Source organism: Vibrio halioticoli NBRC 102217 (assembly GCF_000496695.1).
GTDB lineage: Bacteria > Pseudomonadota > Gammaproteobacteria > Enterobacterales > Vibrionaceae > Vibrio > Vibrio halioticoli.
On sequence record NZ_BAUJ01000026.1, the window covers coordinates 1 to 55,845 of the forward strand.

Consider the following 55,845-nt stretch of genomic DNA (forward strand, 5'->3'; position numbering starts at 1 on the left):
AACAAGCTAGAATGAGCAGTTATTTAGTACGATTGGTATTGTATCAATCACAGAAATTAAGGCTTGGAGATAAGGTAAAAAAGACGTGTCATAAAAAAGAGGAGCATAAAGCTCCTCTCCTATCATTGATTCTGATGTTAATAAAACGAGTTAATGCTTAGTGCAGTTTTAGGTTTGGACGTAGTGCTCGGTTAATGCGTCCTACAAGCATCATTAACGCAGTTTTAAACATGCCGTGTAGCGCCATCTGGTGCATGCGGTACAGTGAAATATACACCACGCGAGCAATGCGACCTTCAACCATCATAGAGCCTTTAGTCAGGTTACCCATCAAGCTTCCTACGGTTGAGAAGTTACTTAACGAAACCAAAGAGCCGTGGTCTTTATATTCATAAGCAGACAAGGCTTTGTTGTTCATCATCGCCAAGATATTTTTAAAGGCATGGCTCGACATTTGGTGCGCTGCTTGTGCGCGAGGCGGTACAAACTTACCGTCTTTTTGCGTGCATTGCGCCAAATCACCAATCACGAAGATATGATCATCACGCGTGGTTTGTAGCGTATCTTTAACCACTAACTGATTAATACGGTTGGTTTCTAAGCCGGCAATATCTTTGATAAAGTCAGGGGCTTTAATGCCAGCCGCCCACACCATGATTTGTGCTGGGATCTTCTCGCCATCTTTGGTTGTTAAGCCGGTTTCATCGGCTAAAGTCACCATAGTCGCGGTGCGTACATTAACGCCAAGCTTAGTCAATTCGTGATGAGCCGATTGTGAAATACGCGGTGGTAAAGCCGGTAGAATGCGCTCACCTGCTTCCACAAGGCTAACATTCAATTTACTTGAATCTAGGTCACCAAAACCGTAGTTACGTAGCTCTTTAATGGCATTGTGCAGTTCAGCAGATAGCTCAACCCCAGTTGCGCCTGCGCCTACAATTGCGATATCAACCTGACCTTCACCAGAGTGTGCGTGCAGTTTTAAAAACTGGTTGTTCATCTCTTCACGGAAACGGTGCGCTTGCTCTGGGCTATCAAGGAAAATACAGTTATCACGAACGCCAGGAGTATTAAAATCGTTTGAAGTAGAACCAATAGCCATTACTAGGTAGTCGTATTCTAACTCACGCTGTGGGATCAACAGTTCGCCAGCGGCGTCTTTTAGCTCTTCTAAAATGATCACCTTACGTTCACGATCAATGTCGCTCAGGCTACCCATTTGGAATTCAAAACCGTGGTTTTTAGCATGTGCGCGATAGCTAAGTGCATCTACACCTGCGTCTAGAGAACCTGTTGCTACTTCGTGCAGTAACGGTTTCCATAAGTGACTCGCTTTGCGGTCAACCAATGTCACACTGTGGTTCTGGTTACGTCTGAACTTACGCCCCATTTTAGTTGCGAGCTCTAGTCCACCGGCGCCGCCGCCTACAATAATAATTCGTGCCATTTCAACACTCCTTGATTCAAATAATAAATTTTTTGTTGCAAGACCGCTTACGCCATCTTGTGAGAATTTAGTGAGTATCGAAAACTCTTACTGTCCACGTTCTAAGTTTCTTGGAGCGATTTTACTTCGCTTCTCATTTTTCTTTGATCTAAATCAATTTATTAACCGCATTATATCCAAATCGTCTTACTGAGCAACCTGCAATAACGAAATAACCTTAATTAAATTGCTGATATTGCAAAGATAGAGGGAATATAAGCGAAAAAAAACCTGCACGAGGCAGGTTTTAGCAAATGGGTTGTTTAAAAATTCAGCTATATGAATACTTTACTCAGCGTTTTTAAATGCTTTAATGCTTTGTAAGTGTTGCGAAATCTTTTTAAATTTATGCGGTTCGTGTTCATCCCAAACGATTTGGTAATAGTCTTCAAGTGTTTCAGCCGTGACTTGATTATCATGCACATCGTCGTTTCTAGACAATATCACCATGCAGCGATCTTTGTTTTTGATGCGGTACTGTTCTACGCATTTTGTTGCGATATCGACATACTCTTCCGGTCGGTCGATTCGTCCTTGCATCGTTAATTCAGGATGAAGATTAGGATTCAAGATCACCTGTTTAATGCCACATAAAAATCCGATACGTTCAGACCAAAATCCGCCTAAGCCAACTCCGCATATAATAGGGTTTGGATCATTTGAGCACTCAATCGCTCTATGAACTTCTTTTAGAAGATGCGCCATATCGTGCTTAGGATGCAAGGTGCTGTAGTTAATAAAACGCACGTCTTCATCAATGAATTGAAGCTGCATCACCTTCTCGTGGTTACCAGGGCTAGTCGAATCAAAGCCGTGAAGATAGATAATCATGAAACTTTCCTTGTAAATACTGGCAGCCAGTAGTTGAGACTTTTTGTTGCTGCCTAGAATCGTTACTACTCATTTAAATTTAACACGTATTTGAGCAATAAGAAGTTTTCCGGCAATATTTGTAGTCAGCTTTTGTTGAGCCACATCAAGTATTGAATAAATTGTTGAGCGTTATCCAAGCGTATTTAGATTCTATTAAAAAGGCCAGTAACGACTGGCCTTTTTACTTATAGACTAAAATTACAGTCCTAACAGACTTTTAGACTGTTGTTTACGAATCTCTGTTTCATCAGCCCACTCAAGTAAGCCCGTTTTAAGATCCATTAAACGCATGGTCATTTTGTAGTACACATCTTTGTCGCTACCGTCTTCTTTAACGATGCTAGATAGGTTGCCGTACAACATGTATTGCGCGCCGACCATGTTACCAAACTGAATCGCGCTGCTTTGGTCAACTAGCTCGTCATTGTTTTGGAAGTTAAGTTGTTTGCGTACAGACTCAACACGGTCCATATCAACAAAACGGAACTTACCTGAATTTAGCATCTTAGTGCTGACAGAATCGGTAATAGACTCTGTATCAATGTGCTCACTGGTTTTGTTTTTAATACGCTCAACAAAAACAATCGGACGCTGATTTTGGGTGATTGCACCTACAGAGCCAGAGCTAAGCATGCTATCTACCATTTCCGCTGCAATTTTTTGCAGATCCGTAGAACCGAAATCAACTGTTGTTGTTTCTACAGCTTGCGCATCACCATAGTTCACTTTATTTGAACAGCCACCTAAAATGACAGCTAAGCCCAGTAACGCAATTACACTTTTTTTCATTTTATTTCCTTAGTTGTCCGACTCTCGGATTTGAACTCTAAATTGGGTGCCTTCTGGGTTGATTGAAACTTCTGAGAATGTTCTCGTTTCAAGCCCGCGCACAATATCTTGTCGCCATGCCGACGGTTTCGCATTCACTTCCAACCCACTGTCATCGTACCAATAGAATCGGTATTGAATGCGTAGATCACCTTTGTAATGGCTACTTACCGTCACCACGCCTCGGGTTCGGCCTTCTTTTTCTACCGTTGCAATATCATCAACGATCAAACGGCTACCCAAAACATTGTCACCAAAAAGCACTTTTTGACTTTTACCGTCTATTCCTAAGCCTGCTGTATTTTGAGAACAACCAGCTATCGCCACCAGTGTGACTAGGAGTAACGCCAGTTTTTTCATTATTCTATCGCTCCCAATTGTTTATGCCATATTGTCACGCTGCTTCCTTGTCTAGAAAGCCATACTAAAGTGGTTTCTCCATCTCGAACATCAAACGGATACACCTTTGAACCCGCCACTAATTCGTGTGTGCCTGCCTCAAGTGTAGCACCTGAACTGTAGACCTTTTCAGGAAGCGATTGCCAACTGCGAGTATCGGCCTGTTCCGTTAACGTATTCAGCACACTAAACAATATGCTGCCTACATCATTACCTTTAGTGGTCTCTTTGCGCACCAGATCTTTTGTTACGACCCGTAAAACTTGTCGTAATAAAATACTTGGCATTTTTTCAGTCAGTTGGTTACTTGCCATCAAATTGACGTCCACCAGCTCATCACCACTGATACCTCGACCATCAAGTTGCAATGCGCCAAAGCGTTGCGCCTCGTTGTCGTGATAATAAGGAAGTGACACGGAATATAAAGCTAAGTCGCCACGACTGTCATTGACAGGAATGGTCAATTGCCAGTCATCCATTGCTTTTACTACGCCACGCTCATCAATAATGATGACTCGACCTTCACCTTTTGGCAAAGGCTTATAAGGACCATATTGTTTAGTCAGTAACGCTAAATCTTGACGCATTCCAAGTAACGTTGCCACGCGCAAAGTGCCGTCGATAACTTGTTTGTTATCGGGTGCTACTGCTAAAGCGCGTCGATAATCCACATAAGCACTGTTAGGATCGCCTTGCGTCTCGTAAAGTAGCGCCGACAAATACAGTAGATAACCGTTTTGCACCGCTTTTAACTTATCTCCTGCATCAGGATAGCGCGACAATACGCTACCTAAGTTAGGACTTAAACCGCTTTTACGCATATCAGTTTCAGCGGACTTCAATTCCGCTTCTCTGGCTTTACGGGCACGCTCTTGCACTTGGTTAGCACGGCGCATTTCAACTAATGCCCCTTCCAAGCTATTAATTTTAATGTAGTTCAAACCAAGATAAAGGTGTAAAAAGCCCAGCTCATAGTCAGCCGGTTGATAAGCGGTGAGATTATCATTTACCGCTAACGCTCCCGCACTGGTGGCGGTTTCACTGACTGAGATAAGCGGTTGATCTTGCCACTTACGCACCGCTTTATCACTGAGTTCAAAAGAGGTTTTACTGGCAGGATAAGCCGAGGCAAGGAAGTTCACTCGCCCTTTTTCCATATTATCTAGGATGTCGCCCGCTTGATAATCCGGTAGCTTTTGCTGAGCTTCGACGTAATTACCTTGCTTAACTTCTTGATAAACAGGTTTATTTTGTGCGCTATAGGTACTAAACAGATTACCTGCAGATAGCGAAGAACAGGCGGTAATCACCACACTACCCATCACTACCAAAGCTATACGGCACGTTTTATTGACTGATAACATTAATCGACCAGCATTGGACCTAGTGGCTTACCACCGACAAGGTGCATGTGAATATGGTAAACCTCTTGCCCACCATAAGAGTTACAATTGACGATCAATCGATAACCGTCTTCTGCAATGCCTTCTTCTTTCGCCAGTTTAGCCGCCACAGTAAAAAGGCGACCTAAGGCACGCTCATCCGCTTCTGTAGCGTCATTAACCGTAGGAATGACATGGTTAGGAATAATTAAGATATGCGATGGAGCACGGGGGTTGATATCACGAAATGCAGTCACAAGATCATCTTGATAAACAAGGTCCGTTTCTATCTCTTGACGTATGATTTTACTAAAAATAGTTTCTTCAGCCATGGTTTACTCTGGTCTGTTTTATAGATAGTTAAAGATTGCATCATGACCTGCACAAATGCAATGTTCCAAATGCTTAAAAATAAAGAATGTAATTTTAAAAATGAAAACTAATATTAGTTCAAACAACCACAATTTTTAGACGCCCCCCTCATCTTTACGAGATAAGATATCAAGCGCATTCGTATCTACGAACTCTAAAAGTGAACAAGAAGGACACTGTATGCCAATTCAACTTGGTATTATCGATAAAGATCCGATCAGACTCGTTACCCCTTTACTCGATGATAGAGCTTCATGTCGCCACAGTATATTTATCGGCGACTCAACACAAAAACCTATGTTCGATAAGCTCAGCATAGTACTTGATATGCGAGGCATCAAAAGCGAGTTTTTTGAAATCTCAAATGTTTCAGATACTGCGATAATAAAAAGAGAAATCAATCAGTTAGCCGAGCGTCTTGTTGTCTCTGGTGAAGAAATAAAACTTAATGCCAGCTGCGGGCTTCGCCACCGTTTACTCTCAGTTTATGAAGTTGTACGCAGCTACAAGTGGCCAATTTTTGTGGTTGAGCCTAACAGCGATAGATTAAGTTGGCTATATCCAAATAGCCTGCAAGACGTGCAAGTTCAAGACCGTATCACGATTGCTGATTATCTCACTATTTTTGGCGCTCAAGCACAATTCCCTGATCCTAATGAAGCGATTCAAATTGACAGTTCATTGCTGAAAATTTGTGAAAAATGGGCCAGTCACGCGCTTGAATTAGGTCCAGGCCTTGCTACCTTAAACTTCTTAGCCACTACTTGCCGTAAAGAACAAAAACTCGATGTTGCCCTGTCTGAAAAACAACAAGGCTACCGAGAGCTGAATATTTTGCTACAAGATTTGGTGGATGCAGAACTGGCAACCTACCATGACGGCATCTTAGTGTTTCGCTCAGAGCAAGCTCGCCGCTTCTCCAATGGCGAATGGCTTGAGTCTTACGTGCACACCCAAATCAAGTCAGTAGAAAAAGAGCTCAGCACCATTCAAGATTGCTCTTTGAACGTACAAGTGACACGTAAAATTGGTGAAAAAGAAGTGCGCAACGAGCTTGATGTGGCCACTGTGGTGAACAACAAACTGCACATCATTGAGTGTAAAACCAAAGGCATGCGTGACGATGGCGACGATACTCTGTACAAACTAGAGTCTCTTCGCGACTTACTTGGTGGATTACAAGCAAGAGCCATGCTGGTAAGCTTTAGACCGCTACGTTACAACGATATCACTCGCGCAATGGATTTAGGGCTGGGGTTGATTGGCCCTGAAGAGCTGAAAGATTTGAAACGACACTTGAAAGAGTGGTTGATTCAAGCCGGTGGCATCGACGTTATTTAATCAATAACTTTATTGGCCAAATAAGTTGACCAAACACCCGTAAATAAAAACCCCAGCTGGAACTTTAGCTGGGGTTTTTTAATGATTCTATATTGTTCTTACTAGCTCAACACACGTCGCGCCGCTTCAATAACCGTGCGGATAGACAAAGCTTCAATTTCTTTCATTTTGCTTTGCTCAGGGATTTCTTGCTGCGTACGATTAATGATCACACCGGCAACACAGCCCGCACGCAAACCAGAACTGGCACACATGGTTAATAAGGTTGCTGATTCCATTTCAAAATTAAGCACACCCATATCTTGCCATTCCTGCATGGAACCTTGGAATCGCTTCACGACGCGTCCGCTAAAGGTATCGTAACGCTCTTGGCCCGGATAAAAAGTATCGCTCGATGCGGTTACCCCAGTATGGACGGTGGCGTTTTCACTTACCGCCGCTTCTTTCATAGCTAACGCGATATTAAAATCAGACACCGCAGGAAACTCCATAGGCGCAAAGTGCAAACTGGCACCATCTAAACGCACCGATGCCGTGGTCACTATCATATCGCCGACATTCACATCAGGCTGAATCGCCCCTGTGGTGCCTACGCGTAAGAAGGTGTCCACGCCAAGCTGTGCTAACTCTTCCACTGCGATAGAGGTAGATGGGCCGCCAATACCCGTTGAACACACCACAACCTTGTGTCCTGCAAGCTCGGCTAAATACACAGTGTACTCACGGTGACTGGCAAGGAATTGAGGATTTTGCATACCTTCAGCAATGCGCTTCACACGATCAGGGTCTCCGGGGATAATCGCTAATGTTGCGCCCTGCAGGTCATTCTTATTTACACCAAGATGAAATACGTTTTGTTCAGTAGTCATGAAAATATCCTTCTAATGCCGTCACAGTTAAGGGTCACTCTTATAGTGATTCACTGTAAATAAAGTCACTCTAGCCTATTGTGATTGGATTCACATGTTTTACGTTGCAAACCCTAGCCGTTTCAAGGTTAAACGATTGCCATCACACTAAGTGCTATTTCATTTGTAAATGGCTTACAAACAAAAGCCTCGAACAAGTCGAGGCTAGCAGCATGTCACTTTATAAAATAAGCCATGTGATGAAAGTACACGATGGTAATAAAGTAAAAAGCGTTATATCGGATTTTTAAAGCATGCATCAATGGATGCACCCACAGCCCTCAAAACATCACTACGAGAAATTATGCCCACCAGCTTACCGTTATCAATCACCGGATAAACTTTAGGTTTGCCTACCTTCATCATATCTGCCAGTGCAATAATAGAAGTATCTGGTGAAACCGACAGCACCTCTTTGTACATACAATCACTGACGATGTGTGTGTCTTGGCAGTGATAGCTGACCTTAATCAGTTTATCGAGCAAATCTTGCTCTGATAAAAACCCGACTACTTGTTCATTACTGTCAATCACAGGCCCACCTAGATGAGCAGAATTTAATACTTTTTTTAATGCGACCGATAACGACATATCCGGGGTGAAGGTCACCGATTGATGATCCATATAATCTTTAACTTTTAATGGCTGCATACTGTACTCCTTAACAGGTAATGCCACGCTATGCTTTAAGTGTCGACCATATTTGCAAATTTACTAAATTGTTTTTCTCTATTTCATCAATCAGATATTCCAATCAATGCCTCTATTGCCTATTGTCATTGATATTTCCTAGGTCAATTTGCAAAAATATAGCCACAAATTCTGTCTCCATATTAAAAAGCCTTAGCCCAACGCGAATACATAACCTCCCTTTATACGCAGTAAACCCACCTCAAGACTTAATTTGCTGCTTCAGATTACATTTTTTGTTAAAAAACCTCAAAGCCACTGTTTTTTAAAGAAAAATCGACTACTTTTTAATGAAGCAAACGGATTTGTTTTGGTTATGACAAGAACTTCACTCTTAATACTTAGTTTCCTTATTAGCGCTATGTGGGCTTTTCCTAGCAGTGCTGATGAAGCAGTGCTTGCCTCTGAACCTCTTCCTATTCAATTACCTGATCGAGAATCCATCTCATCGCCAATAGACAATGCAGAAACCACTGTGCCACAGACAAGTCCGAACGACACCGTAAAGCAAAGTTCCGGCAGATGGTGGGTTGAAATCCCTATGGATTCCTCGAGATTTGATTGGATTGTAGTAAACAAAGGAGAAGTGTTAGGCGGCGATATCATAGCGATGTACGACGAGCGCGTTGAATTTGATAGTGATGAAGTAGGTATCCATAAAATCAAAATGTCTGACATTCGAGAATTACGCACCAAACACATCATGCAAGTGCGTTTTCTCAGTGGCGCGATTATTGAAGGTCACATCGTAATTGATGAAAAAAGTGTCTATGTGCGCGAGCAACCGGCCATTACTTACCCTAGAGAAAATATTCTTTCCATCACCCCCTCAATTAAAAGTGGTGACAGTTTATGGATAGGCGAAATCAGTGCCGGACTTAACTTTAAGTCAGGCAATACCGAGAGTTTCGATTATTACGCCAGCGCTGACCTGCGCTACTTAATCACCACTGGCCGTTTTCAGGTGACCTATCGTGGCATTTACGAAGAAGTGCGCGACGCCAACACAGAGCAAACCATTACCACCGAAGATAACCATAGATTTACCGCCAAATACGACTATTTTTATTCACACAAGCTCTACTTTACTCTGCCTAACTACGACTTGATTTTAGATGAATTTCGTAACATCAAATATCAAACCTCTATCGGGGTGGCCGCAGGCTATGAAGTGATCGATATCAAAGGCATGGATCTTGAAGTGTATATGGGCCCGAGTATTCAAAGGACACAATTTATCAATGTCGAGCCCGGCGAAGAACGAAACGTACTCTCTCCTGCTCTAGCCTTTGGTTTAGATTTTGAATATGACATCACCTCGGATATTGAATACGTATTTATCTATGACGCCAAAGTGGTCAACGAACAAAGTGGTCAATTTATTCAACGCATTGAATCAGGCTTTGATATTGAACTGATTAACGATTTTGACTTGGCGCTGATCGCCGTTATCGATAACACCGCCAACCCGATTGCGAATGAAGAGGGTGTGCAGCCACAATCAACGGATGTTTTATTTACCGTTGGTATTGAATACGAATTTTAAACAAACCAATTTAAACTTACCTAAAATGGATTTATGAGGTAATCATGACTAACCAGAAAACCGAAACGGACAACGAAGAGCCAATTGAAAACAGCCCACCAACTGAAGTGGCAAAACAAGATAGCAGTGCGGATAACAGCAAAAATGATCCCGTAGAGCCCGACACTAGCGAACCACACGATCCAGTGAGAAAGCTCACTCGTTACGTATTTACTTTGGTGGCACTAATCTTTACTTGGTACCTATTTGCCGATAGACATACGCCATGGACTGACCAAGCTCGCGTGCAAGCCTATGTGATCCCGATTGCCGCTCAAGTCCCCGGCAGAATACTAGATGTCAATGTAGCTCAAGACCAAATTGTACAACGTGGCACTTCCTTATTTAAAATTGACCCTTCTGACTATGAGCTGAATGTAGAACTGGCTCAATCTGAAGTGGAAATTGCTGGGCAAGAAATTGGCGCAGGTATGGCGAATGTGGTCACCGCTCAAGCAAGTTTAGTAGAAGCGCAAACCAACTTAGAGCACGTCAACGTGCAAAGTGCGCGCGTATTTGAGCTAGAGCAGCGCAAGCTCTATTCAAAATCTGATGGCGATAAGGCGCGCGCCGCCATCAAGCAAGCTAGAGCGCAGTTACGAATTGCAGAAGCCAACCTAGACAAAGCAAAGCAATCGCTCGGCGCAGAAGGTGAAGCTAACCCAAGAGTCAGGACGGCTATGGCGAAGTTAAGGCAGGCACAGCTTGATCTCAGCCGCACCGAAATTTTTGCTCCAACCACGGGCGGAATCACCAACTTACAAATTGATATTGGGCATTACGCCAAAGCAGGCTCACCTATCATGACTTTTGTTGATGCCGACGACATATGGATTGAAGCCAACCTCAAAGAAAACAACTTAGCTAACCTCAACATCGGCGACCCGGTCGACATCTCACTGGATATTACTCCGGGGAAAATCTACAAAGGCAGCGTGCGTAGCATTGGCTTTGCCGTTGCCAGTGGTTCAAATGATGCCATTGGCGGTTTGGTCTCCGTCAAATCCACCTCTGGTTGGCTAAGAGATCCACAGCGTTTCCCTGTCACTATTTCCTTTGAAGAAGAGATCCCGCAAGGGTTACGTCGCGTAGGAGGACAAGCCGATGTGCAGTTTTATACCAGTGATAACCTGCTACTCAACGGCATTGCGAAAGGGTACATTAACCTAATTAGCTGGCTGTCGTATGTTTACTAGCAGCGCGTTTCTTACCCTCAAACATAATCCAGCTATGGTGCGGCAATTACGCTTTGCGGTAGGGGTTGCCGCCTCTGCCACCCTGGCTTACACCTTTAACTGGCCATTGGCATTTTTGTTCCCCATATTCACCACTCTATTACTGTCTATGCCTTTGCCACAAATGACGCCAATAGCTTTGGTCAATGCCCTATTTAATACCGTTAAAGGCTTTTGTTTCGGTTTGTTATTTTCGGTTTTACTGATCAAGTTTCCGATTATATTTTTACTGTTGCTGTTTATTTCGCTGTTTTATATTTATTACTACCTAAACCGTGGCGGTTCATTTTGGCTAACGTTAATGCTGATGTTATCCATGCTCATACTGCCCATGCTCAGCACTATGTCAGAAGGTCTGGCGATCGGCTTTTCTTTGGGCTTTGTCGCCTCAGCCTGGGCGGCCATTTTGTTTGTTTTCAGCATACATTATGTATTGCCTGACCCCAATAAAGCGCCGTTTCCGCCACCAGCAAAATTAAACAACAGTTACGTGCCAATCGCCGCCAAGCTAGCACTAAAAAGCACCTTAGTGGCCTTTCCTATTGCCGCGTTTTGTATTTCGTTTGCTCGTACAGATTTACTGCTCACTATGGTGTTTGCCGCCATGTTTACCATGAAACCAGAACTAAGCGCAGGTAAAGAAGCGGGGAGAAATTCTCTAATTTCGACAATATTAGGCGGCGTTGTGGCCTTAGTCTTTTATTGGGCGTTAGTGGCTACGCCTTTATTTGTGTTCTTTATCTTGTTGATGTTTGGCATTGCGTTATTCATGGGCATGAATATCTTTTCGGCAAACCCACGAGGTCAATATTACGGCTCAGCAATGACCTGCATTATCGTGTTGATTAATGGCAATATGGGGGCGGATTCTGACTTTATGAGCGCCTTAGTATCAAGGATTCTATTTATCTCATTAGCCATACTGTACATCGTGGTTGCGCTGCGGGTACTTGATACTTTTTGGTTTAAGCAAAAAGCATAAAGCACCGCTAGAACAACAGCAGCAACAAACAAAGAGCCTTTGTCTGTTGCTGTTCTATTCGTTTTTTACTAAAGAAGAACTCAAAACAGAGCGTTATTGATAAGGTGCTTCTACCACCACCTTAACTTGCTCGTTGTTTGTAAGACGTTGATTTTCATCCAGTGCGTTCATCACCGCCAATAGTTCAATAGAACGTTTACTGTGATTTTCAGCCAGCAGTGCTTCTAAGGTTTGCCCCTCTTTCGCCTTAACTACTTTCAGCTCGAGTTGTGTCATAGAAGCAAGCTCTTGCTTGGTTATAGGGCGAAAAGAGTACGCGCTATTATCGGCTGATTTTTTCTTATCCTCACTGGCAATAGTCACTATCTGGTAGGTATCTACACCTAAGTTGACCCAACCTCGAGTCATATAGCTTTTTTGATCTTTTTTATCATTGGTCAAGGTTACGCTATAGATAGAGTGCCCCCACGCTAACGGTTGCTCGTCAATACTAAGCTCCATTTGGTAGCGTCGTTTCAGCTCGTTTTGAAAGCGTATGGCATGTTCTTTGGCGCTAAACTCATTGGATGCAAGGCTGAATACCACAGCTGCATCTTGTTCTTTATCGACCGCAGCCACGATAGAAGCTTGATTTAACGTCGTCCATTGCTCAGGGAAATCAATGGCAAACTTCAGATCCGGTTGCAAAAACAGTTGCTCACGAAACACACCTTTACTCGGGTTTTGCCCCACTAATAATCCATCAATTTGCGAAACAAAGTCTTTGTGAATCGGTGAGATTTGCGCAACGGTTAGCTTTTTAGCTTCTTTGTTTACATCCGCTATACGATCGGGCGTGTACGGGTGAGAATCAAAATAACTGCGCTCTGAGGCTTTTTTAGTTTGTATCTCTACGGTTCGATTTAAGCGCTCTAAAATACTGTTCATCGCTAACGGTTCATAGCCCGCTTTTGCTGCTAAATCTATGCCTAATCTATCCGCGTCACTTTCATGACTGCGACTGTAGCCTGCCATCAACAAATGGTTGCCTGCTGAGATAGGAGCATTAATAAGATTACCCAAATCTTCATTGATAACGCCACCGACAATATTGCCCGGCAGTTCCACAATGCCCGGTAAGATCCCTGATTTCATCTGCTTCACGCCATGACGTTCGGTGACATGGATAATTTCATGCGCCATTACACAGGCCAGTTCATCTTCACTATTAACTAGGCTAAGTAAGCCGCGAGAGACAAAGATATAACCGCCCGGCAACGCAAAGGCATTTGGCGTAGCGTCATCGACAATTTTAAAATGAAATTCAAATTCAGGATTGTCGATATGGCTGACCAAACGTGCACCAATTTGCTGCACGTAGGCTTCCATTTTATGTTTGTCGTAAGTGCCCATTTGCACTTCTACTAGCGCCGCGTTCTCAGCACCAATCTGTTTATCGTAATCAGTGCTCACACTACAAGCAGTTAAACCTAAACTGAGTACCGTTAAAATACCGTTTCGCAGGGTATTTTTTGTTATGTCCTTTTTCATATCATCCTTGACTTAAAACTTATCGCATATGCATCAATGATAACAAAACTACAGCTTTCAAATAGTTAATCAACGCACTATTTTTCCAAGTCCGCTTTAAATGCCATCAAATTGCACAAATAAACGACCGTAATGATAAAAAGATCTAACAATTCATAGGCGCGTGTTGACTCACACTGCGCAAATTCCTAGCCTAAAAGAAACACCTAATGAGATTTATCATGACCGACACTAACCAAGATATATTTGACGCTGATTTATGGGACCTTGTACCTGGCTTTGACTTTGAAGATATTACTTATCATAGAAGCAAAACTCAGGGAACGGTACGTATCGCTTTTGACCGTCCTGACTGTTTAAATGCTTTTCGTCCCCGCACTGTCGATGAACTGTATACCGCTTTAGATCATGCTCGTCAGTGGTCGGATGTAGGTTGTGTATTACTGACTGGGAATGGTCCATCGAAAAAAGGCCAATGGTCGTTTTCTTCTGGTGGCGATCAGCGTATTCGCGGTAAAGATGGTTACAAATACGAAGGTGATGGTGAAAACGTTGCTGATGTAGCGCGTATGGGACGTTTGCATATTCTTGAAGTGCAACGCTTAATCCGCTTCATGCCTAAGGTGGTAATTGCCGTTGTACCGGGCTGGGCGGTAGGTGGCGGTCACAGCTTACACGTTGTTTGTGATTTAACTCTAGCCTCAAAAGAGCATGCAGTCTTCAAACAAACCGACCCTGATGTTGCTTCCTTTGATTCAGGCTACGGCTCGGCATATTTAGCGAAAATGATAGGTCAAAAACGTGCCCGAGAAATTTTCTTCTGTGGCTTTGATTACACCGCTCAAGAAGCTTTTGATATGGGTATGGTCAATAAGGTCATAGAGCACGCTGACTTAGAAACCGAAGCTCTGCGCTGGGCAAAAGAAATCAATAGCAAATCACCAACAGCAATGCGTATGCTCAAGTACGGCTTTAACCTACCTGACGATGGTTTGGTTGGACAACAGCTGTTTGCCGGAGAAGCGACTCGCCTAGCCTATGGCACTGACGAAGCGCAAGAAGGCCGTGATGCGTTCTTAGAAAAACGTGCCAAAGACTTTACTAAGTTCCCTTGGCACTACTAAACAAAACCTAAGTCAGTAAAAACGAGCCAGGTTACTAAACAAGTCATTAAACGAATGGAGAGAAGATTAACTAAATTTAATCTTCTCTCCATCTTGAGTTTACCTTGCCAAGTTATAGTGGTTACATCTTGATAAACATGGAAATCACCCAATGAAACTGACACTACCTACCATCGGACTATTGAGCGCAGTTCTTATCACTATGCCCATCGCTCATGCCAATGATCAACAAGATGCGGCCATCGGCCTAATGGCACTTAATTCTGGTTCTGCCACTATCACCACTCTGGCACCTCAAGTACGTACTGTATCTACTGGCGTTATCACAGAAATAGAGCTTGATGACTACAAAGACACGCAAATCGCGTATAAATTTAAAGTTATCGATACGAAAGCAGGTAAAAAATTCAAACTTACCTATGCCATTAATGATGGTAGTTTACTAAGAGAAAAATCTGAAAATCTAAGTACATTAGGCTTTAGTGATTTAGATAGAGAAGATCGCAACGCTATCGAACAAGTTGAAAAAGCACAGTTTGATATCGTGAAAAAGTTGATTGAACTTGAGACAAAATATTCAGCAAAAACACTAGAAGCGGAACTGGAAAGCAAAAAAGGCGTCGTTTTTTATGAAGTCGAGTTAGCAAGTACAGAGCGTGGTATGCAAAAACTGCTGATCAACGTCGCCACCGGAGAAGAAATCCCAGTGATGCATCGTCAAAGTCATAAATAAGGTAAGCCACTAAGTGAAAGTACTGGTCATAGAGGACGACAAAGAGACCCGCGAGTATCTGTGTCAGTCCCTAAAGCAACAAAGTTGGGAAGTCGATAGCGCTGATAATGGCCAAGATGGGTTATTTTTAGCTCTAGAGGGTGACTATCAGGTCATAATCCTAGATCGCATGTTACCCGCCCTCGATGGATTGACCGTACTTTCAACCCTTAGAGCCGCCAATAACGCAGCACGAGTGTTGATACTCAGTGCTCTCGATAGTGTCGATGAGCGAGTGAAAGGGTTAAAACACGGTGGTGATGATTATCTCACCAAACCCTTTGCACTTGCCGAGCTAATTGCGCGAGTAGAAATATTGGCCAGTCGAACTACCTCGAGTAATACCCATGCGGCGCAAAGCCAATTGCGTAACGGGCATATTCAGTTAGATCTGTTGTCACAAGAAGTGCTGGTTGACTCAAAAAAAGTATTGGTGCAAGCCAAAGAGTTTAAACTACTGCGTTATCTGCTTGAGCATGCAGGACAAGTGGTGACTCGCTCACTGTTGTTTGAAGCAGTATGGGATTACAACTTTGACCCGCAAACCAATGTTATTGATGTGCATATTGCTCGGCTGAGAAAAAAACTGGAAACAGAAGGTCAACCCAATTTAATTGAAACGGTACGCGGTGCGGGTTATCGAATGGTTAAAGTGGCATGAATTCCTTGCTTAATAAAAGCAAACAGCAACTCATCGGCTTATGGCGTCGTCACTCCTTGTGGCGTCTTTCTCTATCCATTGCGGCTATGCTGTGGCTCGCCGTTGCTGTGGCTCTGTTCACTATTTATCAGTTAAGTATTCAGCCGTTAATTCAATCTCGCCAGCAAATCTTGTTGCAACATGCCCAGCAACTGCAAAGCGCCAGTGAAACCAATTCCACCAATACACTGCCGCATATTCTCGATGATACCCTTTACAGCCCGCAAGGCATCATCACTGTTTTGCGCAGCGATGGCGGACAACTCTATGGATCGCTTAATCACTTTCCCAGTTCATTACCGCAATGCCCTAACCTTGCCCCTTTCCCTGTAATAAGAGGCCACGGTACTAACATTGTATTATTAGAAGGCTGTCAGTTTGATATAAAAGGTTATTCAGTATTAGTCGCGACCGACAGTGAATATCTATGGCAAGTACAAGATAACTTTGAAAATGCTGCCATTGTAGTGCTGATCTGTACCTTTTTTATCGCCCTCATCCCAAGTTGGATCATACGCCGAAAAATGAAATTACAGTTATCTGGCATACATTCTGTGGTATCACAAATTGAGCAAGGTCATTTCAATGGACGTATCCACACCAATAATTCACATGATGAGTGGGACAATATTGCGCACTACATCAACGCCATGTTGGATAAAATAGAGTCCTCTATTACCCAGATTCAAAGTGTCACTGATGCCATCGCTCACGATTTACGTACGCCTTTGACGCGGATAAAAAATCGAATGACCACCTTACAACACCAATCACAGCAACACCCTTTACCCAGTGAGCAAATCCAGCAACTGCAAGATGACTTTGACCGATTACTGCAGACCTTCAATGCCATGCTAGAACTGAGCAAATTGGAATCAGGTAATGACATCAGTCGCTTTGTCGATATCGAACTCTCACGCATCATTACCGATGCTATTGATTTAATAGAGCCTCAATTTGAAGATAAGCAGCAATCACTAATAACACAGCTTGAAAAGGTGCAGTTTAAAGGCGAGCCTTCACTACTGTTTCGCTTAGTGTATAACCTACTGGATAATGCGCACAAATATTGCGATGAAAACACACAAGTTCGGCTGTATCTTACGCAAAATGCATTGATCATAGAAGATGATGGGCCTGGAGTCAGCGCCGATCAACAACAAAAGATTTTCCAACGTTTGTATCGCGCCGATAAATCTCGCACTACCCCCGGTTTTGGACTGGGTTTACCATTAGTCGCGGTTGTCGCACAACTGCACGGCATGCATATTGATGTTCAATTTACTCATCCACAAGCTGCAACAGGTTTTAAAATAGTCTTACACCTCTCAACCATAAAAGTGTGAGTCAAAGCTAAGTAAAATTGTTATACTTGTGCGCTGAACCACTGTTTTAAATTCATCGTTTTAGATGTTATGGCTTCAATTATTGGTTCAACTTCATTTTCGGCGCGACACTAATCTGTGCACACCGTATTGGCTATCGAATACCCATCACAGTCATCACCATTATGGGTATAAAACCAAACCGGACATTCATGACTCAAGCATTTCGAAAAAAACCTATCTTACTGGCATGCATCATCATTAGTATTGGTCAATTGAGTATGGGACTGGTCTATCCTTCACTGCCCTGGATTGCCAAAGATTTCTCCATCTCTCTAGACCAAGCTCAGCTGCTCGTTAGCGTCTATTTGCTTGGCTTTGGCCCCTCTCAATTTATCTATGGTCCTTTGTCTGATGCGTTGGGCCGAAAAAAGATTTTATTAAGTGGCTTAGTGATCGCTATGCTCGGCCTATTATCGATTATCTTCTTATCCGAGTCTTTTCATGCCATGGTGCTGGGGCGATTTTTACAAGGACTGGGGACTGGCTGTTGTGCGGTGTTAGCACGCGCTTCAACCCGAGACAGTTACACCGGAAATCAACTGCCAACGGCCCTTTCTTATATCGCCATGGCAGCTTCACTCACCCCACTGGTAGCTCCCGTCATTGGGGGGTTTATTAACCACTATTTAGGGTGGGGAATGGTCTTTATCTCATTGCTCGGTTACGTTGCTTTTGCTTGGTTAGTGCTACTGGTTGGCTTTAAAGAAACTATGCACGACAAGAAAAAGATCCCGTCACCGCGCACCATGTTCCATCAATATTCAGAGCTATTAAAATCTCGTTATTTTGTCAGTTTTGCTAGCGTGTCTTGGCTGAACTTCAGTTTGATTGTCACAACCACCTCTTTAATGCCCTTCATCATGCAAAATCAAATTGGCATGACATCCGATCAATACGCATTATGGGCAATTATTCCTACCGCCGGCATGTTGCTTGGGACATCACTGAGTAACCGACTTCGTCCTAGAATTGGTATTCACAGAGTATTAAAACTAGCGCCATTTATTCAAATTACTGGTGCTATTTGGTTGATTCTATGCCCTGTAGAGCCTTTATGGTTGATGATAGGTCAGTTTTTTATGGTACTAGGTAATGGTTTTGCCATGCCTTGCGCACAAGCTATGGTGATGCAACCTTATAGCAAGCGTGCCGGGGCAGCGGCGGCCATGCAAGGCGGCGGGCAAATGGTCGTATCATCGATTGTCAGTATGATCTTGATGGCGATGGGACTTCGTCATGCATGGCAGTTAGGTTGCGTTATTATTGTGTTTGCACTCATTACCTACGCCAATATCCATCGCGGATTTAAGGCCGAAGTGTCTAAAGTAGAGCAATTATCAACATAACGGCTCATTTAATGATTAAGCAACTGAGTCATCGACGTTAGGATTACAGGTATTCGAGCACCACTGGCACAATAGAAAGCACTAGCAATATTGCCATACACACATTGAATATTTTTTGATGCTTTGGATCAGAAAGAAAAAGGCGAACTTTTGATCCAAAGACCAGCCACATCCCTACGCAAGGGAAAGCCACCAATAAAAACAGCCCTGCAATTAACCCTACTTGAGTATAGATATTCATTGCATCACTGGTAAAAGCCGCCACAGCTCCCGTTGCCATAATCCACGCTTTTGGGTTCACCCACTGGAAAAGCGCCCCTTGCAAGAAAGTAAAAGGTTTGGCCTTTTCGCCAGAGAGAGAATCGGTTTCTGCCGATGCTATCTTCCATGCAAGATAGAGCAAATAGACGATGCCCAACACCTTGATAATATCATGCAAAGTTGGAAACCACTGGAACAACGAACCTAACCCAAGCCCAATCGCCACCACCATAGTTGGAAAGCCAATGCAGATCCCCATAAAATGAGGAAGGCTACGCTTAACGCCGTAGTTCATCCCCGAAGTCATCATCATGATGTTATTCGGGCCGGGTGTGATTGTGCTTGAGAAAGCAAATAATAAAATTGCGCTGAAGAGTTCCATTCAGTTACCAAAGTTAAAGCGTAAATCTATACGTCATAAGTCAACGCGTTGTAAGCTAATACATCGTAAACGATTGTGTCGTTAGTCTTTATTTGCGGAGTATACGCCTTGTAGATACTCATCTTTCTCTTGCCAGACACTGTTTAACCAACGATGGAAGCCTCTTTTGAAGGTCTTATCGTTAAAGTAGTCACCGCTCAAGTTTTCATCTATTTCATGAAGCTTGATTTTGACCACAACTTTAGTCATGCGTCCTTTTAGCAAGTCATCGAATGGGGTTTCACGGTTTTCTGGGTATGCCAAAGTCACGTCAACCACACCATTAAGCAACTCATTCATTGCGTTTAAGGTAAAGGCGACACCGCCCGTTTTTGGTTTAAGCAGATGTTGATATGGCGTTTTAGCGGTTGCCATTTTTTCTTGGCTGGCACGGGTACCTTCAGCAAAGCTGATCATAGTAGTAGGAACACGTCGAAACTTTTCACAAGCTTTATTGATAGCATCAAAATCATCATTTCGACGCTCCGGGTGACGGACCAAGTATTCATGTGAGTGACGGCGCATAAAAGGCATATCTAATCCCCAACACGCTAAGCCAACAAACGGCACGTATAAAAGGCTATGCTTCAACAAGAATTTTCCCATTGGGATTTTATCTTTCATTACCGATGACAAAATCACAATGTCAGCCCAACTTAAATGATTGGAAATCAATAGATACCATTGATCTTTAGATAGGTTTTCACCACCTTCTATTTGCCAATCAATCTTGTTGTTCACATTCAACAACCACAAATTAAGGGTTGCCCACAACCACATTTGTTTGTTCGCCAATTTACTCATGGCGACTTTCACTCCCATAAATGGCAAAACAAATTTGATAATTGCCAAAATACTAACCACAAATGAAGTGAAGGCCGTGTTTAACATGACCAGAAAAACATTCATGATCATCTGTATATTTTTAAGCATTACTAAGTCCCTAGCTTGTGATGGCGTAATCATATATCAGAATCGTGAGCAGATTAATCTCAAAAGTGGATTTTCTCGAACGAATAGTAAGTTACTGCGCATTTAGCGAACAAACATTGATAGTTATACAGAAATCTTCCATGTTACTTGTTCGTTACTCAATCAATTACGCTGTGATTGCTGTTCATTTGTCGGGTCATATCCACAAATGCTTGTATATGTTCACACTCTTTATCAGCCAATCTAACGCAAGCGTACAAATGACGACGAATCCCCTCCCCTAAAGGACGAGTTGCTATGAGTTCTTGATTCTCGAAGGTACGCACAGCCCATTCTGGTAATGCCGCAACACCAAAGCCCCCAGATACCATTTGCAATAAAGTGGAAGTATTATCCACTTTTTTCCACTTCAAGGGTTCACAGTTATTCGGCTTCAAGAATAAGTTGTAAACATCCATACGTCGTTTATCTACTGGGTATGTGATCAACACTTGCGAGGTAAGATCGCTCGGACTGATACTTGGCAAAGCAACTAATGGATGATCATTACTCATCACCAATTGCAATTCATAGCCAAACAACGGCAAAAAATGTAAATCCCCCCTCGACTCAACATCGGAGGTGATCATGACATCAATTTCACCGGCCAATAATCGTTCTAGCGGATGTTGATGAAAGCCAGATTCTAAATCTACATCCAATGCAGTAAACGACTTTTGAAATTGCTTGATAGTAGGTAATAACCACTGAAAACAGCTATGGCAATCGATAGCCAATGTAAAACGAGAACTTAATTCTTGTTGATTAAGCTGTTTCTCCGCAGCGGCAATTTGAGGCAATACACTATTGGCTAAGGTAATCACCACTTGCCCTTGCGAGGTAAACTTAATCGGTTTGGTTTTGCGATAAAATAATTGCGCGCCAATACGTACTTCAAGCTCTTTAAGCTGATGGGATATAGCGGATTGAGTGATATGCAAATTTTCTGCGCACGCGGCGATAGAGCCAAACCTGGCTAATCCTTGAATGGTTCTTAAATGTTTTAGCTCTAACATCAGCTACCCTAATGATCTATAACGTCCTTAACATACATTGCTCTCCCGAACATGTAAACGTCTAGATGGCTAAATTAATTTCTCACTTGTGTTGTATTACCTAAAAAGAAAAGATCAAAAAGTCGAAAAGATATCTAAGAGATGAACAAAGAGTGATAACACAAAAAGAGGCAGTGCCCCTTTTTGTTTGGCTTGGTTTAGTTTGTGATAATCACTAATGGATTAATGTTGAATAAACAACGATTGAACACCACCCAACGAGTGCACTAAAAAACAACAGAAATTTTGGCAACGTCCTTGCGTTTTCTCTGCGTTGTTCTTTGGTCATATTGGCATTGTGACGTGCCATCAAACACTTTGCTAATTTCATACTACTTCTCCCTATCAGCAATAGACTCAAATCACACTAAACACCATACCTTTAGTACTGTGAAATCACACGCATAAAATTTAAATTCAGTGAGCAAAGTCAGACTCTAAATGCGCAAAATTTGAGGCCATTTAAAATTATCGTTGACATACTTACCCATGCATATTTGTCCAACATGAAAAAAAAGAGTTTTATTAAAAAAAAGTTCATAACTTGCATCGTTATGTAATTTAAAAAGAAAAAGTCATTGCGTACAGCAAAGCAGATTTGCTTGATTTTTCGACTCTTGAATATACCTGCGGTTTGAACTATTCATTAAGTTGGATGATTTTTAACCAGAATGAGTGTCATTTGATAACAGTAAAGGTGCAGTACTCACCTTAATGTTGAAGTTTATGATCGCACGGGAGCGCACTATGGAGAATCAATCGTGTCCCTTTATCAAGGAGTAAGAAAACAAACCAAACAAGCAGGTATCGCTTTAGTCGAATTCGCTATCGTCGCCACACTGCTGTTCGCTTTACTGTTTACTATCGTCGATTTCGCCCTCTATGGGTACGTAAAATTGACCATGCAACATGCAGTTCGCGAGGGTGCCCGCTATGCGATAACTGGACGAACCGATTTGGACCCAGATGAAGATGAAGACGGCAACCAAGAGCGTGGTAAAGCCATTTTACAAAAAATAGACCTCTCCTCAAACGGCCTTTTATCTAAGGTTGTCACCACCAACGGTATCAAAGTTAGCTCTAACGGCAGCTACATCAATGATGGCACCTTTGGCGCGTCTGGTGATGCTATTGTTCTTGAAATTGCCTGTGAATGGCCAACATTCAGCCCTATCATTTATCCTCTGCTTAATGACGGAAAATACAAATTTGTCGTCAAAACCGCAATGAAAAACGAAGCATTTTAGTAAGGGAATAGCAATGAACAAGAGACTCTCTTATCAAAAAAACCGCGGGCTCGCATCCGTTGAAATGACTTTCCTTGTCCCTATATTACTAATAATAATGATGGGCATATTCGAGCTTACTCAAGTCATTCAGGCAAACAACATTATCATCAGTATTAGCCGTGAAGGGGCTAATCTAATTTCTCGTAACAGCTCGCAAACTCCTGAACAGGTTATGGACACCATCGCCTCCACATCCGACCCTTTAGACTTAAACCAAGATGGCATCATTTACATTAACTTAGTTGTTGGAAGAGAAGATAGCAGTGGTAACCCTCTTGATCCTGTATTAAACCAGCAATATCGCTGGGGTGATTTTGGTTATACCGCAAGCAGTTCAACCTGGAGTGGTTGCACGCAATGGACTGGCGATGATAACGGAGTTTGCGATATGAACTCTGATCCCGTACTAACCAATTTCCCCTTACAGTTAGACAGTGGTGAATCGGTATACGTTGTCGAAGTCATGTACCGCTATTCGCCAATATCGACTCTCATCTTTGATAGTGATTTTACCATCAAAGAAATTACCTATTTATAAGGAGTCATTATGGATAAGACTCGCTCAAACCGACCCACAAGGTATCAGCAAGCAAATAAGTACCAGCAAGCAAATAGGCGCCAGCAAGGACTTGCGGTATTGCTTACAGTAGTGGCACTCCCTTTTTTACTGATCATGGCAGGGTTAGCCATTGATTCAGGAAGAGCTTATAGCATGCAAGCTAAGCTATTTGCCGCCGTTGACGCCGCAGGTATCGCAGCAGCCAGAGCCATTTCATCTGGCGCAAGTCAAACAATAAGAGAGGCCAATGCCATGGCAGCGGCTCAAAAATATTTTGACGTAAATATTTCGCAAGCATTGCAAAGCAGTAACCCTTCCCTATCAACGCCAACATTTACCTATGATAATGAAGGCAATATTTCTATATCCCTTAACGCTAGCGCCGATATGCCCACCTCATTCATTCGCCTGTTAGGCTTTGATAACTGGCCTATTGGCGTTGAAGCACAAACCATTCGCCGTCCTGTTGATATCTCACTGGTTATTGATAACTCAGGATCACTCAGCGACGTATTTGATGTTGTTCAGCAACGTTCTAAAGACTTTTTAAGTAACTTTAACCCCGAATTTGATCGAGTAGCGGTCACCCAATACGGTTATGGGGCAAATGCCGTTGTGCCTTTCAATACAGTTCAGCGTAACTATAACAGTAGCGATGTAGAACAAAAAATTGATGCCATGACCTACAGCACTAGTGGCAGCAACCATTACACCAATACCGCCGAAGGCTTCTATCAAGGCTACGCAGAGTTTGACAGCAACGATAGCTTATCGGCTAATCTGAAAGTGATTGTGATATTCACCGATGGTGCGCCCAATACATTTACTTCCAACTTTGTCGTCGATAATAACAATACCTATCTTGCCGCTATATCAACCACCGGTAGCGAAGCAAGAGGTTTGTGGGCTCCAGACAAAATGCGTGAACGCATGTCTTATGTTTTACAAAATGGCACCACCATGAGTTCCAATAATGATAGTGATGGTGACGATATATATAAATATGTCAGCATCTCGAACACTGACAGCTATCAAGGTTTTTCTTTGCTTGGCGGACCGAGAGCAGGCAACACGACTTACACCTATTCGGGCGACTCCGATGATAAGGGAGATTTTAAAGACGTGATGCGCCATATATCGCGAGATCTTCCCGAAAAAATGGCGTATCAAGCCAGAGAAGATGGAGTGTATGTATTTACTCTCGGTCTTGGGGATGCGCTGTTAGATGATATGGGACACGGCACTGGTGAAGATATGCTCTATCGAATGGCCAATGATCCTAGCATGCAAGGAAGAGCAGCCACCGCTGACGAGTTCCAAGTCGACCAAAAACAAGGCTTATATTGCTTTGCGCAAAATGAAAATGACTTAGGACCTTGCTTTGACAAGATGCTAGACGTCATTATTAGGCTTACGTTGTAAGGTTTATTCGAAATACGACCCAGATGCGCTGCAAGACTATGTAGCGCATTATTCATACTATCCATAACCGCAATCCGCTCGACCATTCGTATCCAATTTCTCTATACACAATATACACGTCAAATATGAGAAGTAAGTTCCATGTTTTCCATCTGTAACCAGACGCCCATTGTAGTGACAATGCAAACTAGGAATGAAGCTTAAGTTAGTTTTACAAGGATGTTTATGTTTGCAAGTATGGCGATTGTATCTAGAGAAGGAATCGATATAGCGCTTATTGTCGCACTACTTTTAGCCGGTACTAAGGCAATTAATGGCGCTAAGAAGTGGTTATTTTTGGGCTGTGTAATTGGCATTATTAGCGCCATCTTATTCGCCACTGTTGCACTTTCAAATATTGGGTTCGCCGCGACATTTCAATCTAAATTAACCCAAGCTTTTCTTCTTATTTTATCCAGTAGCCTGATTGCATCAACCGTAATTGCTATACAGTCAAAATCGATTACAACAGACCAAAAAATCAAGAATACAAAACCTTGGAAAGGTTACTTTCTCCTAGTCTCTTTATTATTAATAGCTATATGCACAATCTTGTGTAACGGATTCGGCGTAGCATTTTTTCTGCTTAACTTAGTCCATCAATCTGATATTACACACGCCTCTATCATCATAGGTAGTTTATTGGGTATGGTGCAGAGTATTGTGGTAGGGGCCGTAGTATACGTAAGTTTACTCCTGATCGAAGCGAATATAGTTGCTAATATCTTTCCTATACTGATGAGCTTTTTAACCGCAGGTATTGCCGCACACGCTGTCGCTAAATTATCTAGCATTGGTATCCTGCCCTCAATCATTCCACAGGTTTGGAACACTGCCCCCTACTTTGATCATCACAGTAATTGGCTAGCATTAATCATGCACGTCATTTTGGGATATATCGAAAAGCCAAGCTTGATGCAGTTAATAGTCTATATAAGCACCTTGCTTTTCTTATTCAGTATTCGCAAAGTTAAGTTCAATACCAATGATGCTGATCCCAATCGAAGCCACTAAGGTTTAATTAATGCAAGCAGAGCAGAGCATTGACAAGACCTCGTACAATGCTACGATTCTTCGTTTTTTAATTACCGAAGACCAATAATATGAAAAAGTTTATAGCCATAATGAGCTTGATGATCGGCTTCTGCGCGCAAGCGGCAACTGAAGCAAATACAAGCTGGCATGAATACAAAGCAATATCACTTCCCGCAGTCACTCAAAGCCGACTAGACACAAAACTTAAGCTGCTGGAACTCGTGTCATTGCGTCAATGGAACATAGTTGATCAAACTTCAGATTCTTTCAAAATGTCGCTAAACAAATGTAATATAAAGATTATATTTACAGATGAAGCGATAACAATTAATCAGGATAATCTTAATCAAGAACCAGTGTATAACGGACAAGCCAAAAGACCGTTATGCAGTAGAAATTGGTTATCCAATATAGCCAAAGATATTAATACCACGCTTAATATTATGTCGATTCAACAGCAAGCGATAAACCTCGAAAAAGCGAATAATACTGCAACCAAGTAAGCTATATCGCATGTGGCGAGGTTCAGGGACTAACCTTGCTATTAACATTAGCTTTCAATCGGCCTCCCACGCCATGAGCAACTGAGCAACTAATACATTCCCCTACCCAAAGTCACAATATGCATCGATACACGTTAAGCTATTGATAAAAAACACGAATACCTTACTTCAAAACAATTGCTCCTGCGCAATATGCAACTACACTAAAGTAGTCTATCTATTATTGAGTACTCAGCAATGGGCATTAAAAACAACAGAGTCATCACCCTTTCATCAGTCCTTTTATTAGCAACAGGCTGCTCTCCATCACCTGACGTAATTGCGAGCAGCAACGTTAATGAGTACAAAGGTTCAGCCAGTATTACCCAAGGACTAGCAAAAACCATCGAAGCGAATCTTTTTGATTGTGACAATGGCAGAAGCCGTGTTGCCGGCGTTGGTGAAATTACCGATGCCGACGGAAAGGTTTGGACTGTGCCAGCCAAAAACCATTTTGCTAGTGCAACAAAAGCGGTCGATCTTTATGAGCAGTGTGCCAACATCACCCCTAGAAGTATCGCCAACGTTGATGAAAACGCAGTGCCTGTTGTGGTTGTTGACCCTGACGGAGAAGAAATTACTGGCTATATTTTTGCCGATAACTACTTTGAGCTATACATAAATGGCCAACTTATCGCAGTAGATTCTGTGCCTTTCACGCCATTTAACTCCAGTATTGTGAAATTTAAAGTCAATAAGCCTTATACGATTGCCGTGAAAATGATTGATTGGGAAGAAAACTTAGGTGTGGGTACTGAAAATAACCAAGGATCATCACATCACCCTGGCGACGGTGGCTTCATCGCAAGTTTTAGCGATGGAACAGTGACCAACTCAAACTGGCAGGCCCAAACGTTTTATACCGCACCTATCTATGATTTAACCTGTTTAAATGAAGTTGATGGCAAACGCCTATCGAATACCTGCACCACCAAAGGCTCCAATAATGGCGAAAACGCCTACGCCGCCCACTGGGAAACGCCAAGTAATTGGATGAATAAAGAATTCGATTCAGCTGCATGGCCTAAAGCCACCCTCTATACCGAAGATGAGATCGGCGTAAATAATAAAAAATCGTACATGAACTTCATTGAGAAATTCAGCGGCGCAGGAGCGCACTTTATCTGGTCAACGAATGTGGTTTTGGATAATGAAGTGTTGCTGAGGTATGAGGTAAAGTAAATACTTCCTTGGATTAACACTTTATTGGGGTATTCGTATCTGAATACCCCCAAGCCTAAATGCGAATTGACTACAGCAGAAGCAAATAGCCAATTACTGTTCCAAATTATGGATAGGCGACCATTTGTTCTTCGCTGGTATCATTAGATTGCGTGATAATATCAGCGACAAATTGGGCTTTTGAGCCAAGGATTATTTGTAAGCCAGTAGAACCAACTCGTATAACACCCATAGCTCCAAGAGATTTAATAGCCTCATCATCAACAACTGTTAAGTCTTTCAACTCTAAACGTAGTCTTGTAATACATGCGCCAATATTGGTGATATTTGACTTTCCGCCAATTAAAGGAATGAGCTCTCGAGCTAATTCTTCGTTTGTAATATTAACGGCTTGCACTTCATTGTCATCTCTACCGACAGTTTTGAAGTTAAATTTGCGAATGGCAAAACGGAAAACGCTATAGTATATCGTCGCCATCACCGCTCCCCAAGCAATGACATAAATCCAGTTTGTATTAAACCCATCCATTGATGGCAATATTCCAAATGAAATAAAGTCAATCACTCCTGCTGAGAACGTCTTACCAATATGCACTTCTAACGCATATGTAACCGCATAAGATACATCTGCCATAATCGCTGAAAATACGTAAAGTAACGGAGCCACAAAAATGAAAGCAAATTCAACCGGTTCAGTAATCCCTGTTACAAATGATGTTAGAGCAGCTGCTCCTAAAATACCGGCTGCAATCTTCTTATTTTTATCATTGGCTTCGTGATACATTGCCAAACAAGCAGCAAGAAAAGCGAACATATAAATAGCAAAGTTAGCAGATAGAAACTTCCCAGCAGATTGATACTCATCAGTAGAGAAGTTTCGAACACCGTCCTCAAGCATCTTGAACCAAATAGTATGGTCACCATTTACGATAGCACCTAATGCAGAAGTATATTCACCAAAAGAGAACCAATAAGGGCTATAGAAGATATGATGGAGGCCAACAGGAATCAATGCTCTCTCCATAAAGCCATAAATGAAAGTAGAGACATACATATTACCGCCATTAGCCATATGAGAAAGAGCGTCAATTCCCGACACCTTGGCGGGGGCTTATGCTTGGATTAAGTTGAAGGGTGCTCTTTCTACCCCTAATGTCGCAACAGAACTTATTGAGGTATAAGTTATTGTGTTAATGGAAATTAGAGTAAAAAACAAATAACAAAGAATTCCGCCTAATATAAAGCCGTGGAATAAATCCCCCCACATCACCACGAAGAAAAAACTATATCCCCATAATAGGCTTCAGCATGTCCGCCACTATTATCCGTATCAGTCATAATCGCCACCATATCGATATAGCGGTAGCTTTTCTGGTTGGCTTTTTTACTGCCTTTGTCACCAAATACAGCCACTAAATCCTGATAGATATTTCGTTTCTGCTGATACCAAGGACCGATATTTGAGCTTTTATCTTGCAGTGACAGCATTTTTACATGACTACCCGCGAAAGGATTATCCCAAATCTGACCTTTTTCTTGGGCACTTGACCATACGTAGCTGATAGATTGAGTGTTCCAAAACATCATTCCGCCGTCGATTACAACGTATATTCTGGCCGCAAAGTCATCACCGTCTTTTTTAGTTTCATCAAGCTTTGATAATGGTGTTTTGATTGCCCAAGACCAATTCATAAAAGGAGTCGCCAATAAATCGATTCGTTTTTTTAATATTAATCCTGAAGCGGAATTGTCGCTGTTGGCAATAATCGCTGGCTGAGCAAGATACTCAGTGACATCGTAACGTGTAATTCCGGACAGCGTTTTTGTGTGCCAGTTTTGAATGCCATTATTGGCAATATCTGTAAGGTTAATCGAGCTATCAGCTAACACATTTGAGCTATTAAGAATAAGTAGAAGCAATAACACATGCTTGACGTAGCATTTGTATTTAATCATCAATTAACCTTTGCTGATCACGATAGAGAATAGAATAAACACGCGTTTTCATCTTGGCTTGAGCAAACGAATAATGTTCATCTTAGGTGAAATGCCACGTGTTTAAAATAGCACCTTATTTATATAGAGCATTAATATACGGATATAAATTGAGGCATGTGACCTGTTTAAAAAAATTGAACGGTGTTTTTGAAATAACTGACTCACCTTACTTTTGTCTGTATACTTTACAAAAAACAATATCAATACAAGGACTAGGATGGACAAATCCACTCGACCTGAAGCCGTATCATCGGTTCTAAAGGTGTTTAGCATTTTACAAGCATTGGCCGAGCAAAAAGACATTAGTGTTTCTGAGTTATCTCAACGCTTAATGATGTCCAAGGCAACCACCTATCGATTTTTACAAACCATGAAAACGTTGGGCTTTGTCTCTCAAGAAGATGAATCAGAAAAGTACGCACTAACACTCAAGTTGTTTGAATTGGGTGCTAAAGCATTAGAGTATGTGGATCTTATTGATATTGCTGATAAAGAAATGCAAGAAATCACTCGCCTAACCAATGAGACCGTCCATTTAGGCGCTCTTGATGAAGGTGCGATTATTTATCTGCATAAAATTGATTCTAGCTATAACTTACGTATGCACTCTCGTGTTGGTAGGCGTAACCCGCTCTACAGTACCGCTATTGGTAAAATTCTTCTTTCTGGTAAAACCGATGAAGAAGCCATCGAGATTTTAAAGCCAGTTGAATTTATTCGCCATACTGAAAAAACTCACCAAAATATTGAACAACTAATGCAAGAAGTGCATCAAGTTCGCATTCAGCACTATGGTGAAGATAACGAAGAGCAAGAACCAGGACTGCGTTGTATAGGTGCTCCAATCTATGATCGTTTCGGCAATATTATTGCTTCTGTTTCAGTGTCATTTCCAACTATACGCTTTGATATCGAACGTAAACCTCAATATGTGGCCATGCTACTCACCGCAGGTAAACGTATTTCTGAGCAGTTGGGCTATCACGACTATCCAAGCATCACGACTCAAGAATAGACGCGCAATAAACCGTTTATACTGACCACATAAAACCAGAGCACAATTTTCAGCTCTGGTTTTTTATGCGGTACGGTTACTCCCCTGCTAGCACACCTCTTGCGCCACTTTCTTCACCACTTTCACCGCAGCAACTTTAAACTCTGGAATTTTTGAGTGCGGATCTTTGGCGGTATTCGTCAGCCTATTTACTGGCGATTCGACAAAGTGGAATGGAATAAACACTACCCCTTGTTGCATTCGCTTAGTGACAAATGCGGCAATATCAATTTCACCTCGGCGAGTTGAGACCGTAAGCATATCGCCATTGCCAATACCTAACGCTTCGGCATCCGCGACACTGATCATGGCTCTTGGGCCCGCAAGCTTATCTAAGCCTTTGGTTTTACGAGTCATAGTGCCAGTATGGAACTGCTCCAAAATGCGCCCTGTGGTCAAAGTTAACGGATACTCCTCATCAGGAAGCTCCGCTGCATAACGAAACGGAATCGCCTCCATCTGCCCTCGCCCACGTATAAATTGCTCTTTATGCATAATGCGAGTGCCTTGCGGATTGTTTTTGTTACTTGGCCAGTGTTTGCCGTTGGCGGGGATTGCATCCCAACCCAGTCCTGCATATTGCGGAGTTACTCGCGTGATTTCATAGGTGATGTCACGGACACTTTGATAGTTCCAACCGCCGCCCATAGCGTTAGCAATTTTTTGGATAATCACCCAGTCTTCTAATGCTTCACCCGGCGGATTGACCACAGGATTTAATCGCTGTACGCGGCGTTCGGTATTAGTGAAATGGCCCGATTTTTCGGCAAAAGAACACGATGGTAATACCACATCGGCATACTCGGCAGTCTCTGTGAGGAAAATATCTTGCACTACTAAGAAGTCTAGGGACTCAAGTCCTGCTAATACGTGAGTTTGGTCAGGGTCGCTCAGCGCAGGGTTTTCACCCATCACATACAAACCGCGCACTTCACGTTTGCACGCTGCATCAATGATTTCGGTTAGAGTTAAACCGGCTTCATTGGGCAGATCAGGCGCATTCCATTCCATCGCAAATTTTTGATGTATCAGTGGGTTATACACCTTTTGATAACCAGGGAAGTTATTTGGCAGCGCCCCCATATCACAAGCTCCCTGCACATTGGATTGACCGCGTAGCGGGTTAATACCGCCGCCTTCAATACCGATGTTGCCACACAGCAATTGCAGGTTGGCAATAGAACGAACATTGTCATGCCCGGTCGTATGTTGAGTAATGCCCATGGCGTAATACACGGCGGTACGTTTCGCCGTTCCTATCATACGAGCCATGGCATAAATATCGCTGGCTTTAATGCCAGTGACCAACTCCACTTTATCTAGGGCGTAACTTGGCGACATCACCTCTTGCAATAAGGTATCAAAGCCGTCTACACGCTCTTCGATATACGCCATGTCATGCCAGCCGTTTTTAATGATCTGTTGCATCACACCGTTTAACAACATCACATCCGTGCCGGGTCTTTGCGCCAGATACAGCTCGGCATGGTCAGCCAAAGCAATTTTCTTAGGGTCTGCCACAATCAAACGTGCGCCTTTATGACGAATCGCTTGCTTGATATGTGAGGCAATTATTGGGTGCGCGGCCGTTGTATCAGAGCCAATCACAAAAATCACATCCGAATATTGAATACTCGGAATATCATTGGTCATTGCCCCGCTACCGAGTGACGCTTCCAAACCGGTAACGGTTGAGGCGTGACATAGGCGAGCACAATGATCCACATTGTTGGTCCCAAGCTCTCGACGAACAAATTTTTGGAACGCATAGTTATCTTCATTGGTGGTTTTTGCCGAGGAGAATCCTGCTAGCGCATTGCCGCCATAAGTCTGTTTAATAGTGCTAAATTTATTGGCAATCAGCGCAATAGCTTCTTCCCATGACGCGGGTTGCAAGCGGCCATCTTTACGAATCAAAGGGGTAGTTAAACGCGCGTCACTGCCGACAAAATCAAAGCCAAATCGACCTTTAACGCACAGCATTCCTTCGTTGACTGGAGAGTTACCGCCTTTCACATAGCGGATCTGATTGCTCTGCTCATCGACATGCATGCTGACTTTGCACCCGACTCCGCAGTAAGTGCAAATGGTATCAACCACTTTTAAGGTTTCGATGCGTCCTTGCGCTCTATCACGCGCATCCATGATTGCGCCAGTCGGACACACCTGCACGCACGCGCCACATTGAACGCAGTTTGAATCGCCCATCAGAGTTTGGTTATCACCAAAATTAGGGCGACATTCAGGACGTGAAGCGGGACGACCGCCCTTGTCGGTCATAAAGCTAAGTACGCCGTGCACCGCTTGATCGCTACAGGCTTGCACGCACTGCCCACAACTGATGCAGCGGTTGGCATCAAAGACAATAAATTCTGAACTGCTATCAACACTGAATTTTTGGCGAGTATCACGAGTGCGAACCGCTTGCCAATCTGCATCTGATTTGATTTCTATCGCGTCGTCAAATGATTGCAACGCGCCATATTCGGTAGAGTAATCACGAAGGTCACATTCTGTATTTGCCTGACAACCACACTCCAAACAGCGCGCCGCCTCTGCCATTGCTTCGCGATTATCAAAGCCTAATTCAACTTCAGCAAAGCTTTGCTCTCGCTGCTCACTGGTGAGCTCAGGCATTATCGAGCGCGCCACTTTTTGGATATTTTGAAAGTGCAGTGAATCCACTTGGCGCAAGTTTTTACCTTTACGCGAGTTAAATGGCGTCACTGGAATGTTGTGCATATCACCGTCAAAAAAACGGTCAATGGCTTGCGCTACAATGCGACCATCGGCCACCGCTTCCACCGCGGTTGCAGGGCCACGACGAAAATCACCAATGCTGAAAATGTTGCCCGTACCGCTATGTAATGTTTTAGGATCCACCTCGGCGGTATTCCAGCGGGTAAGAGGAAGCTCTAGGCTTTCATCGACCATAAAACTAAGGTCGGGTTTCTGCGATACCGCAGCAATCACAGTATCAAACGCTTCGGTAAAAAACTCCCCCGTTGACTGCGGAGAGCGGCGACCGGATGCATCTGCTGGCCCAAGCGCCATTTTTTCCAGTACGATGGCATTAACATGCCCCGCTTCATCGGCAAGGTTTTGCGAAGGATTGGTCAAGAAATGAAACTTCACCCCTTCGTGCTCTGCCTCTTCAATTTCATAATCTTCCGCTGGCATCTCGGCGCGAGTACGGCGATAAATCAAAGTAGTGTCTGCGCCATCGCGAACCGCTGTGCGCGCGCAATCAATGGCGGTATTGCCCCCGCCGATCACCGCCACTTTTTTACCGGTCACATACTGCTTGTCAGTCACGTAATCTTTTAGGTAATCAACGCCCAAGTAACAACCATTTAAATCACTACCGGTGTAATTCATTTCTACCGCTTTAGATGCGCCAACGGCCAAACACACGGCATCAAAATCGGCGCTAAGTGACGACAAAGTAAAATCTCTACCGAGCTTTTTATCACACTCTATCGACATGCCATTGCGACACATCAGCTCAATTTCTTTATCTAAGATATCTTTAGGTAAGCGATATTCAGGAATGCCGTAACGTAACCAACCACCAGCGTGAGGCATAGATTCAAATACGCTGACCTGATAACCCTCATTAGAGAGATAATACCCTGCAGTCAATCCGCCGGGGCCGGCACCGACAATCGCAATGCGCTTATTACGATCTGTTTTTTTTGGCGCAATGTACGCTTGCTGAGCTTCAAGATCGGCATCCGCGGCATGGCGTTTTAATTGACGAATGGCAATAGAGTCATCCACTAAACCACGGCGACATTCAGTTTCACAAAAAGCAGGACACACACGACCAATCGACAAAGGCATTGGTAACGTACGCTTAATCACTTCAATGGCTTTTTGATGATCGTTTTGCGCGATGTGATACAGATAAGATTGAATATCCACCCCTGCTGGGCAAGCCGTTTTACAAGGCGCTTCACAGTCAGCATAGTGATCGGTCATGATTCGATTGAGCGCATCGCGGCGATGTTGGCTAAGCTGAGAAGATTGGGTAACTACGTTCAAGCCAGTGTAAACTTCAAGTTCACAGGCGCGCTTCATACCGCCACTTTCCACTTCAACCACACACAAGTCACAAGGGACTTTTTCACCACTTTTGTTGGCACCGCAAAGCGAAGGGATCTCTACCCCACATACATTGGCGGCTTCAAGCAGTGTAAGCCCTTTTTCAACGACTCGATATTTTCCATCAATGACAATTTGCACCATGCCAGACTCCGTAAGTACTCACCCATTTACAGGGCTCTTATTATTAACACAGAGATAACTTTATTGCTGTGCAGGGTTACTCTATTCCACAATATTACTACGGGAATTAACCAAATGGTGATTTGTAGGACAAATAAGTGACTGGTAAGAGGATCTAGTTGAATATTAGAAAATGAAAAGAGCCAGCAAATGCCAGCTCTTTGTTAGATTTTATTTTGCTTAGTAAAGGTTACGCAGGCTTGGCACGTAAGCGTTTAGTAGCTTCCACTAGGTGCTTAAGTGACTCTTCTGTTTCGCTCCAATTACGTGTTTTTAGTCCGCAATCTGGGTTTACCCACAAGCGCTCTACTGGGATGCGAGTAGCTGCTTTTTCAATCAATTGCTCAATCCATTCCACTTCCGGCACGTTAGGTGAGTGAATATCGTACACACCTGGGCCAATTTCATTTGGATAGTTGAACTCTTCAAATGCGTTCAGTAGCTCCATGTTTGAACGAGAAGTTTCGATGGTGATGACGTCTGCATCAAGCGCTGCCACTGAATCGATAATCTCATTAAACTCGCTGTAACACATGTGCGTATGGATCTGAGTTTCTGGTTTGGCGCTAGCAGCGGACACTTTAAATGCGTTCACGGCCCAGTCCAAATAATGCTGATGATCGCGCGCTTTTAATGGCAGTCCTTCACGAATTGCTGGCTCATCAATTTGGATTATATTGATGCCTGCCGCTTCTAAATCAGACACTTCATCTTGCAAAGCGAAGGCCAATTGGTTAGTGATGGTTTCTCTTGAAATATCTTCACGAGGGAAAGTCCAGCACAAGATAGTAACAGGGCCTGTTAGCATGCCTTTCATTGGCTTATCAGTTAGCGACTGTGCGTAAGTCGTCCAATCAACAGTAATTGGATGTTCACGTTCAATATCCGCCACAACGATAGCAGGCTTAACACAGCGTGAGCCGTAGCTTTGCACCCAACCAAATTGCGTAGTTTGGAAACCCGCTAGGTTCTCAGCAAAGTATTCCACCATGTCGTTACGCTCAGCTTCGCCGTGCACTAGCACATCTAGGCCAATTTTTTCTTGGCGTTCAACCGTATCTTTAATAAAGCCTTGGATAATTTCAGTGTATTGCGCAGTAGAAATGTCACCGCGTTTATAAGCGGCGCGTGTTTTTCTCACATCACTGGTTTGTGGGAACGAACCAATGGTAGTGGTTGGCAATAACGGCAGTTTTAACACTTCTTTTTGGTGATGAGCACGCTCAGGGTACGCCGCGCTACGCTCAGCATCTTTTGCAGTAAGACCGGCAATGCGGCGCTGTACAGATTCTTTATTTACTGACGTTGATTTGCTGCGCTCAATAATCGGTTGGCTGTATTGCTCACAATAAGCAATCGCTTGTGCGTCACCGTCTAGCGCTTTAGCAAGCCAGTTCACTTCCGCCACTTTTTGTTTAGCAAACGCAAACCAATCTTTGGTTTCTGCAGACAGTTTAGTTTCAAGTTCCAAATCAACCGGGCTGTGCAGTAGTGAACAAGAAGTTGCCACCCATAGGCGATCGCCTAGTTTTGCTTTTGCATCTTGCAGCGCCGCCAGTTTTTCAACTAGATTCGCGCGCCATACGTTACGGCCGTTAATGGTACCTGCAGACAACACCCATTGCTCTGGCAATGCATCAATCACAGTTGACAGCTGCTCTGGTGAGCTAGCGATATCGATGTGCAAACCATCCACATTTAACTCAGTGATAGTTGGCAATACATCCGTGATAGAGTCAAAGTACGTGGTCAGTAGCAATTTAACGTTTGTTTGCAGTGTTTGATACGCACCTTTAAAGCTATCTAACCATTTTGCGTCAAGCTCAAGGGCTAAGATAGGCTCATCAATTTGCACCCACTCTACGTTAAGCTGTTCAAGTTTTGCAAAAATTGCTTGATACGCTTCTAACAGTTTCGGCAGTAGTGATAAACGGTCAAAGCCTTCTTCGACTTCTTTACCTAGGTAAAGGTAGCTCAGTGGGCCTAACAGTACTGGCTTAACGGTGTGGCCCTGTGCTTGCGCTTCGCTGATTTCATCAAAAAGTTGTGTCCAGCTTAGTTCAAAAGTATCGGCAGAAGAAAACTCTGGTACAAGGTAGTGATAGTTAGTGTTGAACCACTTAGTCATGTCAGAAGCCGCATGACCTGCACAACCACAGGTTGATTGAGATTGACCGCGACCGATACGAAATAGCGTATCAAGATCCGGCGTGCCATTTTGATGACGTTTTGGCACATGACCCAGTAGAAGGCTGGTTCCTAGCACATGGTCATACCATGCAAAATCACCTGCTGTAGCAAATGACAGTTGATTATCTTGTTGAAGCGTCCAGTTTTTTTGTCGAATCTCAGAAGCAACTTGGCGAAGTTCGTTGACGTCTGATTCGCCTTTCCAATATTTCTCTAGCGCAAATTTCAGTTCGCGTTTTTCGCCCACTCGTGGATAACCTAGAATATGTGTCGTTGTCATGATAATGCTCCCTATAAATTCGTTAAGATGTCCAGACGTCTAAAATATCTCTTGAATAGGGTTTTGATACAACATCGATTTACTCATATAGAGCATGAAGAAATTTCAGTATGGTTTATTGGGTTAGTGCAATAGATTGGTGTTTATGTGGGGGAAAGTGAGTTGTGTTTTCTTAGCTTCTAGTAGAAAAGTTCCTCGTAATGGAGGCGTTATTCTCACGCGTGCTACAAATCGGGCAGAACTAGAGGAAATTCTAAGCAATGACCCTTTTAACATTCACAATCTAGCCCAAGCTTGCTCGAATATCAGATATTGTAATGAACAACTTGTTGTCAGCATCTTGAAATGGTGTAAATCCATAGCGTTCATAAAACTGGGTTGCGCCATCTTTCGCGTCTACAATAACCACAGGAAAAGCGACACTATCGCTAGCGGCAAGTAATTTTCTTAGTGCATCGATCAAAAGCCACTCACCAAAACCTTTACCTTTGTACCGCTCATCAACTGCCAGTCGAGCAATTAAACCACCAGAAGACGATGGCTGATGTTTTTTCTGTAATTTGTCCGGCAATGCTTTTAAATCAATAGGTATCATGGTCAAAGTATAGAAACCAATAATATGAGTATTATCGTTTTCATCCTGCAACACAAAGGTGCGGGTATTGTCTTTTTTAGCTTGTTGGCTAGCCATTACTTTTAAGTAATTATTTAAAGCCTCACTACCACAATTGAAGCGGTTTCTATTATGTTTAGCTTTATCTAGAAGTACTGTGTTCATCATTGAACTTTACTATCGTAACGCTCGGCCGCAGCTCTTAGGTTGCTGTTTATTGTCGCCGGTTTATCTAGTGCATCCATCAACAACATCGCATCAGCTTGACTTAGCTTTAAAGCCTGTTCACGCTCGATAACTTGTTTAGCTTTCTCGACAGCCGCACTCAGTACAAATGAGTTTATACTAGACATACCAGCAATAGCCGCCGCCTTAGTCAGCAAATCTTGTGTATCGGCATCAACTCTAGCTGTGATCCGAGGTAATGTAGTCGCCATAATTTTTCTCCATTTGTGTCAGAGTGTCACACTGCATATTATGGTCTTAAAATGTACAACAAGCAATTCTTGTGTCATTTTGGCACACAAAAACAAAGCAATTTAGACAGATTTGTAACGCTCGACATTTTTGGTTTGAATTCGCTTTTGTAAGCGAACGGCTGTCATCTTTGCCAAGAAAAACCGAACAACGACTTGCCAAAGGCTTACTTATACAACAGTTAACTTTCCTAAAGAGGAAAGTTAAAAAGCGCAAACAGCCTATGGCCCTTTGCGCTTTTATCCATATATTATCGTTGATTTTGCTTAAAGCAAATTTCTCACATCCACCCAACGATCATTCTTACGAATCAAATCAATAATCAGCTGATAGCGACAGCCATCTTCGAAGGTTTGATACGGTTCAACTTCAATACCGCTGACGTCTTTTACCAATTGTGTGGCTAAGTGTGTCCAGCTTCGCTGAGTTTCACATTCAATATTGGGTAATTGCTGATCAATGGCGCTAGGTAATGCCACTTCTTGCCACTCACCATCTTTAAATAGATATAAAGGGCCACTGCCGTAATGGCCTTTAATATAAATAGAGCCTTTACTGCCATGAAACACAATATGGTCTTCATTAAAGCGCGGAGTTAATCCGCCGTGCTTAAACAGTACCGATACTGGATTCGCAGTAGGAATGCGGCTTTCCAATTGCGCCAATACCGTATATGACCATTCTACGTCACAATCGCGCCATTTTAGCTCAGGATCGTTGATATCTTTAGGGATAAAGTTGCGACGCTCCGTGAAGTTATGCACGCCTTCAACCACAGGGGCTTTTGGCATGTCGTTGCGCACTTCGCCGCTGATGGACAAAATGTTTTCGCCAATCACAGAAGTCACGATAGACAAAAGGTGCGTAAAGTTATTGTTTAAACGACCACCGCCCGCTTCAGAGCGATGAGACCAGCCAAACGGAATGTGTCTATCTAGATTAAAGTGAGAAATACATTCTACTTCGGTCGGTTCGCCAATGGCGCCCTCGGCAACTAACTGTTTCGCATGCATGATTTCAGGCATGTAGCGGAAGCTTGAGGCAAAGGCGGTTTTCACGCCTTTGGCTTTGGCTAGCTGGTAAATTTCAAGCGCCGTTTCACCGCTTTCGGTTAATGGTTTATCGCAGAAGATATGACAGCCACACTCAATTGCCTGTTTAATGGCTTCAACGTGTGCGCCGCCAGGAGTTGCAATGGATACGATATCAGGCTGACATTGTTGTAGGGCTTGCGCCCAATCAGTGCCAAAATAAGCAATGTCTAAATCTTTTGCCACTTTTGCCACAACGTGCTCAGTACGACCCACAATTCCGACCACTTCTGCGCCCGCATCACGAAACGCTTTCGCATGACCAATTCCGGCAAACCCAGTACCAAATACCAATACTTTTTGAGTCATTCTCTTCTCCATTCATTCTTTTTATTCTGTTAACGCCTTTTTGTTGGTAGGCGTTATTTTAATGAGATTCGATGTTTAGCTTACCAGTGCCATAAAGTGCCATCTTCGAGGCGACTCACTGGTAAGTAAGAGCGTTTGTATTCATACTTTGCTGCTTCTTGCTCATCAAACTCTACGCCTAACCCCGGTGCATCGCTGACCAAAATCATGCCATTTTCAAGTTTCATGTCGTGTTTGAAGATGGATTGACACTCTTCATTGCCAAAACCAACAAACTCTTGAATGCCAAAGTTATGCGTTGAGATATTAAGATGCATGTGCGCGGCAAAACAGATTGGTGATAGATCTGGCGCGCCATGCGGCGCGGTGCGCACGTTATACACGGCGGCAAAATCGGCAATTTTTTTCATTCCTGTTATGCCACCAGCGTGAGTCGCGGCGCAACGGATAAAGTCAATCCACTGATTTTGAATAAGATCTTTGCAATCCCAAATCGTATTGTAGGTTTCACCAAGCGCCAATGGCGTAGTGGTGTGATGGCGGATCAGTTTGTAATTTTCTTGGTTTTCGGCAATGGATGCATCTTCTAGGAACATCAAGTTATACGGTTCTAACATTTTGCCTAGTTTTGCAGATTCGATTGGCGTCAGACGACTATGGGTATCATGCAAGAATTTGGCTTTGTTACCAAAACGTTCTTTGGCTTTGGCAAACAACTCAGGAACAAGATCAAAATATTTACTGGTAGACCAATCCTGCTCTGGAGGTAACGGGCGGTTGCCTTGCAGTTCAAAGTAATCTTTCTTATCGCCAAGCACGCCATAAGTTTCCGATAATCCCGGAATAGCCGATTGCAAACGAACGGCGCTAAAGCCCTGTTCGATGCATTGCGCGGCTTTATCTAAGGTATCTTCAATAGTTTCGCCATTAGCGTGTGCATACAGGGTTACGCCATCGCGGCATTTACCGCCCAATAATTGATAAACTGGAAGCCCTGCTACCTTACCTTTAATGTCCCACAACGCCATATCAATAGCGGCAATGGCAGCCATAGTAATGGGACCACGACGCCAATACACGCCCATGTATAAGTATTGCCAAATGTCTTCAATGCGATGCGGGTCTCGGCCAATTAAACAAGGTTTTACGTGTTCTTCAAGATAGGTCGCCACTGCCATTTCGCGCCCATTAACGGTGGCATCACCCAATCCATATACGCCTTCATCTGTGATTACTTTCACAGTGACAAAATTTCGACCTGGGTTGGTAACAAATACTTTAATGTCTTGGATAATCATCTTGAGTCTCTCATTAACCTGTAGTGCAAATTCATTGCTCTGGTAAATTTATTTAGTAATTCTGTTAAGTAAAACGATTTACTAAAACGATTTGGTAAATCGGTTTACTTGCTATCATCTAGATCTGCGAATAGAATGTCAACTGTCTATTTTGATGTGGTTAACAGTTTAAAAATACAATATGAAGAAAATACGAATTGTCGATGTAGCGCAGCACGCTGGCGTCTCTAAAAGTACTGTCTCTCAGTATCTCAATGGACGCTTTGGGCATATGTCAGCGCAAACCAAAATCAAAATAGAGTCGGCAGTGAAAGAGCTCAACTATGTGCCCAACCCTATCGCCAGAAGTTTAAAGGTCGAAAAAACCAAGACTATTGGCGTGGTGGTGCGTGATATTACCGGCTTTAATACCAGCCGAGTAATGCGTGGCATCGATGACTATTGTAAAAAGCACAACTACAACGTGATGATTTATAACAGTGATTTTGATGCCAAGGCCGAGGAGCGCGCTTTACTGTCCCTGAAACAAATGTGCGTAGATGGCATTATCATGACTTCATCTGGCCTAAACTCTGCGCTAATTAATCAATTTATTGATAGCGGCATGCCAGTTGTGCAATTCCAGTTAGAGTATCCTGACTGTCAAAGTCATATGGTGCTGTCGGATTATCAAGAAGCCGCCTTTCAAGCCACTGAGCACTTGATCGAAATGGGTCACAAACGCATTTGTTTTGTCGCGCAAGATTTCTCAGATAACCGCTCACGTCAGGCGCGCTATCAAGGATATATGGATGCGCTCAATCAGCATGGTTTAGATGCTAGCCGTGAGTTGATTTTGTATTGGGATAGAGAAACGGGCTTTGAACATAGCCCTGTTGACGTATTACGAGGAGCGCAAGCACCCAGTGCGTTTTTTACCCAACATTTGGCGATCACTGTTGATCTACTGCAAGCCTTTAACGCTGCAAATATTGACGTTCCGCAACAAGCCTCAATTGTTGGGTTTGATGAAATCCCTATGGTCGAAATGTTCAAAGTGCCCGTTTCGGTATTGCGTCAAGACGCTTACCAAATCGGTCTAGAAACCGCCAAGCTCACCATTGAATCCATATTAGGAAAACACCCGCAGTTTCAACGCACTATTGTGCCTTGTACTCTAATTAAACGAGACTCGGTTCAGCGACTCAGATAATACTAATTTTTAACAGCGACATCGGTAAAAGCTCAGTATTTGCTGAGCTTTTTTGTTCGCCTCTTGCATCCCCTGTCACAATCTCTTTAAATGGTTACCCTGTACATTTCAGCACGTGACATTATCAAGGGAGTTCACATGTACTTAGTTTTATACTGCCACAATATCGGCAAGACCGATTATTCGTTTTTTGAAACCGAAGATTTTGATAAAGACGACGGATATATAGTGCGCGGTAAATGGCCCAATGAGCAGGCATTTCGTGATTACTTGCCCAAAGAGTTTGCCGATTTAAGCGACTATCATATTGTGGATTTGATTGCAGAAGGTCAGCACGCCGACAGCTATACCCAATCTGAATTGTTAGCAAAAGCCCAGGCTGTTATCTAATCATTCTTGCGCCGCCTTATTTAAGCCTTTCACTTAGGAACCACAATGGCAGAGCTAAAAAGAGACATCACACTTATTGGTGGCATAGGACAAATGTCGACCACCTTGCTCGGAACTGGACTATTTATGGTTCCCGCCATCGCCGCCAGTATTGCAGGTGAAAGCATGCTTTGGGCATGGTGGCTGCTGATCATTGCAGTGTGCCCTATCGCCTTTACTTTTGCTGCCCTTGGTAAACGTTATCCAAATGCGGGAGGCGCATCTTATTTTGTGAAAAAGGCATTCGGCTCTCGGCTCGAAAAAGTCATTGCGCTGCTGTTTATTAGCGTTATTCCTGTCGGCGTTCCTGCGGCGATCGCTATTGCCGGCGGTTTTGCGCAACAATTTTTACCGCAAGCACTAGCAAAACCCATTATTGCTCAGCTACTTGTTGTGGTGCTGTTGATGGTAGTTAACTTCTCAGGAAGTAAAATCTCTAGCCAGTTTCAAACAGGGATTGCCATCGGCATTGCCATATTAGTCGGGCTATTTTTATGGTTTGGCAATATTGCTGCCACTGATGCTATGCCCACAGCAATCACTAGCAGCACTCATTTTAGTCACATTGGTAATGCCATTGCCGTGATGTTTTGGTGCTTTGTCGGCATTGAAGCTTTTGCGCATATGGGAGAAGAATTTAAACGCCCTGAACGAGATTACCCGTTAGCCATTTTAATCGGCTGTTTGATTGCAGGTGCGGTGTATTATCTGTTTTCTACTGTGGTATTGAAGTATCACGCCTACGGCACTCAAGCACTGAATACTACCTCTGTTCCCTATCTTGCCAACTTACTGTTTGGACCTAAAGTCAGTTGGTTAATTAGCTTAACCGGCTTTTTAGCTTGCTTTGCCACCATCAATCTCTATACGCAAAGCCTATCGCGCATGCTGTGGTCTTTGGCGCGCGAATATCGCCCAGCCAGCGCCATGACTCGTCTCTCACCAAAAGGGGTGCCGAGCAAAGCCACCGCTATTGTCGGCATCACTTTGGCGTTATCGTGCATATTGGGTGATTTATCCAACATTGATGTAGAAGTGTTTCTTACTCTCACTAATGGCATCTTTGTCGTGATTTATCTCTTTGCCATGCTAAGTGCGGTGAAGTTATTGACCGGGAAAGGTCGCTATCTTGCAATACTATCAAGCTTATTATGTGTGTTAGTTTTATGCTCTATAGGCTTGGCAATGAGTTATGCCCTAGGGCTATTTATTCTGATTTGGTTATTAGTGCCTAAATTTAACAAGTAAACCAATCACACTAAGTAAATGATCAGAACGAGCCTAGAAAAAGTAAAAGGGCAGCGATTATGACAATCGCTGCCCTTTTGATAAATGCGAAATTTAATTTATGTCATCTACAGCTTTAAATGAATATTGCAATCGCTGGAGCAATCAATACCGTTGCGACGCCAGAAAACAACATAATCAAGCTAGCAATTGTGCCCGCTTTAGAGTGAATCCCGTAAGCAATCGCCGTACCTGAACCATGCGCAGAAGCACCTAAACCTGCACCTTTACCGTGACGAGAACGTACTTTAAATAGGCGTAGCATAGTCTCACCAACCACAATCCCAACAATACCGGTCATTACTACAAAGATTGCCGTTAAATCAGGTTTACCACCAATCTCTTTGGAAGCCACTACAGCAAAAGGAGTTGTAATAGAACGCACCGCTAGGCTTTTTTGTAGGATATCGGATAAATGCATCGCTTTACTTAACAATATAGTACTCACCAATGCCGCAACTACGGCAACGATGACACCGGTAGTTATCGATAACCAGTGGTTTCTAATGACTTTTTTATTTTCATACACTGGAATAGCGAACGCTACCGTTGCAGGACCTAACATCCATACCAACCAGTGTGATTCTTTAATATAGTCTGTGTAACTGATGCCTGAAGTTAAAAGCATTGCCACAATCAATACTGGCACAGACACCAGTGGTATCAACCAAACTTGTTGAAAACGGCCATGCATTGCTTTTGTTAAGTAGTAACCCGCTAGTGTAAACAAGAAGCAAAATATTGCGATATAGGTGTGCATTATCGATTACTCCTAATTTTTTTAAGTTCGTATCGATAAACGGTATCTACAACCACTGCGGTACTGGTCAATACAAATGCGGTACTAATTAAAATAACCGCGCCAATTTTTAAACCTTGATGTTCAAAAAGCGAACCATAATTCACAACAGCGATGACTGCTGGGATAAAAAACAACAACATTTCGGCAATCAGCCAATTTGAACCCGCTTTTAACCACTGCACTTTTACTACATTGCTGAACAACAAGGCTAGCAACAAGAACATGCCCAAGACATTTGAAGGTAAAGGAATGTTGAAATTGCTGACTAACCAACTAGATAATAACCAAATCAGACATAACATAACGATTTGTACTGTTGTTACACCTGCGTATTTAAATTTTTCGATATTCATGTGAATTGCCAAACTATTTATTTCACAAGCATTATTAATTATTGCTTATACGAACTCAAATGAATAATATAGATACAGTTCATGCCATAATGGAATACTTGTATGTCAATGAAGGCACTTCAATACTTCACTACCCTAGTCAACTGCCGCAGCTTTACCAAAGCCTCAGAGCACCTGTTTGTCACGCAACCGACAATCAGTAAGGCGCTAAAATCACTAGAAACCAGTTATGGACATGCGTTAATACACCGCAACGGTCGAGACATAGAATTGACTGAGGCAGGTAGAATCGTCTTCTCCTATGCCGAGTCGGTACTATTTCAACAAAAAGAAATGCAAATTAGGCTCAATGATTTACAAACCCTAAAATCGGGTAAAATCACCTTAGGCATTCCGCCAATGGTAGGACATCTATATACCAACCTGATTCAAGAATTCTCTCGCCTATACCCCGATATTGAAGTGTCTATTGTAGAAAGTGGCAGTAGAAAACTTGAAAGTGATGTTGTAGAAGGCAACATAGATATCTCTATTACTATGTTGACGCAAAAAGACTCACGCTTTAATACTTGGCCATTAGACACCCACCCCATCTTAGCGGTACTACCGAAAACTCCCCAATGGCAAGATATCGATATCATCGACATTATTGATTTAAAAGATCTGCCTTTTTATATGTACAACTCTGAATTTGTTATTTCAGAAGTCATTACGCAAATGTGTCTAGAAATGGGGTTCACCCCAAGCATAGGAGTAAGAAGTAGCCAATGGGATTTTCTGGCGGCTATGGTCAAAAGTGGTATGGGGGTCAGCTTTATGCCTGAGCCTATTTGTCGACGTTTAAATTCTGATGACTATTACTTTATTCCCATCAAACAAAACATTCGCTGGGAGCTCGCGGCAATTTGGAGCAAAGAGCACTACGTGTCTAAAGCCAGTAAAGCGATGCTTAGCCTCATACAAAGTAATCAATGGAGCGTCACTAGACACCCTCTATAACTTTTGTGATAGTTACAAATTAATCAATAACAAAAAATTATTGTTAATATAAATTATCATAATTTTTATTAATGCGATCACTTACATATACTTCTCCTATCAAAACAAAGCACGTTACAAAACGTGCAACAGACATTAAAAGATAGGAACAGATTATGAAAATGAACCACGTAGGCATTATGGTTGGCGATATGGACCAAGCAGTTGAGTTTTATACGAAAGCACTTGGCCTAAAAATTGTCATGAACAACACTAAAGTGATTGAAGAGCGTGAAACTGCGATTGGTCGTATGTGTATTGCTGTGTTTGGCGAAGGCTTTAAAGGCTTTAACATTGCCCACCTGGTGACTTCTGATGGTATCGGTGTAGAGATGTTTGAAATGAAAGAGCGTCAACAACGCCATGAAGTTGATTTCTCTCGTCTAGGTATTTTCCACTTCTGCCTACAAACCGATGATTTTGCGGGTGTTATAGAGCGTACAGAACAATACGGCGGTAAAGTGCGTATGGATATTATGCGCTATCACCCAGAAGACGACAGCAAGCCTGCGCAAATGGTTTACCTAGAAGACCCGTTCGGTAATTTATTTGAACTTTACTCGCATACGTACGAAGAAACATACGCGACAGATTACGAATAACACCAATCGTACTAAATAACAGGTCATTCTAGCTTGTTTAGGATAAGACCATTCATTAAAAAAGAGGATAAGCCTGTTGGGCTTATCCTCTTTTCTCTATACGGCTCCACCGAACACGCATTATGACTGGTAAAGGCGCTAATTAGAAAAACTAGAGCTCTTTACAGTCTTCACATAAACAGTTCACTTCAAGCTGCTCACTGGCAAACACGAACCCTGCTTGCGCTACATTTTCTTTTAACTCTTCAACCAGCGCAGAGCTAATGCTAATTTCTTTGACCTTAAAGCAGTTTGAACAAATCAAGAACTGTGAGGCCTCATGATTATGATCACAGGTGATGTGCATACATGAGATGTATTTGTTGGCAATTTGCAATCGATGCACTAAGCCCTGCTCTTGCAAAAACTCCAAGATACGATAAACCGACATAGCCGACATACTTTCACTGTACATCTCTTTATAGAGATCAACGATCTCATACGCAGATAACGCTTTCTCTGATCCCGTTAAGCACAAAAGAATCTGTTTTCTCTTATTGGTTAGTTGACCACCATTCTGCTTACACTTGGCAGTCGCATGCTCAATAATCATTTTAGAGTAAGAAAGTTTTAAAATATCTGACATAGGTTTATTAGTATCACGTCTTTAGCAATGAAATAGCGTACCAGTTTACTGCAAAACACCACAAATTTCTGTCTGTTTACCTAAAAAACACACTTTAAATTTCTCGCTAGCGTCACATTGTTTTAGATTCCGAACCTGATTAAGTATCAAAACAGGTTAAAGCATTGCTGTGTTTTTGAGCGTTTATTATCTATTAATGACTAAATATCCATCATTTACGATGCTAAATAAGTTCATTAAATTGTAATGTAGGTGCCGTAAACACGCCCAAAGTAGAAATATTTCATCTAGAAGAAAATAATATTGCACATAAAATGCTATTGCGATCACTTATTTATTCAATGTTATCTAACTTATTTTGCATTGATGACTAACTAAAAGTTAGCGGAGTATCACAGTATTAAAAGATAATATAAACTTAACCTGCAATAGAATACGTAACATTTCCATTTCACTACGTATTAACATTATTTATATTCACAATTTAAAATAAATACCATTTTAACCCAATTAAACATACTGTCATTTTTATTTTTTACAAAACAATAAAAATAACCTGAATTAATCTTTTCATTTAAACTAACAAACCCTTAATAATCAGTAGCTTAAACCAACCAAATTAATGAAAGGATAAGAAGGCACAAACATAACACAAGCATTACCAATCAATTAACCTTACTAATGACAAATATAAGGGTTACTTATTCATGGTATTTAACATTTATTACTGATTAATATTAAAGCTAATAAGCGAACGTAAATCACACAATTTATATTTAATCTAATTTTCTAATGAAAAATAAGTATTTACTGTTATTTAAACCCTGCATACACTGAATTCCAATTTCATTTCTTGAAATTTTAATGAGAATTCCCTCGAATTTGAGTTTTTATAAAAGGATACTATGAATAATATACGATTAGCCGGTTTATCCACGGCCCTAATAACAGGGCTATGCTTAAACCCAATTACAATTGCAATGGCCAATGCCAGTGAGATCAACGGTGTTGATATCGGCACTTCAGCAAAAGAGAGCCAGTGGTGGAGCACCTATTCCATTGACGTTCTTAACTCTAGTGGTGCAGATATTGATATGCGAGGTGCAACGTTAGAGTTTGTACTTCCAACCAGTGTCAGCGGCTTCCAGTTTTCGGGTACGGGCATGACCTACCCTACATGGGATTTAACAACTAGCCCTGCAGCCGACGGTGTGCTGCATCGCATTGAATTTTCTTTTGATGAAGGCTCTTGGATCAAAGACCACCTAACTGCCAACAACTCTTTCGCGTTCTCTTTTGGCTATGACGGTACACTGGAAGACATTAGCGCTTTCGAAAACTCAATTGTCTTTAGCAGTAAAGACGGTGACGTTACTCCGCCACCACCTGTCGTTGAAGAGCCAGCAACAGTAGTGGCTGGGCTAAAAGGACAATACACTATTGTTGATAACGCCGTAGATATTGCATTCAATGTTGAAACGACCGCAGCAGTAGACGCTTACGCTAAGCTAGTACAAGGTGAGCAAGTACTTACTGAACTATCAAAAACGGTAGATGGCGTCTCTGATTTTGTTCTACAAAGTCAAAATGCCGTTGCAGGCAGTTACGAAGTCGTCATTGGTGGCACCTACGATAATGACGGTCAAGCGTTACCGATCGCAGAGCAACGTTTCGCAGTCAGCTTCATTGAAGCGGAAGAAGAAGCACCTGAAATTACACCAACCATTAACGTTACTGGCTTAACCGATCAGTATGAGTTAGTTGACTCCGCAGTTAATATCCCTCTAACGGTTGAAAGTAACACTGAAATTTTAGTGGAAGCTAAGCTAGTACAAGGTGCGCAAGAGTTAGTTAGCGTACAACAAATGGTGGATGGTTTCTTAGGTCTAACCCTAGAAGGCACAAACCTTGCGCAAGGCAGTTATGAAGTTGTTGTAAGCGGTACTTACAACGATGGCGAAACAAGCACTCCGGTAGCTGAGCAGCGCTTTGCTGTTACTCTGCAAGACAAAGAAGAAGTTGCTCTTCCACCGCAAGTGAGCTTTACATCACCAAACAGTGGCAGCTTAATTAAAGTCAATCAAGCAGTACAAATCAGTGTTGATGCGTCTGCTGAGCACAACGACCTATCTAATGTTTCAATCACAGCTAATGGCACCACTATTTGTGAGTTTGATGCATTCTCTAGCAATAACTTTGCTTGTGATTGGACTCCGACCACTATCGGTAGCGTGAAGCTAACCGCTATTGCAACTGACGAAGAAAACCTATCCACCAGTAGCAACATTAATATCACTGTGATTGATGAAAATAACCTAGGCAACTTGTCTTGTGATATTTCTCAAGTTTACTACACAGATAGCCAAGGTGATGTTCGTGAGTGTATGGGTGATGACCACCCACGAAGAGTGGTCGGTTACTTCACATCATGGCGTAATGGTAGCAACGGATTCCCAACTTACTTAGTTAAGGACATTCCGTGGGATAAAATTACCCACATCAACTACGCATTTGCAGGTCTTGATTCTAATACGATTGAGTTTACCTTAGATGACAGTGCCACTGAGATGGAATGGCCAGGCGTTGCGGGCGCAGAGATGGACCCTGCTCTACCATACAAAGGTCACTTCAACTTATTAAACAAGTACAAGAAACTGTACCCAGATGTTAAGACCATTCTAGCCGTTGGCGGTTGGGCTGAAACCGGCGGTTTCTACTCAGGAACAACCAATCCAAACTGTACTGTTAACCATGAAGGCATCGACAAGATTGCAACTCAATCTGTTGAATACGTTCGTAAATATGGCTTTGACGGTATCGACTACGACTACGAATACCCAACATCTATGTCAGATGCAGGTAACCCTGTCGACTGGCCTCTATCAAATATCTGTCGCGGACAATTATTTGAAAACTACGTTGAGTTGATGAAAGTTACTCGTGAAAAACTGGATGAAGCCGGTGAAGAAGATGGACGTAAGTACCTATTTACTATCGCTTCTCCATCATCAGCGTACCTATTGCGCGGTATGGAAAACTTCCAAGTTACGCAGTACCTAGACTTCATTAACTTGATGACTTATGACTTCCACGGTACTTGGAACCATTTTGTTGGCCATAACGCAGCTCTATTTGATAACCGTATTGATAGCGAGTTAGAAGCGGGCGGCATTTACGGAACCGCGCAATACAAAGGCATTGGTTACCTAAACGCAGCGTGGACAGGTCAATACTTCCGTGGCGCAGTAGACCCTGGCAAACTGAATATCGGTGTTCCATTCTATACCCGTGGTTGGAAAGATGTTGAAGGTGGCGTAAATGGTTACAACGGCACATCTCCACTGCCACAACAATCTGATTGCCCAGCAGGAACAGGATTAAACGATCCATGTGGCGCAGGCGCTGAAGGTATTGATAACCTATGGCATGACGTTGACGACAATGGCGTTGAAGTTGCAGCGGGCGTTGTACCTATGTGGCACGCGAAGAACCTTGAGCATGCACAAAGCCTTGGCTTAACGGACTCAATCCCTAGTTATGGTAACGAGTGGGGCTTGGATGCCAACAATCCTAAGCACCTTATCTCTGGCACTTATACCCGTCACTTCGATGAGAAAGCAAAAGTACCTTGGTTATGGAATGCCTCGAAAAAAGTATTCTTATCAACCGAAGATGAAGAGTCAATGGGCCACAAAATTGAGTACATTAAAGACCGTGGCTTTGGTGGGATCATGATTTGGGAGCTTGCGGGTGACTACGGCTTTGACGAAGAGAGAAACGAATATTACATGGGTCAAACCCTTGTGACGCAAATGTACGATGGCTTCAAAGAAGCGGCGCCGTACAGCGTGCAGCACAACGATATTCTTGACACTCCAACGGCACAAGTCGACATTGATATCTCTGTGGAATTCCCAGTAGGTGACAATAACTATCCGTTCAACCCTAAGTTTACTTTCACCAATAACAGTGCTGCTGAAATTCCTGGCGGAACCGTTATCCAGTTCCTACTTCCAACTTCAACGTCGGACGTATTAACTGACTGGTCAGGAACAGGCGCAGAAATTACGTACAATGCCGGCAACGACAACGTACAAGGTGAGCGTCCTAACCACATGGTTGAAGATTTCCACGTGGCAGAACTGGTTCTTCCATCTTGGCAATCACTTGCTCCGGGCGGAGAAACAACTCTTGATTTGGTGTACTACCTACCAGCGACAATTGGTACTCAAAGTATCCGCTTCTTGATTGATGACCAAGTTGTCGGCATCAAGTCAGCATTCCCTGAACTACCAGAGTATGCACAAGGAGATGCTACAGACCCTGAAAGCCCAGAAACTGACCCAGAAAATCCGGGAACAGCTCCTGAAGCTCCAGACACTGATCCAAGCGATGTAGTCGATTGGGTTGGCGGTCAAACAACAGTAAGCAATGGTGACATCGTAAGATTCCAAGGTGAATGCTTCAAAGCGAAAAACAACCCTGGCGCTTGGGAATCACCAAAAGCAGGAAGCTGGTTCTGGGATGCAGTCACTTGCCCATAACCGAGCAAAGTAAAAAATAAAAAGTAACCTAACTACAGGGTCAGCGTCTTTCAAAAGTATTGCCATTGTGAAAGCAAATGCGATGCAAAATGAAAGACCTGACCCTGATTTTATTTAGTTCAAATGCCCTATTTCTTCACTGATTAGTTCTAAGATTTTGTCCTTGATGGCATCTTTATTTTCCGCGGCATAGATATTGTCTTTGCCAACGCAATCCCTAAGCCCTGTATTACTATTGACAGGATAATCAAATCCGATCACGGCTAGGCGCGCTTTAACTTCCTTATGTTCGCTAGTCCAGTGACTTAAAGTATTTGTTAGTTTAATTTATGTTCAAACTTTCAAAAAATCACCAAATACCACTTTTGGGTTATTTACTACTCTCTATTACGCCAACTCAAAAAAACCAAAGGGGGTCAGGTCTTGAAATTTGCATAAATATCTCATCATGCAAATTTCAAGACCTGACCCCCACGAACTAAATTAAAGAGTCGCTACCCCAGGCACTTCGATAACTGAATTAGCATTCGCTCGTTCTATTATCTTAAGTATCGTAGTTTGTACTAACTCACTCTCGCGAATATCAGTTTCACAAGAAAAACGCTCCTCTTGTACGCAGTCCCCTTCCGATAAGATAAACTGCACTGATACTACCGTTGCGCACTCTTTGGTTTCCCCATGATACGCCAACGTAATCTGAGGGTATCCATTAACCCCTTTCTTAACCTGCTTAGCTATACGTTTTTTCGCTTTGTCCAAATTCATACACATCCTTTAACCCCCAAGCGGGGTCAGGTCTTGAAATTTGCACCACTATACTACAAGCATATCCAATTCAGCTTTATTGCCTCTTTTACTACAACTCCTATCACACTCTTGTAAGTACACAATGAATTCTATCAACATCTCCCTTAATGCATTTAAACCGTCAGGAATTACCAACGGGGTCAGGTCTTGAATTTTACATAAATTACCATCAATGCAAAATTCAAGACCTGACCCCCATTACTGCCCCCCATTACAGTAAATAACTCAATAAAATAATCCTTAGCAAAATATGAAATAGCTTGAATATTCAATTCTAAACACTCATCCAATATTCATAGAAAAAGTGTTACCTCATCATGAAAGAACAGCGTGAAACAAGTTGTTTCATGTTAATCCCAGAAAATTAAAGTAAAGATTATCCCATGCAAATAAACAGATGTTGGATTGGTTTAAGGTATGAACAATATAGTGAAATTTATTGGTTGTATTAGAAGGTATATTATTTTTATAACTTTAATCAGCATCTCATTTGGCGCTTACTCTGCTCAGTATAAATTGTACAAACACAATAATGAAGCCAATAAGTCTACTTTAATAATTAATGGCAACATAGAGAATGGAGAGTATGGTAAGTTTGTAAAATTCATATCAGAGATAACTGATAATATTTCATCTGTCATATTACAATCAAATGGTGGTTATCTTAACGATGCCATTGAGATAGCCAACTATATTAATAAATCTGGATGGAACACTGATGTTGAAACATACTGCAACTCATGTTGTGTTATCATTTTTCTATCCGGAAAGCATAGAACTGCATACGAAAAATCACATATAGGTGCACATAGCCCGTACTACGGTGATCTTAAACGCGATTATAGACAAGATCTGAAAAAATCAGCTTTATATAATAGATTATTTAATATCCTATCACGCTATCTAAATGACATTAAAATATCCAAACAAATAATAGACCAAATGTATGATACTCCTTCTAGAAATAGACTAGAGTTAAACACTAATAATCATGATCATCCTTGGGAGATAATAACTAAGAGTTTTTTGTACAGTTAACGTAGCGTTAACTTTGATTCTTGGATTTTCTTTATAATTTCTTTAAGTACCGGTTTATTAACCACATTACGATTCGCCACTATCAGGTAAAGATCCATCTTACCGATAACACCTGAAAAAGAGTAAACCTCATGGCTAAGGGTGCTTGCTGTTTGTTCTGATACAATGCCTGTGTATTTAGAGTTCTCAATAATATCATAGAAAGATATAAGGCTATCAATGAGATATTCATTAGTACCTGGGTTAGATGTAAACTTATCACTGTAATCATCAAGCCATTTTAATTTAATTATATTCTTTGGTTCAGACTCAATAATATCTCCATGGAATTGTTTCGAACGAAGAAAAACCAAATCATCAGTTTGAATTTTATGACATTGATATCGTCTGTCTATTAAAGGCTTTTTATCAATGAACAAATCTATCTCACCAATTAAAAGATCTGAATATGCTTTTTCTCTAGTCGGATAATTATTCAGTTCTTTAAACGATAGTTCCTCACACTTCAATGCTTCGTCATGCAAAAGACGTACGAAAAACGTACTATTAACTTGTATCGGTTTTAATAACGTGATTTGAGGAATACTTGTGCGAAACATTTCATACTCAAAGACAACAGAGTTTAAACTAGCTGTTATTTTTGAATATAAAAACTTTCCTTCACTAGTTGGCGTTAGTGCAATCCCGTTCTTGATAAAAAGTTTCTTCCCACAATCTTGCTCAAGATTAGTAATAGCTCTAGATAGAGATGAAATAGAAGTATTTGCTTTCTTTGCAATATCTCTAAAATTATCTCCCTCATAAACATATTTAAAAAGTACCAGTTCTTTTAGCATGATCTTCTCATCTGTTACTGCCTTCTGTTCGAGTTAGGATTCTCAAACTCATAAGAATAAACCGAAAGAATAAAATAACAACCCTACGAAAATTTTATTCATTTATCAAATCAGAATGCGCCATCAACATTGCCCCTGCTATCTAGCTTATCAAGTGTTTGAAACTTCTGTGCTCCCGATCTACTATTCGATAAAGCGGGGTCAGGTCTTGAAATTTGCATATATGCAAATTTCAAGACCTGACCCCGCAACAGCGCCCCTAAAACCTAGAGAATAAACATGAACTACTTTGAATCCCCTTTCGCTGGTGTACCGTTGCAGCAGCAAGTGACCAACCCAAACATCATTGTAGGTAAGCACAGTTATTACTCTGGGTACTATCATGGACACAGTTTTGATGATTGTGCTCGGTATCTTGCACCTGATAGAGATGATGTTGATAGGCTTATTATTGGCAGTTTTTGCTCTATTGGTTCTGGTGCGGCATTTATTATGGCGGGGAATCAAGGGCACAGGCATGACTGGATAAGTACTTTTCCGTTTTTCTATCAAGATGATGAAACTTTTGCACAAGCCAAAGATGGTTTTGAGCGCGTCGGAGATACCATAATAGGTAATGATGTTTGGATTGGGACGGAAGCGATGATTATGCCCGGAGTAAACATTGGGCATGGCGCTGTGATTTCAAGTCGCGCTGTTGTTACCAAAGACGTCTCCCCTTATGAAATAGTAGGGTCAAACCCGGCTAAGCACATTAAATTTCGTTTTTCTGACACTGAAATCACTATGCTACTAGAGATGCAGTGGTGGGATTGGCCTCAAGGCGTTCTTAAACAAGCTGTGCCCTATTTGTGCTCGAACGATATTCAAGCGCTGTATCAGTATTGGCAATCGCAAATATCTAATACCAACCACACTAAGTAAGTGATCAGAACTAGTGCAAGAAAAATGCTCGAGAACAAGGCAGAATTTTGATA

At 42.4% G+C, this 55,845-nt stretch carries 49 protein-coding genes and 1 pseudogene; 24 read left to right on the forward strand and 26 right to left on the reverse strand.

Translation table 11 applies throughout. The annotated features are described in order from the left end of the window. Positions 1-157 precede the first annotated feature (157 nt). From VHA01S_RS09030 to hinT, 6 genes are all read right to left on the reverse strand, one after another. Positions 158-1,447, reverse strand: a complete 1,290-nt coding sequence (locus VHA01S_RS09030) for an NAD(P)/FAD-dependent oxidoreductase (protein ID WP_023404059.1) — start codon at positions 1,445-1,447, stop codon at positions 158-160. A gap of 327 nt (positions 1,448-1,774) precedes the next feature. Next, entirely contained in the window at positions 1,775-2,317 is a 543-nt protein-coding gene (gene ycfP, locus VHA01S_RS09035; RefSeq protein WP_023404060.1) for an alpha/beta hydrolase YcfP, read from the reverse strand. 240 nt (positions 2,318-2,557) lie between these two features. Continuing rightward, entirely contained in the window at positions 2,558-3,148 is a 591-nt protein-coding gene (gene lpoB, locus VHA01S_RS09040) for a penicillin-binding protein activator LpoB (protein WP_021712989.1), read from the reverse strand. A 9-nt stretch (positions 3,149-3,157) separates the two neighbouring features. After that, positions 3,158-3,547 (reverse strand): YcfL family putative periplasmic lipoprotein, encoded by a 390-nt coding sequence (locus VHA01S_RS09045; protein ID WP_023404061.1) that lies wholly within the window; start codon positions 3,545-3,547, stop codon positions 3,158-3,160. After that, on the reverse strand, positions 3,547-4,908 hold the full coding sequence (locus tag VHA01S_RS09050) for a COG3014 family protein (protein ID WP_023404062.1): 1,362 nt from the start codon (positions 4,906-4,908) through the stop codon (positions 3,547-3,549). The genes VHA01S_RS09045 and VHA01S_RS09050 overlap by 1 nt, the downstream gene beginning before the upstream one ends. Before the next feature lie 41 nt (positions 4,909-4,949). Next, positions 4,950-5,300, reverse strand: coding sequence for a purine nucleoside phosphoramidase (gene hinT, locus VHA01S_RS09055; RefSeq protein ID WP_023404063.1), 351 nt, complete (start codon positions 5,298-5,300; stop codon positions 4,950-4,952). A gap of 220 nt (positions 5,301-5,520) precedes the next feature. Here hinT and VHA01S_RS09060 point away from each other — a divergent pair, with 220 nt between their 5' ends. Further along, on the forward strand, positions 5,521-6,681 hold the full coding sequence (locus VHA01S_RS09060) for a Card1-like endonuclease domain-containing protein (protein WP_023404064.1): 1,161 nt from the start codon (positions 5,521-5,523) through the stop codon (positions 6,679-6,681). Positions 6,682-6,782: 101 nt separating this feature from the next. On the opposite strand, the gene udp is transcribed toward VHA01S_RS09060, so the two are convergent. Then, complete coding sequence (gene udp / locus VHA01S_RS09065) at positions 6,783-7,550, reverse strand: uridine phosphorylase (RefSeq protein WP_023404065.1); 768 nt, start codon at positions 7,548-7,550, stop codon at positions 6,783-6,785. Between the two features lie 273 nt (positions 7,551-7,823). Further along, the gene (locus VHA01S_RS09070; RefSeq protein WP_023404066.1) at positions 7,824-8,240 is read right to left on the reverse strand and encodes a CBS domain-containing protein; all 417 of its coding nucleotides are present in this window, start codon (positions 8,238-8,240) and stop codon (positions 7,824-7,826) included. Positions 8,241-8,595: 355 nt separating this feature from the next. Between VHA01S_RS09070 and VHA01S_RS09075 the strand changes: the two genes are divergently transcribed. Genes VHA01S_RS09075 through VHA01S_RS09085 form a run of 3 tightly spaced genes read left to right on the forward strand, consistent with a single transcriptional unit; the run spans position 8,596 to position 12,081 of the window. Further along, complete coding sequence (locus VHA01S_RS09075) at positions 8,596-9,825, forward strand: DUF481 domain-containing protein (protein ID WP_240432736.1); 1,230 nt, start codon at positions 8,596-8,598, stop codon at positions 9,823-9,825. A gap of 44 nt (positions 9,826-9,869) precedes the next feature. Beyond that, entirely contained in the window at positions 9,870-11,060 is a 1,191-nt protein-coding gene (locus VHA01S_RS09080) for an HlyD family secretion protein (RefSeq protein WP_023404068.1), read from the forward strand. Beyond that, positions 11,050-12,081 (forward strand): DUF2955 domain-containing protein, encoded by a 1,032-nt coding sequence (locus tag VHA01S_RS09085; RefSeq protein WP_023404069.1) that lies wholly within the window; start codon positions 11,050-11,052, stop codon positions 12,079-12,081. Before VHA01S_RS09080 ends, VHA01S_RS09085 begins: the two co-directional genes overlap by 11 nt. Positions 12,082-12,174: 93 nt before the next feature. Here VHA01S_RS09085 and VHA01S_RS09090 read toward each other — a convergent pair whose 3' ends face one another. Continuing rightward, on the reverse strand, positions 12,175-13,611 hold the full coding sequence (locus VHA01S_RS09090) for a M48 family metalloprotease (protein WP_023404070.1): 1,437 nt from the start codon (positions 13,609-13,611) through the stop codon (positions 12,175-12,177). A 221-nt stretch (positions 13,612-13,832) separates the two neighbouring features. Here VHA01S_RS09090 and VHA01S_RS09095 point away from each other — a divergent pair, with 221 nt between their 5' ends. The 5 genes from VHA01S_RS09095 to VHA01S_RS09115 all read left to right on the forward strand — a co-directional run bounded on the left by VHA01S_RS09095 (position 13,833) and on the right by VHA01S_RS09115 (position 18,941). Further along, on the forward strand, positions 13,833-14,735 hold the full coding sequence (locus tag VHA01S_RS09095) for a 1,4-dihydroxy-2-naphthoyl-CoA synthase (RefSeq protein WP_023404071.1): 903 nt from the start codon (positions 13,833-13,835) through the stop codon (positions 14,733-14,735). 151 nt (positions 14,736-14,886) lie between these two features. After that, on the forward strand, positions 14,887-15,468 hold the full coding sequence (locus VHA01S_RS09100; RefSeq protein WP_023404072.1) for a hypothetical protein: 582 nt from the start codon (positions 14,887-14,889) through the stop codon (positions 15,466-15,468). Between the two features lie 13 nt (positions 15,469-15,481). Then, positions 15,482-16,168: a response regulator transcription factor gene (locus VHA01S_RS09105; protein WP_023404073.1), complete on the forward strand. Its 687-nt coding sequence runs from the start codon at positions 15,482-15,484 to the stop codon at positions 16,166-16,168. Further along, a complete protein-coding gene (locus VHA01S_RS09110) occupies positions 16,165-17,553 on the forward strand; it encodes a sensor histidine kinase (RefSeq protein WP_023404074.1) in 1,389 nt (462 codons plus the stop codon). Before VHA01S_RS09105 ends, VHA01S_RS09110 begins: the two co-directional genes overlap by 4 nt. A gap of 191 nt (positions 17,554-17,744) precedes the next feature. After that, positions 17,745-18,941, forward strand: coding sequence for a multidrug effflux MFS transporter (locus VHA01S_RS09115; RefSeq protein WP_023404075.1), 1,197 nt, complete (start codon positions 17,745-17,747; stop codon positions 18,939-18,941). A gap of 43 nt (positions 18,942-18,984) precedes the next feature. Here the strand turns inward: VHA01S_RS09115 and VHA01S_RS09120 are convergent, their stop codons facing one another. From VHA01S_RS09120 to VHA01S_RS18375, 4 genes are all read right to left on the reverse strand, one after another. Next, a complete protein-coding gene (locus tag VHA01S_RS09120; RefSeq protein ID WP_023404076.1) occupies positions 18,985-19,584 on the reverse strand; it encodes a LysE family translocator in 600 nt (199 codons plus the stop codon). An 81-nt stretch (positions 19,585-19,665) separates the two neighbouring features. Continuing rightward, positions 19,666-20,556, reverse strand: a complete 891-nt coding sequence (yihG, locus tag VHA01S_RS09125; RefSeq protein ID WP_023404077.1) for a 1-acylglycerol-3-phosphate O-acyltransferase, YihG family — start codon at positions 20,554-20,556, stop codon at positions 19,666-19,668. 158 nt (positions 20,557-20,714) lie between these two features. Continuing rightward, positions 20,715-21,611 carry a LysR substrate-binding domain-containing protein gene (locus VHA01S_RS09130; protein ID WP_023404078.1) on the reverse strand — a complete coding sequence of 299 codons (897 nt, stop codon included), beginning with the start codon at positions 21,609-21,611 and terminating at the stop codon, positions 20,715-20,717. A 214-nt stretch (positions 21,612-21,825) separates the two neighbouring features. After that, positions 21,826-21,981: a hypothetical protein gene (locus VHA01S_RS18375; protein WP_156916966.1), complete on the reverse strand. Its 156-nt coding sequence runs from the start codon at positions 21,979-21,981 to the stop codon at positions 21,826-21,828. A 430-nt stretch (positions 21,982-22,411) separates the two neighbouring features. On the opposite strand from VHA01S_RS18375, the gene VHA01S_RS09135 reads away from it, so the two are divergent. The 6 genes from VHA01S_RS09135 to VHA01S_RS09160 all read left to right on the forward strand — a co-directional run bounded on the left by VHA01S_RS09135 (position 22,412) and on the right by VHA01S_RS09160 (position 27,718). Next, positions 22,412-22,897 carry a TadE/TadG family type IV pilus assembly protein gene (locus VHA01S_RS09135; protein WP_023404079.1) on the forward strand — a complete coding sequence of 162 codons (486 nt, stop codon included), beginning with the start codon at positions 22,412-22,414 and terminating at the stop codon, positions 22,895-22,897. Between the two features lie 13 nt (positions 22,898-22,910). Continuing rightward, positions 22,911-23,477 (forward strand): TadE/TadG family type IV pilus assembly protein, encoded by a 567-nt coding sequence (locus VHA01S_RS09140; RefSeq protein ID WP_023404080.1) that lies wholly within the window; start codon positions 22,911-22,913, stop codon positions 23,475-23,477. Between the two features lie 9 nt (positions 23,478-23,486). Further along, positions 23,487-24,920: a vWA domain-containing protein gene (locus VHA01S_RS09145; protein WP_023404081.1), complete on the forward strand. Its 1,434-nt coding sequence runs from the start codon at positions 23,487-23,489 to the stop codon at positions 24,918-24,920. 225 nt (positions 24,921-25,145) lie between these two features. Continuing rightward, positions 25,146-25,973 (forward strand): FTR1 family protein, encoded by an 828-nt coding sequence (locus VHA01S_RS09150; RefSeq protein ID WP_023404082.1) that lies wholly within the window; start codon positions 25,146-25,148, stop codon positions 25,971-25,973. Between the two features lie 89 nt (positions 25,974-26,062). Further along, positions 26,063-26,497, forward strand: a complete 435-nt coding sequence (locus tag VHA01S_RS09155; protein ID WP_039970555.1) for a hypothetical protein — start codon at positions 26,063-26,065, stop codon at positions 26,495-26,497. A 237-nt stretch (positions 26,498-26,734) separates the two neighbouring features. After that, on the forward strand, positions 26,735-27,718 hold the full coding sequence (locus VHA01S_RS09160) for a hypothetical protein (protein ID WP_023404084.1): 984 nt from the start codon (positions 26,735-26,737) through the stop codon (positions 27,716-27,718). Between the two features lie 106 nt (positions 27,719-27,824). Here the strand turns inward: VHA01S_RS09160 and VHA01S_RS09165 are convergent. Next, a pseudogene (locus VHA01S_RS09165) lies at positions 27,825-28,814 on the reverse strand (PTS transporter subunit EIIC); the annotation flags it as partial. A gap of 170 nt (positions 28,815-28,984) precedes the next feature. Beyond that, positions 28,985-29,674 (reverse strand): DUF3047 domain-containing protein, encoded by a 690-nt coding sequence (locus VHA01S_RS09170; RefSeq protein WP_023404086.1) that lies wholly within the window; start codon positions 29,672-29,674, stop codon positions 28,985-28,987. Positions 29,675-29,933: 259 nt separating this feature from the next. Between VHA01S_RS09170 and kdgR the strand changes: the two genes are divergently transcribed. After that, positions 29,934-30,731: a DNA-binding transcriptional regulator KdgR gene (gene kdgR, locus VHA01S_RS09175; protein ID WP_023404087.1), complete on the forward strand. Its 798-nt coding sequence runs from the start codon at positions 29,934-29,936 to the stop codon at positions 30,729-30,731. Positions 30,732-30,818: 87 nt separating this feature from the next. Here the strand turns inward: kdgR and fdhF are convergent, their stop codons facing one another. The 6 genes from fdhF to manD form a co-directional block, all read right to left on the reverse strand. Next, the gene (gene fdhF / locus VHA01S_RS09180) at positions 30,819-35,018 is read right to left on the reverse strand and encodes a formate dehydrogenase subunit alpha (protein ID WP_023404088.1); all 4,200 of its coding nucleotides are present in this window, start codon (positions 35,016-35,018) and stop codon (positions 30,819-30,821) included. 229 nt (positions 35,019-35,247) lie between these two features. Then, a complete protein-coding gene (gene metE, locus VHA01S_RS09185; protein ID WP_023404089.1) occupies positions 35,248-37,527 on the reverse strand; it encodes a 5-methyltetrahydropteroyltriglutamate--homocysteine S-methyltransferase in 2,280 nt (759 codons plus the stop codon). A gap of 283 nt (positions 37,528-37,810) precedes the next feature. After that, positions 37,811-38,308 (reverse strand): GNAT family N-acetyltransferase, encoded by a 498-nt coding sequence (locus VHA01S_RS09190; protein ID WP_023404090.1) that lies wholly within the window; start codon positions 38,306-38,308, stop codon positions 37,811-37,813. Further along, complete coding sequence (locus VHA01S_RS09195) at positions 38,305-38,577, reverse strand: type II toxin-antitoxin system TacA family antitoxin (RefSeq protein ID WP_023404091.1); 273 nt, start codon at positions 38,575-38,577, stop codon at positions 38,305-38,307. The genes VHA01S_RS09190 and VHA01S_RS09195 overlap by 4 nt, the downstream gene beginning before the upstream one ends. A 306-nt stretch (positions 38,578-38,883) precedes the next feature. Next, positions 38,884-40,017 (reverse strand): Gfo/Idh/MocA family protein, encoded by a 1,134-nt coding sequence (locus VHA01S_RS09200; RefSeq protein ID WP_023404092.1) that lies wholly within the window; start codon positions 40,015-40,017, stop codon positions 38,884-38,886. 80 nt (positions 40,018-40,097) lie between these two features. Further along, complete coding sequence (gene manD / locus VHA01S_RS09205; RefSeq protein ID WP_023404093.1) at positions 40,098-41,315, reverse strand: D-mannonate dehydratase ManD; 1,218 nt, start codon at positions 41,313-41,315, stop codon at positions 40,098-40,100. 181 nt (positions 41,316-41,496) lie between these two features. Here manD and VHA01S_RS09210 point away from each other — a divergent pair, with 181 nt between their 5' ends. From VHA01S_RS09210 to yjeH, 3 genes are all read left to right on the forward strand, one after another. Next, a complete protein-coding gene (locus tag VHA01S_RS09210; RefSeq protein ID WP_023404094.1) occupies positions 41,497-42,507 on the forward strand; it encodes a LacI family DNA-binding transcriptional regulator in 1,011 nt (336 codons plus the stop codon). Between the two features lie 138 nt (positions 42,508-42,645). Then, on the forward strand, positions 42,646-42,897 hold the full coding sequence (locus VHA01S_RS09215) for a hypothetical protein (RefSeq protein WP_023404095.1): 252 nt from the start codon (positions 42,646-42,648) through the stop codon (positions 42,895-42,897). A gap of 45 nt (positions 42,898-42,942) precedes the next feature. Continuing rightward, positions 42,943-44,184, forward strand: a complete 1,242-nt coding sequence (gene yjeH, locus VHA01S_RS09220; protein ID WP_023404096.1) for an L-methionine/branched-chain amino acid transporter — start codon at positions 42,943-42,945, stop codon at positions 44,182-44,184. 115 nt (positions 44,185-44,299) lie between these two features. Here yjeH and VHA01S_RS09225 read toward each other — a convergent pair whose 3' ends face one another. After that, positions 44,300-44,986 carry an LrgB family protein gene (locus VHA01S_RS09225; RefSeq protein ID WP_205530079.1) on the reverse strand — a complete coding sequence of 229 codons (687 nt, stop codon included), beginning with the start codon at positions 44,984-44,986 and terminating at the stop codon, positions 44,300-44,302. Next, positions 44,983-45,378 carry a CidA/LrgA family protein gene (locus VHA01S_RS09230; RefSeq protein WP_023404098.1) on the reverse strand — a complete coding sequence of 132 codons (396 nt, stop codon included), beginning with the start codon at positions 45,376-45,378 and terminating at the stop codon, positions 44,983-44,985. The genes VHA01S_RS09225 and VHA01S_RS09230 overlap by 4 nt, the downstream gene beginning before the upstream one ends. Before the next feature lie 102 nt (positions 45,379-45,480). Between VHA01S_RS09230 and VHA01S_RS09235 the strand changes: the two genes are divergently transcribed. Then, positions 45,481-46,377, forward strand: coding sequence for a LysR family transcriptional regulator (locus VHA01S_RS09235; RefSeq protein ID WP_023404099.1), 897 nt, complete (start codon positions 45,481-45,483; stop codon positions 46,375-46,377). A 155-nt stretch (positions 46,378-46,532) separates the two neighbouring features. Beyond that, positions 46,533-47,018 (forward strand): VOC family protein, encoded by a 486-nt coding sequence (locus tag VHA01S_RS09240; protein ID WP_023404100.1) that lies wholly within the window; start codon positions 46,533-46,535, stop codon positions 47,016-47,018. Positions 47,019-47,169: 151 nt separating this feature from the next. Here the strand turns inward: VHA01S_RS09240 and VHA01S_RS09245 are convergent, their stop codons facing one another. Further along, on the reverse strand, positions 47,170-47,643 hold the full coding sequence (locus tag VHA01S_RS09245; protein ID WP_023404101.1) for a Fur family transcriptional regulator: 474 nt from the start codon (positions 47,641-47,643) through the stop codon (positions 47,170-47,172). A 905-nt stretch (positions 47,644-48,548) separates the two neighbouring features. Between VHA01S_RS09245 and VHA01S_RS17815 the strand changes: the two genes are divergently transcribed. After that, a complete protein-coding gene (locus tag VHA01S_RS17815; RefSeq protein ID WP_023404102.1) occupies positions 48,549-52,187 on the forward strand; it encodes a glycosyl hydrolase family 18 protein in 3,639 nt (1,212 codons plus the stop codon). Between the two features lie 483 nt (positions 52,188-52,670). Here VHA01S_RS17815 and VHA01S_RS09255 read toward each other — a convergent pair whose 3' ends face one another. Beyond that, positions 52,671-52,952, reverse strand: a complete 282-nt coding sequence (locus tag VHA01S_RS09255; RefSeq protein ID WP_023404104.1) for a hypothetical protein — start codon at positions 52,950-52,952, stop codon at positions 52,671-52,673. A gap of 459 nt (positions 52,953-53,411) precedes the next feature. Here VHA01S_RS09255 and VHA01S_RS09260 point away from each other — a divergent pair, with 459 nt between their 5' ends. Beyond that, positions 53,412-54,032, forward strand: a complete 621-nt coding sequence (locus tag VHA01S_RS09260) for a hypothetical protein (protein ID WP_023404105.1) — start codon at positions 53,412-53,414, stop codon at positions 54,030-54,032. Here VHA01S_RS09260 and VHA01S_RS09265 read toward each other — a convergent pair. After that, entirely contained in the window at positions 54,029-54,868 is an 840-nt protein-coding gene (locus VHA01S_RS09265; RefSeq protein WP_023404106.1) for a LysR family transcriptional regulator, read from the reverse strand. The genes VHA01S_RS09260 and VHA01S_RS09265 overlap by 4 nt on opposite strands. 279 nt (positions 54,869-55,147) lie before the next feature. On the opposite strand from VHA01S_RS09265, the gene catB reads away from it, so the two are divergent. Continuing rightward, entirely contained in the window at positions 55,148-55,792 is a 645-nt protein-coding gene (gene catB, locus VHA01S_RS09270; RefSeq protein ID WP_023404107.1) for a type B chloramphenicol O-acetyltransferase, read from the forward strand. Positions 55,793-55,845 lie beyond the last annotated feature (53 nt).

What these genes read in the sequence shown, in the direction of transcription:
- VHA01S_RS09030 (WP_023404059.1), bottom strand. Translation starts at nt 1,447, where the DNA reads ATGGCACGAATTATTATTGTAGGCGGCGGCGCCGGTGGACTAGAGCTC.
- ycfP (WP_023404060.1), bottom strand. Translation starts at nt 2,317, where the DNA reads ATGATTATCTATCTTCACGGCTTTGATTCGACTAGCCCTGGTAACCAC.
- lpoB (WP_021712989.1), bottom strand. Translation starts at nt 3,148, where the DNA reads ATGAAAAAAAGTGTAATTGCGTTACTGGGCTTAGCTGTCATTTTAGGT.
- VHA01S_RS09045 (WP_023404061.1), bottom strand. Translation starts at nt 3,547, where the DNA reads ATGAAAAAACTGGCGTTACTCCTAGTCACACTGGTGGCGATAGCTGGT.
- VHA01S_RS09050 (WP_023404062.1), bottom strand. Translation starts at nt 4,908, where the DNA reads ATGGGTAGTGTGGTGATTACCGCCTGTTCTTCGCTATCTGCAGGTAAT.
- hinT (WP_023404063.1), bottom strand. Translation starts at nt 5,300, where the DNA reads ATGGCTGAAGAAACTATTTTTAGTAAAATCATACGTCAAGAGATAGAA.
- VHA01S_RS09060 (WP_023404064.1), top strand. Translation starts at nt 5,521, where the DNA reads ATGCCAATTCAACTTGGTATTATCGATAAAGATCCGATCAGACTCGTT.
- udp (WP_023404065.1), bottom strand. Translation starts at nt 7,550, where the DNA reads ATGACTACTGAACAAAACGTATTTCATCTTGGTGTAAATAAGAATGAC.
- VHA01S_RS09070 (WP_023404066.1), bottom strand. Translation starts at nt 8,240, where the DNA reads ATGCAGCCATTAAAAGTTAAAGATTATATGGATCATCAATCGGTGACC.
- VHA01S_RS09075 (WP_240432736.1), top strand. Translation starts at nt 8,596, where the DNA reads ATGACAAGAACTTCACTCTTAATACTTAGTTTCCTTATTAGCGCTATG.
- VHA01S_RS09080 (WP_023404068.1), top strand. Translation starts at nt 9,870, where the DNA reads ATGACTAACCAGAAAACCGAAACGGACAACGAAGAGCCAATTGAAAAC.
- VHA01S_RS09085 (WP_023404069.1), top strand. Translation starts at nt 11,050, where the DNA reads ATGTTTACTAGCAGCGCGTTTCTTACCCTCAAACATAATCCAGCTATG.
- VHA01S_RS09090 (WP_023404070.1), bottom strand. Translation starts at nt 13,611, where the DNA reads ATGAAAAAGGACATAACAAAAAATACCCTGCGAAACGGTATTTTAACG.
- VHA01S_RS09095 (WP_023404071.1), top strand. Translation starts at nt 13,833, where the DNA reads ATGACCGACACTAACCAAGATATATTTGACGCTGATTTATGGGACCTT.
- VHA01S_RS09100 (WP_023404072.1), top strand. Translation starts at nt 14,887, where the DNA reads ATGAAACTGACACTACCTACCATCGGACTATTGAGCGCAGTTCTTATC.
- VHA01S_RS09110 (WP_023404074.1), top strand. Translation starts at nt 16,165, where the DNA reads ATGAATTCCTTGCTTAATAAAAGCAAACAGCAACTCATCGGCTTATGG.
- VHA01S_RS09115 (WP_023404075.1), top strand. Translation starts at nt 17,745, where the DNA reads ATGACTCAAGCATTTCGAAAAAAACCTATCTTACTGGCATGCATCATC.
- VHA01S_RS09120 (WP_023404076.1), bottom strand. Translation starts at nt 19,584, where the DNA reads ATGGAACTCTTCAGCGCAATTTTATTATTTGCTTTCTCAAGCACAATC.
- yihG (WP_023404077.1), bottom strand. Translation starts at nt 20,556, where the DNA reads ATGCTTAAAAATATACAGATGATCATGAATGTTTTTCTGGTCATGTTA.
- VHA01S_RS09130 (WP_023404078.1), bottom strand. Translation starts at nt 21,611, where the DNA reads ATGTTAGAGCTAAAACATTTAAGAACCATTCAAGGATTAGCCAGGTTT.
- VHA01S_RS18375 (WP_156916966.1), bottom strand. Translation starts at nt 21,981, where the DNA reads ATGAAATTAGCAAAGTGTTTGATGGCACGTCACAATGCCAATATGACC.
- VHA01S_RS09140 (WP_023404080.1), top strand. Translation starts at nt 22,911, where the DNA reads ATGAACAAGAGACTCTCTTATCAAAAAAACCGCGGGCTCGCATCCGTT.
- VHA01S_RS09145 (WP_023404081.1), top strand. Translation starts at nt 23,487, where the DNA reads ATGGATAAGACTCGCTCAAACCGACCCACAAGGTATCAGCAAGCAAAT.
- VHA01S_RS09150 (WP_023404082.1), top strand. Translation starts at nt 25,146, where the DNA reads ATGTTTGCAAGTATGGCGATTGTATCTAGAGAAGGAATCGATATAGCG.
- VHA01S_RS09155 (WP_039970555.1), top strand. Translation starts at nt 26,063, where the DNA reads ATGAAAAAGTTTATAGCCATAATGAGCTTGATGATCGGCTTCTGCGCG.
- VHA01S_RS09160 (WP_023404084.1), top strand. Translation starts at nt 26,735, where the DNA reads ATGGGCATTAAAAACAACAGAGTCATCACCCTTTCATCAGTCCTTTTA.
- VHA01S_RS09170 (WP_023404086.1), bottom strand. Translation starts at nt 29,674, where the DNA reads ATGATTAAATACAAATGCTACGTCAAGCATGTGTTATTGCTTCTACTT.
- kdgR (WP_023404087.1), top strand. Translation starts at nt 29,934, where the DNA reads ATGGACAAATCCACTCGACCTGAAGCCGTATCATCGGTTCTAAAGGTG.
- fdhF (WP_023404088.1), bottom strand. Translation starts at nt 35,018, where the DNA reads ATGGTGCAAATTGTCATTGATGGAAAATATCGAGTCGTTGAAAAAGGG.
- metE (WP_023404089.1), bottom strand. Translation starts at nt 37,527, where the DNA reads ATGACAACGACACATATTCTAGGTTATCCACGAGTGGGCGAAAAACGC.
- VHA01S_RS09190 (WP_023404090.1), bottom strand. Translation starts at nt 38,308, where the DNA reads ATGATGAACACAGTACTTCTAGATAAAGCTAAACATAATAGAAACCGC.
- VHA01S_RS09195 (WP_023404091.1), bottom strand. Translation starts at nt 38,577, where the DNA reads ATGGCGACTACATTACCTCGGATCACAGCTAGAGTTGATGCCGATACA.
- VHA01S_RS09200 (WP_023404092.1), bottom strand. Translation starts at nt 40,017, where the DNA reads ATGACTCAAAAAGTATTGGTATTTGGTACTGGGTTTGCCGGAATTGGT.
- manD (WP_023404093.1), bottom strand. Translation starts at nt 41,315, where the DNA reads ATGATTATCCAAGACATTAAAGTATTTGTTACCAACCCAGGTCGAAAT.
- VHA01S_RS09210 (WP_023404094.1), top strand. Translation starts at nt 41,497, where the DNA reads ATGAAGAAAATACGAATTGTCGATGTAGCGCAGCACGCTGGCGTCTCT.
- VHA01S_RS09215 (WP_023404095.1), top strand. Translation starts at nt 42,646, where the DNA reads ATGTACTTAGTTTTATACTGCCACAATATCGGCAAGACCGATTATTCG.
- yjeH (WP_023404096.1), top strand. Translation starts at nt 42,943, where the DNA reads ATGGCAGAGCTAAAAAGAGACATCACACTTATTGGTGGCATAGGACAA.
- VHA01S_RS09230 (WP_023404098.1), bottom strand. Translation starts at nt 45,378, where the DNA reads ATGAATATCGAAAAATTTAAATACGCAGGTGTAACAACAGTACAAATC.
- VHA01S_RS09235 (WP_023404099.1), top strand. Translation starts at nt 45,481, where the DNA reads ATGTCAATGAAGGCACTTCAATACTTCACTACCCTAGTCAACTGCCGC.
- VHA01S_RS09240 (WP_023404100.1), top strand. Translation starts at nt 46,533, where the DNA reads ATGAAAATGAACCACGTAGGCATTATGGTTGGCGATATGGACCAAGCA.
- VHA01S_RS09245 (WP_023404101.1), bottom strand. Translation starts at nt 47,643, where the DNA reads ATGTCAGATATTTTAAAACTTTCTTACTCTAAAATGATTATTGAGCAT.
- VHA01S_RS17815 (WP_023404102.1), top strand. Translation starts at nt 48,549, where the DNA reads ATGAATAATATACGATTAGCCGGTTTATCCACGGCCCTAATAACAGGG.
- VHA01S_RS09255 (WP_023404104.1), bottom strand. Translation starts at nt 52,952, where the DNA reads ATGAATTTGGACAAAGCGAAAAAACGTATAGCTAAGCAGGTTAAGAAA.
- VHA01S_RS09260 (WP_023404105.1), top strand. Translation starts at nt 53,412, where the DNA reads ATGAACAATATAGTGAAATTTATTGGTTGTATTAGAAGGTATATTATT.
- VHA01S_RS09265 (WP_023404106.1), bottom strand. Translation starts at nt 54,868, where the DNA reads ATGCTAAAAGAACTGGTACTTTTTAAATATGTTTATGAGGGAGATAAT.
- catB (WP_023404107.1), top strand. Translation starts at nt 55,148, where the DNA reads ATGAACTACTTTGAATCCCCTTTCGCTGGTGTACCGTTGCAGCAGCAA.